Source organism: Ralstonia sp. UBA689, assembly GCF_002298975.1.
Classification (GTDB): domain Bacteria; phylum Pseudomonadota; class Gammaproteobacteria; order Burkholderiales; family Burkholderiaceae; genus Ralstonia.
In genome coordinates this window covers 1-56,258 of sequence record NZ_DBMV01000037.1, presented here as the reverse complement: position 1 = coordinate 56,258, position 56,258 = coordinate 1, and the positions used below count along the sequence as shown (strand labels likewise).

General features: G+C 63.6%; 56 protein-coding genes and 3 pseudogenes (1 of these 59 running past the window's edge). 32 read left to right on the top strand and 27 right to left on the bottom strand.

Translation table 11 applies throughout. The features are described from left to right. Positions 1–598: the final stretch of an FMN-binding glutamate synthase family protein gene (locus tag B4F51_RS16970; protein ID WP_296227441.1), read on the top strand. It extends 1,001 nt beyond the left edge of the window; only the last 598 of its 1,599 coding nucleotides appear in the window; its start codon lies off the left edge, out of view; it ends in the stop codon at positions 596–598. Between the two features lie 25 nt (positions 599–623). Here the strand turns inward: B4F51_RS16970 and B4F51_RS16965 are convergent, their stop codons facing one another. Continuing rightward, positions 624–1,232, bottom strand: coding sequence for a glutathione S-transferase (locus B4F51_RS16965; RefSeq protein ID WP_296227438.1), 609 nt, complete (start codon positions 1,230–1,232; stop codon positions 624–626). Positions 1,233–1,475: 243 nt separating this feature from the next. Between B4F51_RS16965 and purB the strand changes: the two genes are divergently transcribed. The 4 genes from purB to B4F51_RS16945 all read left to right on the top strand — a co-directional run bounded on the left by purB (position 1,476) and on the right by B4F51_RS16945 (position 5,058). Continuing rightward, positions 1,476–2,864, top strand: coding sequence for an adenylosuccinate lyase (purB, locus tag B4F51_RS16960; protein ID WP_296227436.1), 1,389 nt, complete (start codon positions 1,476–1,478; stop codon positions 2,862–2,864). Between the two features lie 266 nt (positions 2,865–3,130). Then, positions 3,131–3,715, top strand: coding sequence for a cytochrome b (locus B4F51_RS16955; protein ID WP_296227435.1), 585 nt, complete (start codon positions 3,131–3,133; stop codon positions 3,713–3,715). 119 nt (positions 3,716–3,834) lie between these two features. Further along, positions 3,835–4,407, top strand: coding sequence for a YceI family protein (locus B4F51_RS16950; RefSeq protein WP_296227711.1), 573 nt, complete (start codon positions 3,835–3,837; stop codon positions 4,405–4,407). Between the two features lie 54 nt (positions 4,408–4,461). Beyond that, positions 4,462–5,058, top strand: coding sequence for a YceI family protein (locus B4F51_RS16945; protein ID WP_296227434.1), 597 nt, complete (start codon positions 4,462–4,464; stop codon positions 5,056–5,058). A gap of 90 nt (positions 5,059–5,148) precedes the next feature. Here the strand turns inward: B4F51_RS16945 and secF are convergent, their stop codons facing one another. The 5 genes from secF to queA form a co-directional block, all read right to left on the bottom strand. Then, the gene (gene secF / locus B4F51_RS16940) at positions 5,149–6,117 is read right to left on the bottom strand and encodes a protein translocase subunit SecF (protein WP_296227432.1); all 969 of its coding nucleotides are present in this window, start codon (positions 6,115–6,117) and stop codon (positions 5,149–5,151) included. Between the two features lie 93 nt (positions 6,118–6,210). After that, the gene (secD, locus tag B4F51_RS16935) at positions 6,211–8,091 is read right to left on the bottom strand and encodes a protein translocase subunit SecD (protein ID WP_296227430.1); all 1,881 of its coding nucleotides are present in this window, start codon (positions 8,089–8,091) and stop codon (positions 6,211–6,213) included. A gap of 109 nt (positions 8,092–8,200) precedes the next feature. Beyond that, entirely contained in the window at positions 8,201–8,581 is a 381-nt protein-coding gene (gene yajC / locus B4F51_RS16930; RefSeq protein ID WP_296227428.1) for a preprotein translocase subunit YajC, read from the bottom strand. 55 nt (positions 8,582–8,636) lie between these two features. Next, the gene (gene tgt, locus B4F51_RS16925) at positions 8,637–9,788 is read right to left on the bottom strand and encodes a tRNA guanosine(34) transglycosylase Tgt (RefSeq protein ID WP_296227426.1); all 1,152 of its coding nucleotides are present in this window, start codon (positions 9,786–9,788) and stop codon (positions 8,637–8,639) included. Between the two features lie 2 nt (positions 9,789–9,790). Beyond that, positions 9,791–10,843 (bottom strand): tRNA preQ1(34) S-adenosylmethionine ribosyltransferase-isomerase QueA, encoded by a 1,053-nt coding sequence (queA, locus tag B4F51_RS16920; RefSeq protein ID WP_296227424.1) that lies wholly within the window; start codon positions 10,841–10,843, stop codon positions 9,791–9,793. Positions 10,844–10,935: 92 nt separating this feature from the next. On the opposite strand from queA, the gene recG reads away from it, so the two are divergent. Further along, on the top strand, positions 10,936–13,125 hold the full coding sequence (gene recG, locus B4F51_RS16915) for an ATP-dependent DNA helicase RecG (RefSeq protein WP_296227422.1): 2,190 nt from the start codon (positions 10,936–10,938) through the stop codon (positions 13,123–13,125). Positions 13,126–13,140: 15 nt separating this feature from the next. On the opposite strand, the pseudogene B4F51_RS16910 reads toward recG, so the two are convergent. Continuing rightward, positions 13,141–13,348 (bottom strand): annotated as a pseudogene (locus tag B4F51_RS16910) (GDCCVxC domain-containing (seleno)protein); the annotation flags it as partial. A gap of 24 nt (positions 13,349–13,372) precedes the next feature. Continuing rightward, positions 13,373–13,813 carry a hypothetical protein gene (locus tag B4F51_RS16905; RefSeq protein ID WP_296227421.1) on the bottom strand — a complete coding sequence of 147 codons (441 nt, stop codon included), beginning with the start codon at positions 13,811–13,813 and terminating at the stop codon, positions 13,373–13,375. 244 nt (positions 13,814–14,057) lie between these two features. Here B4F51_RS16905 and B4F51_RS16900 point away from each other — a divergent pair, with 244 nt between their 5' ends. From B4F51_RS16900 to B4F51_RS16890, 4 genes and pseudogenes are all read left to right on the top strand, one after another. Next, positions 14,058–14,327, top strand: coding sequence for a hypothetical protein (locus B4F51_RS16900; RefSeq protein WP_296227418.1), 270 nt, complete (start codon positions 14,058–14,060; stop codon positions 14,325–14,327). Then, positions 14,328–14,387 (top strand): annotated as a pseudogene (locus B4F51_RS24660) (DUF1254 domain-containing protein); the annotation flags it as partial. A 23-nt stretch (positions 14,388–14,410) separates the two neighbouring features. Beyond that, on the top strand, positions 14,411–14,845 hold the full coding sequence (locus B4F51_RS16895; protein WP_296227416.1) for a DUF1254 domain-containing protein: 435 nt from the start codon (positions 14,411–14,413) through the stop codon (positions 14,843–14,845). A gap of 6 nt (positions 14,846–14,851) precedes the next feature. Beyond that, a complete protein-coding gene (locus B4F51_RS16890; protein ID WP_296227414.1) occupies positions 14,852–15,439 on the top strand; it encodes a DUF1214 domain-containing protein in 588 nt (195 codons plus the stop codon). A gap of 29 nt (positions 15,440–15,468) precedes the next feature. Here the strand turns inward: B4F51_RS16890 and B4F51_RS16885 are convergent, their stop codons facing one another. Next, complete coding sequence (locus B4F51_RS16885; RefSeq protein ID WP_296227413.1) at positions 15,469–16,527, bottom strand: DMT family transporter; 1,059 nt, start codon at positions 16,525–16,527, stop codon at positions 15,469–15,471. Positions 16,528–16,939: 412 nt separating this feature from the next. Between B4F51_RS16885 and B4F51_RS16880 the strand changes: the two genes are divergently transcribed. Next, a complete protein-coding gene (locus B4F51_RS16880; RefSeq protein WP_296227724.1) occupies positions 16,940–17,086 on the top strand; it encodes a hypothetical protein in 147 nt (48 codons plus the stop codon). A gap of 42 nt (positions 17,087–17,128) precedes the next feature. Continuing rightward, positions 17,129–18,808, top strand: a complete 1,680-nt coding sequence (locus B4F51_RS16875; protein WP_296227411.1) for an NRAMP family divalent metal transporter — start codon at positions 17,129–17,131, stop codon at positions 18,806–18,808. Positions 18,809–18,830: 22 nt separating this feature from the next. Here the strand turns inward: B4F51_RS16875 and B4F51_RS16870 are convergent, their stop codons facing one another. Continuing rightward, positions 18,831–19,667: an undecaprenyl-diphosphate phosphatase gene (locus B4F51_RS16870; protein WP_296227410.1), complete on the bottom strand. Its 837-nt coding sequence runs from the start codon at positions 19,665–19,667 to the stop codon at positions 18,831–18,833. A gap of 164 nt (positions 19,668–19,831) precedes the next feature. On the opposite strand from B4F51_RS16870, the gene B4F51_RS16865 reads away from it, so the two are divergent. The 4 genes from B4F51_RS16865 (at position 19,832) to B4F51_RS16850 (ending at position 23,711) form a co-directional block, all read left to right on the top strand. Then, entirely contained in the window at positions 19,832–20,812 is a 981-nt protein-coding gene (locus tag B4F51_RS16865) for a chromate resistance protein ChrB domain-containing protein (protein ID WP_296227709.1), read from the top strand. Then, entirely contained in the window at positions 20,809–21,981 is a 1,173-nt protein-coding gene (locus B4F51_RS16860) for a chromate transporter (protein WP_296227408.1), read from the top strand. Before B4F51_RS16865 ends, B4F51_RS16860 begins: the two co-directional genes overlap by 4 nt. Positions 21,982–21,994: 13 nt before the next feature. Continuing rightward, complete coding sequence (locus B4F51_RS16855; RefSeq protein WP_296227406.1) at positions 21,995–22,456, top strand: chromate resistance protein ChrB domain-containing protein; 462 nt, start codon at positions 21,995–21,997, stop codon at positions 22,454–22,456. Between the two features lie 307 nt (positions 22,457–22,763). Further along, the gene (locus tag B4F51_RS16850; RefSeq protein ID WP_296227404.1) at positions 22,764–23,711 is read left to right on the top strand and encodes a LysR substrate-binding domain-containing protein; all 948 of its coding nucleotides are present in this window, start codon (positions 22,764–22,766) and stop codon (positions 23,709–23,711) included. A gap of 95 nt (positions 23,712–23,806) precedes the next feature. Here the strand turns inward: B4F51_RS16850 and B4F51_RS16845 are convergent. Continuing rightward, positions 23,807–24,103 (bottom strand): annotated as a pseudogene (locus B4F51_RS16845) (MFS transporter); the annotation flags it as partial. A gap of 91 nt (positions 24,104–24,194) precedes the next feature. Between B4F51_RS16845 and B4F51_RS16840 the strand changes: the two are divergent. Next, the gene (locus B4F51_RS16840) at positions 24,195–24,899 is read left to right on the top strand and encodes a hypothetical protein (protein ID WP_296227402.1); all 705 of its coding nucleotides are present in this window, start codon (positions 24,195–24,197) and stop codon (positions 24,897–24,899) included. On the opposite strand, the gene B4F51_RS16835 is transcribed toward B4F51_RS16840, so the two are convergent. The 6 genes from B4F51_RS16835 to B4F51_RS16810 form a co-directional block, all read right to left on the bottom strand. Then, positions 24,886–25,233 (bottom strand): (2Fe-2S) ferredoxin domain-containing protein, encoded by a 348-nt coding sequence (locus tag B4F51_RS16835; RefSeq protein ID WP_296227401.1) that lies wholly within the window; start codon positions 25,231–25,233, stop codon positions 24,886–24,888. The two genes, B4F51_RS16840 and B4F51_RS16835, sit on opposite strands and share 14 nt — an antisense overlap. Next, complete coding sequence (locus B4F51_RS16830; RefSeq protein WP_296227400.1) at positions 25,230–26,234, bottom strand: DMT family transporter; 1,005 nt, start codon at positions 26,232–26,234, stop codon at positions 25,230–25,232. Before B4F51_RS16830 ends, B4F51_RS16835 begins: the two co-directional genes overlap by 4 nt. Before the next feature lie 2 nt (positions 26,235–26,236). Then, a complete protein-coding gene (locus tag B4F51_RS16825; RefSeq protein ID WP_296227397.1) occupies positions 26,237–26,665 on the bottom strand; it encodes a DUF2000 family protein in 429 nt (142 codons plus the stop codon). 100 nt (positions 26,666–26,765) lie between these two features. Then, positions 26,766–27,797 carry a stearoyl-CoA 9-desaturase gene (locus B4F51_RS16820; RefSeq protein ID WP_296227395.1) on the bottom strand — a complete coding sequence of 344 codons (1,032 nt, stop codon included), beginning with the start codon at positions 27,795–27,797 and terminating at the stop codon, positions 26,766–26,768. A gap of 419 nt (positions 27,798–28,216) precedes the next feature. After that, positions 28,217–29,029, bottom strand: a complete 813-nt coding sequence (locus tag B4F51_RS16815) for a phytanoyl-CoA dioxygenase family protein (protein WP_296227393.1) — start codon at positions 29,027–29,029, stop codon at positions 28,217–28,219. 47 nt (positions 29,030–29,076) lie between these two features. Then, a complete protein-coding gene (locus tag B4F51_RS16810) occupies positions 29,077–29,949 on the bottom strand; it encodes a DUF6202 family protein (RefSeq protein WP_296227392.1) in 873 nt (290 codons plus the stop codon). Between the two features lie 238 nt (positions 29,950–30,187). On the opposite strand from B4F51_RS16810, the gene B4F51_RS16805 reads away from it, so the two are divergent. From B4F51_RS16805 to ubiA, 5 genes are all read left to right on the top strand, one after another. Continuing rightward, positions 30,188–30,772, top strand: a complete 585-nt coding sequence (locus B4F51_RS16805; protein ID WP_296227391.1) for a TetR/AcrR family transcriptional regulator — start codon at positions 30,188–30,190, stop codon at positions 30,770–30,772. 628 nt (positions 30,773–31,400) lie between these two features. Next, a complete protein-coding gene (locus B4F51_RS16800; RefSeq protein WP_296227389.1) occupies positions 31,401–31,583 on the top strand; it encodes a hypothetical protein in 183 nt (60 codons plus the stop codon). 142 nt (positions 31,584–31,725) lie between these two features. Further along, positions 31,726–32,226 carry a Dps family protein gene (locus B4F51_RS16795; protein ID WP_296227387.1) on the top strand — a complete coding sequence of 167 codons (501 nt, stop codon included), beginning with the start codon at positions 31,726–31,728 and terminating at the stop codon, positions 32,224–32,226. Positions 32,227–32,351: 125 nt separating this feature from the next. Then, a complete protein-coding gene (katG, locus tag B4F51_RS16790) occupies positions 32,352–34,523 on the top strand; it encodes a catalase/peroxidase HPI (RefSeq protein WP_296227384.1) in 2,172 nt (723 codons plus the stop codon). Positions 34,524–34,592: 69 nt separating this feature from the next. After that, positions 34,593–35,468, top strand: coding sequence for a 4-hydroxybenzoate octaprenyltransferase (gene ubiA, locus B4F51_RS16785; RefSeq protein WP_296227382.1), 876 nt, complete (start codon positions 34,593–34,595; stop codon positions 35,466–35,468). A gap of 501 nt (positions 35,469–35,969) precedes the next feature. Here ubiA and proC read toward each other — a convergent pair. Next, positions 35,970–36,794, bottom strand: a complete 825-nt coding sequence (gene proC, locus B4F51_RS16780; RefSeq protein ID WP_296227379.1) for a pyrroline-5-carboxylate reductase — start codon at positions 36,792–36,794, stop codon at positions 35,970–35,972. A 36-nt stretch (positions 36,795–36,830) separates the two neighbouring features. Continuing rightward, entirely contained in the window at positions 36,831–37,553 is a 723-nt protein-coding gene (locus tag B4F51_RS16775; protein ID WP_296227377.1) for a YggS family pyridoxal phosphate-dependent enzyme, read from the bottom strand. A 121-nt stretch (positions 37,554–37,674) separates the two neighbouring features. Between B4F51_RS16775 and B4F51_RS16770 the strand changes: the two genes are divergently transcribed. The 9 genes from B4F51_RS16770 (at position 37,675) to B4F51_RS16730 (ending at position 47,163) form a co-directional block, all read left to right on the top strand. Beyond that, positions 37,675–38,718, top strand: a complete 1,044-nt coding sequence (locus B4F51_RS16770; protein ID WP_296227375.1) for a type IV pilus twitching motility protein PilT — start codon at positions 37,675–37,677, stop codon at positions 38,716–38,718. A 54-nt stretch (positions 38,719–38,772) separates the two neighbouring features. Then, positions 38,773–39,912 (top strand): PilT/PilU family type 4a pilus ATPase, encoded by a 1,140-nt coding sequence (locus tag B4F51_RS16765; RefSeq protein WP_296227373.1) that lies wholly within the window; start codon positions 38,773–38,775, stop codon positions 39,910–39,912. A gap of 216 nt (positions 39,913–40,128) precedes the next feature. Then, entirely contained in the window at positions 40,129–40,551 is a 423-nt protein-coding gene (locus tag B4F51_RS16760) for a type IV pilin protein (protein ID WP_349676299.1), read from the top strand. Positions 40,552–40,554: 3 nt separating this feature from the next. Further along, a complete protein-coding gene (locus B4F51_RS16755; protein ID WP_296227371.1) occupies positions 40,555–41,067 on the top strand; it encodes a GspH/FimT family pseudopilin in 513 nt (170 codons plus the stop codon). Further along, a complete protein-coding gene (gene pilV, locus B4F51_RS16750) occupies positions 41,064–41,666 on the top strand; it encodes a type IV pilus modification protein PilV (protein ID WP_296227369.1) in 603 nt (200 codons plus the stop codon). The genes B4F51_RS16755 and pilV overlap by 4 nt, the downstream gene beginning before the upstream one ends. Then, complete coding sequence (locus B4F51_RS16745; RefSeq protein WP_296227366.1) at positions 41,663–42,709, top strand: PilW family protein; 1,047 nt, start codon at positions 41,663–41,665, stop codon at positions 42,707–42,709. The genes pilV and B4F51_RS16745 overlap by 4 nt, the downstream gene beginning before the upstream one ends. 3 nt (positions 42,710–42,712) lie before the next feature. After that, complete coding sequence (locus tag B4F51_RS16740; protein WP_296227364.1) at positions 42,713–43,270, top strand: pilus assembly PilX N-terminal domain-containing protein; 558 nt, start codon at positions 42,713–42,715, stop codon at positions 43,268–43,270. Between the two features lie 35 nt (positions 43,271–43,305). Then, complete coding sequence (locus tag B4F51_RS16735) at positions 43,306–46,566, top strand: pilus assembly protein (RefSeq protein WP_296227362.1); 3,261 nt, start codon at positions 43,306–43,308, stop codon at positions 46,564–46,566. Positions 46,567–46,653: 87 nt separating this feature from the next. After that, positions 46,654–47,163, top strand: a complete 510-nt coding sequence (locus tag B4F51_RS16730; protein ID WP_296227360.1) for a glutathione peroxidase — start codon at positions 46,654–46,656, stop codon at positions 47,161–47,163. Here the strand turns inward: B4F51_RS16730 and B4F51_RS16725 are convergent. The 8 genes from B4F51_RS16725 to B4F51_RS16690 form a co-directional block, all read right to left on the bottom strand. Continuing rightward, positions 47,160–47,858 carry a helix-turn-helix transcriptional regulator gene (locus B4F51_RS16725; RefSeq protein WP_296227358.1) on the bottom strand — a complete coding sequence of 233 codons (699 nt, stop codon included), beginning with the start codon at positions 47,856–47,858 and terminating at the stop codon, positions 47,160–47,162. The genes B4F51_RS16730 and B4F51_RS16725 overlap by 4 nt on opposite strands. A 42-nt stretch (positions 47,859–47,900) precedes the next feature. Next, a complete protein-coding gene (locus B4F51_RS16720) occupies positions 47,901–48,380 on the bottom strand; it encodes a cupin domain-containing protein (RefSeq protein WP_296227356.1) in 480 nt (159 codons plus the stop codon). A 71-nt stretch (positions 48,381–48,451) separates the two neighbouring features. Next, positions 48,452–48,847: a VOC family protein gene (locus B4F51_RS16715; protein WP_296227354.1), complete on the bottom strand. Its 396-nt coding sequence runs from the start codon at positions 48,845–48,847 to the stop codon at positions 48,452–48,454. A gap of 170 nt (positions 48,848–49,017) precedes the next feature. Continuing rightward, positions 49,018–49,749, bottom strand: coding sequence for an LrgB family protein (locus B4F51_RS16710; protein WP_296227352.1), 732 nt, complete (start codon positions 49,747–49,749; stop codon positions 49,018–49,020). Beyond that, positions 49,746–50,123 (bottom strand): CidA/LrgA family protein, encoded by a 378-nt coding sequence (locus B4F51_RS16705; protein ID WP_296227350.1) that lies wholly within the window; start codon positions 50,121–50,123, stop codon positions 49,746–49,748. The genes B4F51_RS16710 and B4F51_RS16705 overlap by 4 nt, the downstream gene beginning before the upstream one ends. A gap of 52 nt (positions 50,124–50,175) precedes the next feature. Continuing rightward, positions 50,176–51,420, bottom strand: coding sequence for a glycolate oxidase subunit GlcF (gene glcF / locus B4F51_RS16700; protein WP_296227348.1), 1,245 nt, complete (start codon positions 51,418–51,420; stop codon positions 50,176–50,178). Positions 51,421–51,435: 15 nt separating this feature from the next. Beyond that, the gene (gene glcE / locus B4F51_RS16695; RefSeq protein ID WP_296227346.1) at positions 51,436–52,578 is read right to left on the bottom strand and encodes a glycolate oxidase subunit GlcE; all 1,143 of its coding nucleotides are present in this window, start codon (positions 52,576–52,578) and stop codon (positions 51,436–51,438) included. A gap of 62 nt (positions 52,579–52,640) precedes the next feature. Beyond that, positions 52,641–54,134, bottom strand: a complete 1,494-nt coding sequence (locus tag B4F51_RS16690) for an FAD-linked oxidase C-terminal domain-containing protein (protein ID WP_296227344.1) — start codon at positions 54,132–54,134, stop codon at positions 52,641–52,643. A gap of 378 nt (positions 54,135–54,512) precedes the next feature. On the opposite strand from B4F51_RS16690, the gene B4F51_RS16685 reads away from it, so the two are divergent. Beyond that, complete coding sequence (locus B4F51_RS16685) at positions 54,513–56,240, top strand: hypothetical protein (protein WP_296227342.1); 1,728 nt, start codon at positions 54,513–54,515, stop codon at positions 56,238–56,240. The last annotated feature ends 18 nt before the right edge of the window (positions 56,241–56,258 follow it).

Here is a 56,258-nt window from a genome sequence, read left to right as displayed (position 1 = left end):
CGTTGTCGATGGGGCGGAGGGCGGCACCGGCGCGGCGCCACTGGAATTTACCGACCACGTTGGTGCGCCGCTGCAGGAAGGGCTGCTGCTGGTGCACAACACGCTGGTGGGCACCAACCTGCGCGACAAGATCAAGATCGGCGCATCGGGCAAGATCGTCACTGCGTTTGATGTGGCTCGCACGCTGGCGATGGGCGCCGACTGGTGCAACGCGGCGCGCGGCTTCATGTTTGCGCTGGGCTGCATCCAGGCGCAGAAGTGCCATACCGACCGCTGCCCGACCGGTGTGGCCACGCAGGACACATCCCGCCAGAAGGCGCTAGTGGTGCCGGACAAGGCCGAGCGCGTGCATCAATACCACTCGCACACGCTGCACGCGTTGCTGGAGTTGACGCAGGCGGCGGGTTTGCTGCACCCGGCTGATTTCCGCGCGCACCACATCGTGCGGCGCGTGTCGGGCAACGAGGTGCAGTTGCTTTCGGCGCTGCTCAAGTACCTTGAACCCGGAGATCTGCTCTCCGGGCGTTATCGCTATCAACTCTACGAGCGCTATTGGCCGATGGCCCAGGCCAACCGGTTCGACCCAGTGGCTGCGTAGGGGGGAGGGGCGAGGGCGTTGCCGCTTATTGCGGCTGCGTCTCTATGAAGCTTGGCCGTTTTTCAATGCGTGCGTAGAACGCGGCCAGGTTGTGATGCTGCTCGCGCCAGTCGATCTGTGGCTGGCGGAAATCCAGGTAGGCGAGCGCGCAACCGACGGCAATGTCGGCCAGCGTCAGGTGGTTGCCGTTGCACCAAGTCTTGTCGGCCAGGCCTTGCGACATTGCCTTGAGCGCCTCGTCGATCTTGTGGTTCTGGCGTGCCAGCCAGGTTTCGCTGCGCTGCTCGGGTGTACGCTGCGTGTGTTCGATGCGCAGCATGAGCGCGGCGTCGAGCAGGCCGTCGGCCAGGGCTTCCCAGCAGCGCACCTCCACGCGTTCCCGGCCCGAGGGAGGGATGAGGCGCGCAACCGGTGAAAGCGTGTCGGCATATTCAGCAATCACGCGCGAATCGAACAGCGCGCCGCCATCGTCCATGACCAGGCAGGGCACCTTGCCCAGCGGGTTGAACTGGTGGATCTGCGTCTCGGCGCTCCATACATCTTCCAGTACGAACTGGTAGTCGATTTTCTTTTCGGCCAGGACCACGCGCACCTTGCGGGTGTACGGGCTAGCGTGCGATCCGATCAGTTTCATAGGCATGTCATGTTGGAGGCGGAAGTATAGCCGCGCACTTTCCCGCATGCGTTGGCCGGCACTTCAACCAAATGGAGGCTTGCCAAGGCGTCGGACTGACCATGGAAGCAGGGGTGCCGGGTGGTAAAATTCCGGGTTCGCTGCGGGGGCGCGGGTACCGTCAAGTCGCTCCCAATTCAACGCTCGATGCCGCATCCGGGTTGTCCGGATTGAGCTTTCCTTCACATTTTTTCCCCGCCTGCCATGTCGTCGCCCGCCGCTTTGTCTGCTCTGACCGCCCTGTCTCCCATCGATGGCCGCTATGCCGCCAAGGCCGATCCGCTGCGCGAGTGGCTGTCGGAAGCTGCCTTCATGCGCAACCGCGTGAAGGTGGAGGTGCACTGGCTGATCGCCCTGTCCCAGGCCGGCTTGGCCGAGATTCCGCGTTTCTCGGCCGACGCCGAGCGCGCGCTGCTGGCCCTGGTCGAGAACTTTGCCGAGGCCGACGCCGCCCGCATCAAGGAAATCGAAGCCGTTACCAACCACGACGTGAAGGCCGTCGAGTACTGGATGAAGGAGCGCGTGAAGGGCAATGCCGAGCTGGAAGCCGCCAGCGAGTTCATCCACTTCGCCTGTACCTCGGAAGACATCAACAACACCTCGCACGGGATGATGCTCAAGGGCGCGCGCGACACCGTGATCGTGCCGACGCTGCGCCGCGTGCAGGCTCGCCTGGTGGAGTTGGCCCATGCCAATGCTGACGTGCCGATGCTGTCGCGCACGCACGGCCAGCCGGCCAGCCCGACCACGCTGGGCAAGGAAATGGCCAACGTGGCTGCGCGCTTGGACCGCGCCATCCGCCGCATCGAGGCCGTTGAACTGCTGGGCAAGATGAACGGCGCCGTGGGCAACTACAACGCGCACCTGTCGGCGTATCCGTCGCTGGACTGGGAGGCCTTCTCGAAGAACGTGATCGAGACCCGACTCGGCCTGACGTTCAACCCGTACACCATCCAGATCGAGCCGCACGACTACATGGCCGAGCTGTTTGACGCCGTGGCGCGCGCCAACACCATCATCCTGGACCTGGACCGCGACGTCTGGGGTTACATCTCGCAGGGCTACTTCAAGCAGAAGACCAAGGCCGGCGAGATCGGCTCTTCGACCATGCCGCACAAGGTCAACCCGATCGACTTTGAGAATTCCGAGGGCAACGTCGGCCTGGCCAACGCGGTGCTGCGCCACTTGTCCGAGAAGCTGCCGGTATCGCGCTGGCAGCGTGATCTGACGGATTCGACCGTGCTGCGCAACATCGGCGTGGCCTTCGGCTACGGCCTGCTGGCCTATGACGCCTGCCTGCGCGGCCTGGGCAAGCTGGAAACCAACCCGGCCCGCCTGGCTGAAGACCTGGATGGCTGCTGGGAAGTGCTGGCCGAGCCGGTGCAGACCGTGATGCGCCGCTATGGCATCGCCAACCCGTACGAACAGTTGAAGGAACTGACGCGCGGCAAGGGCATCTCACGCGAAGCGCTGCGCGAGTTTATCGGCACGCTGGCCATTCCTGAAGACGCGCGCAAGCTGCTGCTCGACATGACGCCCGGCAGCTATACCGGCAAGGCCGAGGAACTGGCCCGCCGGATCGGTACCGCCTGATTGTTGCGAAAATTTGTTGGCTTGGTCTGAAAAATGGCCCGTTCCCAATCCTGGGGGCGGGCCGTTTTGTTTGGTGCACCTCATAGAGGGCGCTGTTCCGCCAGGCAGGCCAAGTTGCAGATCGATCAAAAAATTTGAATCATTTGATGAACTTCGGGCCGTCCTGCCCGGCTGGATCGCGCAAATAATGCACAATCGTTTGGCGCTGCGGTCTTACCAACAAGCGCCGACCACCGAGTCTCCAAACCGAGGGAAACCGATCACCGATGTCACAAGCCGCCCAACCGAATCTCGCCGCCCGCAGCGCCCCCGTCGACGATGGCGCCTATGGCAAGCCCGCGATTGCGCTGCACTGGATCATCGCGTTGCTCATCTTCGCGGCGTTCGGGCTCGGTCTGTATATGACCGACATCCCGGGCTTCACGCCGACCAAGCTCAAGCTGTACTCGTATCACAAGTGGATCGGCATCACCGTGCTGATCTTCGCGGTGCTGCGCGTGCTTTGGCGTCTGACCCATCCTGCGCCGGCACCGGTGGCCGGCATGCCCAAGTGGCAGCAAAGGGCTGCTGAGGGCGTGCACATTGCGCTGTATCTGCTGATCCTGGCAGTGCCGCTGACCGGTTACCTGCTCAGCGTGGCGGCCGGCATCAAGGTTGTCTACCTTGGCTTGTGGGAGCTGCCGATGCCGTTCGAGAAGAGCGATGCACTCAAGGAGGTCTTCAGCATGGCGCACGAATGGCTGAACTGGACCATGGCCACCATCGTTGTGCTGCACATCCTGGCTGCGCTCAAACACCACATCGTCGATCGCGACGGCACGCTACGCCGCATGCTGCCTTTCCTGCGCTGAACGCGTGCGTTGATCCGACGAGTTCTGATTTCCAATGGGCCGGTATGCGCCGGTGCCCTTGCCTCTCCATCCTGATCAAGACCGCCGGCATGACCCGGCCTGACCGAAGGAGTCTGATGATGAAACGTTTCGTGCGCCCCCGCGCAATTGCCCTGGTTGCAGCCGGCGCGCTGTCGATTGCCGCGGTATCTGCATCGGCCGTGGCCCAGGTGGACGCCGCCAAGAGCAGCGTTACCGCCACCGGCAAGCAGCTCGGCGTGCCGATGGACATCAAGTTCGGCAAGTTTGATGCTGCCGTGACCTACAACCCGGCCAACGTGGCCGCGTCCACGGCCAAGGTCGACATCGATATCAACAGCGTCGACGTGGGTGACAAGGCCTATAACGACGAGCTCAAGAAGAAGGACTGGTTCGACGCCGCCAAGTATCCGAAGGCGACCTTCGTGTCGTCGGCGTTCAAGCCGGGCGCGGGCGGCAAGGTGGACGTGGTCGGCAAGCTGACCATCAAGGGCGTCACACAAGACGTGACGGCGCCTGTCACTTTCAAGCAGGACGGCGCCAATCAGGTATTCGAAGGCGTGCTGCCCATCAAGCGCAACGTATTCAAGGTCGGCGACGGCGAGTGGAAGGACACGTCCGTCGTTGCCGATGATGTGACGATCAAGTTCCGCGTCGTCACCGCCAAGAAGTAAACCGGAAGTCTTAATCGAAGTTCTTTCGCCCCCCATTCATTCGCAGGAGCTCTTATGAAATTGCGTACCCTCGTTGCCGCACTGTCTGCCGTTGCCGCCACCGCCGCGTTTGCCGCGCCGGCCACGTACCAACTGGACCCGACCCACACCTACCCGAGCTTTGAAGCCGACCATATGGGCGGCCTGTCGAAGTGGCGCGGCAAGTTCGAGAAGTCCAGCGGCACCGTCACGCTGGACCGCGAAGCCAAGAAAGGCACCATCGACGTGACCGTGCAGACCGACAGCATCGACTTCGGCCTGGCCAAGATGAACGAGCATGCCAAGAGCGCTGACCTGTTCGATGTGGCCAAGTACCCGACCGCCAACTTCAAGGGCACCTTCACCAAGTTCAAGGGCGATGTGCCGACCGAGGCCGAAGGCCAGCTCACGCTGCGCGGTGTGACCAAGCCGGTCAAGATGGAGATCGACGCTTTCAAGTGCATGCCGCACCCGATGCTCAAGCGTGAAGTCTGCGGCGCCGACGCCGAGATGAGCTTCAAGCGTGACGAATTCGGCCTCGACTACGGCAAGGCCTACGGTTTCAACATGGAAACCAAGCTAAAGATCCAGGTCGAAGGTATCAAGCAGGACACCAACGTCGCCCAGCAATAAGCGCGACGCTTAAAGAAAAAAGCCTCGCAATCGCGGGGCTTTTCTTTTGGGCCGAGGGGGACGCCATCGGGGCAGGGAAGGTGATTCGGCTCAAACTTGCGCGCCGAAGTTCGGGTCGTCCTTCGGGCCTCCGGCTTTCTTCTCGCCCTTGACCAGGTCTTCGCGCTTGACGCCCAGCCACATGCACAGCGCGGCTGCCACGAACACCGACGAATAGATGCCGAACAGGATGCCGATGGTCAGCGCCAGGGCAAAGTAGTGCAGCGTCGGGCCGCCGAACACCAGCATCGACAGCACCATCATTTCGGTCGAACCGTGGGTGATGATGGTTCGCGAGATGGTGCTGGTGATGGCGTGGTCGATCACCTCGTGCGTGTTCATCTTGCGGTACTTGCGGAACGCCTCGCGGATCCGGTCGAAGATCACGACCGATTCGTTGACCGAGTAGCCCAGCACCGCCAGGATGGCCGCCAGCACCGACAGCGAGAACTCCCACTGGAAGAAGGCGAAGAAGCCCAGGATGATGACGATGTCGTGCAAGTTGGCGATGATGCCGGCCACCGCAAACTTCCATTCGAAGCGGATCGACAGGTAAATGACGATGCCGACCACCACGAACAGCAGCGCCAGCAGGCCATCGGTGGCGAGTTCCTTGCCGACCTGCGGGCCGACGAACTCGACACGCTGCAGCTTGGCGTCGGGGCTGGTGGCGTTCAGGGCCGTCATGACCTGCTGGCTCTGCACGGCCGAGGCGATCGGCTTGCCGTCCGGACCGTTCTTGAGCGGCAGGCGGATCATCACGTCGCGCGAGGTGCCGAAGTTCTGTACCTGAGCATCGGCATAGCCGAGTTTCTCGACGTCGCCGCGGATCTTCGGCAGATCAGCAGTCTGGGTGTAGGCGACTTCCATCACCGTACCGCCGGTGAACTCCACCGACAGGTGCAGCCCCTTGTGGAACAGGAAGAAGACGGCAGCGAGAAACGTGATGAACGACACGGCGTTGAGAACCAACGCGTGCTTCATGAACGGAATATCGCGGCGGATGCGGAAAAACTCCATGGTCTGCCCTTTGTGGCGACCGGCAACGGCCCCGAAGGCGCGGGCCGTTGCCGGTTATGCAATGTTCAGTGGTTGGGTGTGCCTTGGTGTGCCTTATTGCTGCGCGGGCGATTGCGTATTGCCGGGCTTCCACACCTGGCCGATTGCCAGGCCCTGCAGCTTCTTGCGGCGGCCGTACCAGAGGTTGACCAGGGCGCGGTTGAAGAACACCGCCGAGAACATCGAGGTCAGGATGCCCAGGCAGTGCACCACGGCAAAGCCGCGCACCGGGCCCGAACCGAAAGCCAGCAGCGCCAGCCCGGCAATCAGCGTGGTCACGTTCGAGTCCAGGATGGTCGCCCACGCGCGCTCGAAGCCGGCGGCAATCGCCATTTGTGCGGATGCGCCGTTGCGCAGTTCTTCGCGGATGCGCTCGTTGATCAGCACGTTTGCGTCGATGGCCATGCCCAGCGCCAGCGCGATTGCGGCAATGCCGGGCAGCGTGAGGGTGGCCTGCAGCATCGACAGGATGGCGATCAGCAGGAACACGTTCACGCCCAGCGCCACCACCGAGAACCCGCCGAACAGCATGTAGTACAGGATCATGAACACCGAGACGGCGGCAAAGCCGTAGGCGGCAGAATGGAAGCCCTTGCGGATGTTGTCTGCACCCAGCGACGGGCCAATGGTGCGCTCTTCGATGATCTCCATCGGCGCGGCCAGCGAACCGGCGCGCAGCAGCAGTGCCAAGTCGGCGGAGGCTTCAGTCGAGCCCATGCCGGTGATCTGGAAGCGCGAGCCGAGCTCGGACTGGATGGTCGCCACGGTCAGCACCTCGCCCTTGCCCTTCTCGAACAGGACGATGCCCATGCGCTTGCCGATGTTGTCGCGCGAGACATCGCGCAGCATGCGGCCGCCCTGGCCGTCGAGCGTGATGTCGACCGATGGGTTGTGGTTCTGGTCGAAGCCGGCCGAAGCGCTGGTGATGCGGTCGCCCGTGAAGATCACCTGCTTCTGCAGCAGCACCGGTGCGCTGCGGCCTTGCGTGAATAGCTCATCGCCCAGCGGCACCGGGTCGCCAACGCGCGGCAGGAGCGGCGCGTTCGGGTCGGCCAGGCGGGCTTCCAGCGTGGCGGTACGGCCGATGATGTCCTTGGCCTTGGCAGTGTCCTGCACGCCGGGCAGTTGCACCACGATGCGGTCCGGTCCCTGCTGCTGGATCACCGGTTCGGCCACGCCGAGTTCGTTCACGCGATTGTGCAGCGTGACGACGTTCTGCTTGACGGCGTTGTCCTGCACTTCCTTCATCGCGGCAGCGGTAAAGGTGCCGGTGAGCGTGGCGCCATCGGCGGTCTTGTCGACGCTGTAGGCCAGTTCGCGCGTGGAGTCGGCCAGCACGCCGCGGGCGCGGTCGGCGTCGTCGGGGCTGTTGAACTTGATGGTGATCGTGTTGCCGCTGCGGTCGATGCCGTTGTGGCGGATGTTCTTGTCGCGCAATTGCGTGCGGATGTCACCGGCCAGCGAGTCGAGCTTCTTGGTGACCGCGCCGTTCATGTCGACCTGCAGCAGGAAGTGCACGCCGCCACGGAGGTCCAGGCCCAGGAACATCGGCAGGGCGTGGATGGAGGTCAGCCAGCGTGGCGAGCCCGACAGCAGGTTCAACGCGACGATGTAGGTCGGATCGCTCGGGTCGGTGTTCAGGCCACGAGCCAGGATGTCCTTGGCCTTGAGCTGCGTGTCGGTGTCGGTAAAGCGCACGCGCACGCTGGCGGAGGTGCCATTGCTGTCGAAGAACACGCCGTTGGGCTGGATGCTGGCAGCGGCCAGCAGGCTCTCGACCTGCTTCTGCGTGTTCAGATCGACCTTGACGGTCGCCTTGCCCGACGACACCTGCACGGCAGGCGCCTCGCCGAAGAAATTCGGGAGCGTATAGAGGAACCCGATGGCAAGCGCCACCAGGATCACAAGGTATTTCCAGAGTGGGTAACGATTCATCTTGGATGACGATGAGGCGGCGTCAGTGGCGCGGGAGCGGATTCTTAGAATAGGCGCTGCCTGGGATCCCGGCGCCCGCGTGAACACGCATGGCGCCGGTCAAGCCGGATTACAGCGACTTGAGCGTGCCTTTGGGCAGCACGGTCGTCACGGCGCTCTTCTGGACAGTGATTTCGGTGTTGGCGGCGATTTCCACCGTGACGTACTGCTCAGCCACCTTGGTCACCTTGCCCAGGATGCCGCCAGCGGTGACGACTTCATCGCCCTTGGCCAGGGCTTCGAGCATCGCCTTGGTTTCTTTCTGGCGCTTCATCTGCGGGCGGATCATGATGAACCACAGCACCACGAACATCAGGATGATGGGCAGGAAGCTCATCAGGCCACCTGCGGCACCACCAGCCGGTGCGGTTTGCGCGTAAGCGTCGGAAATAAGGAACACGGTTAAAACTCCGTAATGGTTCGTCGATCGGTCAAAAATCGGACCCGACATTCTACCATTGCGGTGCCGCGGAAAATGGGCGCGCGCCGCGCCCTGTGGCGGGTGGCTACAGCGCGCCTCGCGCCCGGTCCGCGGCAAAGCGCGCCTGGAACGCTGCAAAGCTGTGCGACTCGATCGCTGCGCGCATTTCGGCCATCAGTTCCAGGTAGTAATAGAGGTTGTGGATGGTGTTCAGACGCGCACCTAGGATCTCGCCTACGCGCTGCAGGTGGTGCAGGTAGGCGCGCGAGAAGTTGCGGCAGGTGTAGCAGCCGCAGGTTTCGTCCAGCGGGCGCGGGTCGTTGCGGTGCACGGCGTTCTTGATCTTGATGTCGCCAAAGCGGGTGAACAGCCAGCCGTTGCGCGCGTTGCGGGTCGGCATCACGCAGTCGAACATGTCGATGCCGGTGGCGACGCCCGCCACCAGGTCTTCCGGCGTGCCCACGCCCATCAGGTAGTGCGGCTTGTTGGCCGGCAGGCGCGGCGCCACGTGCTGCAAGACGCGCATCATGTCTTCCTTGGGCTCGCCGACCGACAGGCCGCCGATGGCGTACCCGCCGAAGCCCTGGCCGCCCGCATCGGCATCAATCGCTTGCAGACCGGCCAGCGATTCGTCGCGCAACTGCTCGAACATGCCGCCCTGCACGATGCCGAACAGCGCGTTGGGGTTGTTCTCGCGCTCGAACTCGTTGCGTGAGCGCTGCGCCCAGCGCAGGCTCATGCGCATCGACGCGGCGGCTTCGGCCTCGGTGGCCGGGCGGCCGTCGATCTGGTACGGCGTGCACTCGTCGAACTGCATGACGATGTCGGAATTCAGCCGTCGCTGGATCTGCATGGAGATTTCAGGCGACAGGAACAGCCGGTCACCGTTGATGGGCGAGGCGAAATGCACGCCTTCTTCGGTGATCTTACGTAGATCGCCCAGCGAAAACACCTGAAAACCGCCCGAATCCGTCAGCATCGGCTTGTCCCAGCCGACAAAGCCGTGCAGGCCCTTGTGCGCGTCGATCACTTCCAGCGCAGGGCGCAGCCACAGGTGGAAGGTATTGCCGAGGATGATCTGCGCGCCGATGTCCTTCAGCTCTGCCGGCGACATCGCCTTGACCGCGCCGTAGGTACCCACCGGCATGAAGATGGGCGTTTCGACCACACCGTGGTTCAGGGTCATGCGGCCGCGCCGGGCGAGGCCATCGGTGGTAAGCAGTTCGTACTTGAGCATGGTCAGAGCGATTGGGATTCGGGTTCGGCGCGCGTGAGGAACATGGCGTCGCCGTAACTGAAGAAGCGGTAGCGCAGGGCAATGGCGTGCTGGTAGGCGGCGCGGATGGCCTCCAGGCCGGCAAACGCCGACACCAGCATCAGCAGCGTCGATTTAGGCAGGTGGAAGTTGGTCACCAGCGCATCGACCACGCGGAAGCGATAGCCGGGGGTGATGAAGATGTCGGTTTCGCCGCTGCCCGCATGGAGCGTGCCGTCGGGCTGTGCAGCCGACTCCAGCGCGCGCATCGAAGTGGTGCCCACGGCAATGACGCGCCCGCCCGCCGCCCGCGTGGCGCCGATGGCCTCGGCCAGTTCCGGCGAGATGGCATACCACTCGCTGTGCATGCGGTGCTCGGCAATGTTCTCCACGCGCACCGGCTGGAACGTGCCGGCGCCCACGTGCAGCGTGAGGAAGCCGCGCTTGACGCCCATGGCGTCAAGCTTGGCGAACAACGCATCGTCGAAATGCAGGCCGGCCGTGGGCGCCGCCACCGCGCCCGGGTTGCGGGCGTAGACGGTCTGGTAGCGCGTCTCGTCAAAGCTGTCGGGATCGTGCTCGATGTACGGCGGCAGCGGCAGGCGGCCGTACTGCTCGATCAGGTCGAGCGCCGGCTGCGGGAAGCGCAGCGTGAAGAACGGCTCGGCGCGCGGCCCAACCGTCACATCAAAGGCGTCGGCCAGGCGCAGCGTGGTGCCCTCGACTGGCGATTTGCTGGAGCGGATCTGCGCCAGCACGGTGTGTTCGTCCAGCAGGCGCTCGACCAGCACCTCGACCTTGCCGCCGCTGGCCTTGTGGCCAAAGAAGCGCGCTTTGATGACGCGCGTGTCATTGAAGACGAGCAGGTCGCCCGGGCGCAGGTAGTCGACCAGATCGGCGAACTGGCGGTCTTCAAAATGCACTGCATCTTCCGCACGGCGTACGGCCAGCAGGCGGCTCGCGGTGCGGTCGGGCAGGGCGGTTTGCGCGATCAGCTCGGGCGGCAGATCGAAATCGAAATCGGACAGCGTCAGCATGAATGGGGCGCGAGCGTAGATTGCGCCAAGTGATGGAGGCGGCGCCGGTACAATCGACGGCGATCCGCAAAGTTCGCCATTGTAAACGTCCTGTGCCGCCTCGCGCCCGCTCCGCCACCGCTGCCGTTCCTGCGCCCAATTCGGTAACCGACGCCGACGAGGTAGCGGCCGCCAAGCCAAAGCGCGCGGCCGCCGCAGACAAACCGGCCAAGACCGCCCGCCCCGCTGACAAACTCGCCAAGCTCGGTCTGCACCGCGATGTCGACCTCGTGCTGCACCTGCCGATGCGCTACGAGGACGAAACCACGCTGCTGACCATCGCCGAGGCCACGGCCCGCGCCAATACCGGCTGGGCCGCGCAGGTGGAAGGCGTGGTCACGCGCAACGAAGTGGCGTTCCGGCCGCGCCGGCAACTGGTCGTGCACATCGCCGACGACTCGGGCGAGCTGGTGCTGCGATTCCTCAATTTCTATGGCAGTCAGGTCAAGCAGATGGCCGAAGGCGTGCGCCTGCGCGTGCGCGGCGAGGTGCGTGGCGGTTTCTTCGGCGCGGAGATGGTGCACCCGACCGTGCGCGCCGTGGCGCCTGATGAGCCGTTGCCCGATCGCCTGACACCCGTCTACCCGAGCACGGCGGGCGTGGCGCAGGCGTATCTGCGCAAGGCGATCCTGAACGCGCTCACGCGTACGCCGCTGCCGGAGACCCTGCCGAACAGCCTCGTCACCGGGCCACTGTCGCCGCTCAAGCTGATGGCGCCGGCTGACGCCGTGCGCCTGCTGCATCAACCCACGCCCGATGTGGACGAACACAGCCTCGTTGAGCGGACGCACCCGGCGTGGCTGCGCATTAAGTTTGATGAGTTGCTGTCGCAGCAGCTCTCGCTCAAGCGCGCGCAGGCCGCGCGTCGCACGCGCAACGCGCCCATGCTGCGCACGAGCGGCAAGGATGGTTTGCTTGCGCGCTTCATGGCTACGCTGCCGTTCAAGCTGACCGGCGCCCAGGCCCGCGTGTGGGAGGAGATCCGCGCCGACCTCGCGTACCCGTACCCGATGCAGCGGCTGCTGCAGGGCGACGTGGGCAGCGGCAAGACCGTCATCGCTGCGCTGGCCGCATGCCAGGCCATCGATGCCGGCTGGCAGGCCGCGCTGATGGCACCGACCGAACTGCTGGCCGAGCAGCACTATCGCAAGCTGTCGGCCTGGCTGGCGCCGCTGGGTGTGGGCATCGTCTGGCTGGCCGGCAGCCTCAAGCGCAAGCAGAAGGACGAAGCCGCCGCACGCGTGGCGGCCGGCACGGCACAACTCGTGATCGGCACGCATGCGCTGATTCAGGACGCGGTGACGTTCGCGCGCCTCGGGCTGGCGGTGGTCGATGAACAGCACCGCTTTGGCGTCGCGCAGCGCCTGGCCCTGCGTGGCAAGGCGAGCAATGGCGACGCGCCCGTCGCAGCCAACGCGCAGGTGCCGCACCAGTTGATGATGTCCGCCACGCCGATCCCGCGCACGCTGGCGATGACGTATTATGCCGATCTGGATGTCTCCGCCATCGATGAGCTGCCGCCCGGCCGCACACCGGTGGTCACGCGGCTGGTGAACGACGCGCGCCGCGACGAGGTGATCGAACGCATCTACGCTGCCGCGCGCGAGGGACGGCAGGTCTACTGGGTCTGCCCGCTCATCGAAGAGAGCGAGGCGCTGCAGTTGCAGACGGCGGTGGAGACTTTCGAGACGCTCTCGCAAAGCCTGGAGGGCTTGAAGGTCGGGCTGGTGCACGGCCGCTTGCCGTCCGCCGACAAGGCCGCCGTGATGAGCGCCTTCGCCGGCGGCGAGTTGCATGTGCTGGTGGCCACCACCGTCATCGAAGTGGGTGTGGACGTGCCCAACGCTTCGTTGATGGTGATCGAGCACGCCGAGCGCTTCGGCCTCGCGCAGTTGCACCAGTTGCGTGGGCGGGTGGGGCGCGGCACGGCGGAATCCGTGTGCGTGCTGCTCTATCAGGCGCCGCTGTCGCCCACGGCCAAGCAGCGCCTGCAGACCATGCGCGAGACCACCGACGGCTTCGAGATCGCTCGGCGCGACCTGGAAATTCGCGGCCCTGGTGAGTTTCTCGGCGCGCGGCAATCGGGCGAAGCCATGCTGCGCTTTGCGGACCTGAACCACGATGCGTGGCTGGTCGAATTCGCGCAAGGTGCGGCGGACCAGATGCTGGCGCGCTTTCCTGAAGCCGTGGATGCCCACCTCAAGCGCTGGCTGGGCGAACGTGAGCACTACCTGCGGGTCTAGCTCCGCCCAACCGCAACAGCCGCCGTGTTGCCGCTGCATCGGTGGACACTTGACCAATGCCGCACGAGCAGAACACGCAGCAATCGCCCGGCCTGGCGCGCAGTAGCGCATGGCAGGCCGGGCATTCGTAGAAGAAGACGCAGGCGTTGGTCGGCATGGTTTCCTCCCGGGCGAAGCCGTATAGCGGGCAAGTCAGGACGGATTTGCGCGTTACCGTGCCCATCGGCCTGCTTCTTCGAGTCGACCGTCAACGATGCGTGCCTCCGCCTCCACGCCCGCCGCCACCATGCATGCCGGCATGGCCGCCCTCATGCCCGCCACGGAAGCCACCCCGGACGAAGCCCCGGCCGTCGTGGTGGATGAACACGTCGTGCATGCGGTGAGCGTGGTGGAAGCGGTCGATGAAGACCACGCCGCCAAAGAACACGGGAGGCGCCCAGTACCACGTGTCATCGACGTAATACGGCGGGCCGATGTGGGTGACCGGGTAGCCGTCGGTATCCACCATCTGCCAGGTGCCGTCCGGCTGCAGGCACGCCACACCCTGCACCTGCTGCAGGGCGCCGTCGATCTCGACTTGTCCCACCATGGGTTGGCAGGTGCCCACCGGAACGTTTTGCGCCGTCGCGCAGGCGCAGATGCCAAAACTCACGAGCGCCATCGTCAAGGCTGTCAGACGCTTGCTCATGATCATCCCCAAGGCTGGAAGGCCCGACGTCTCAACACGGCGTTTCGCTAATCTGTCCGGTCGTATTGTTCGGCACATCGGTTTGCCGGCGGGAGGGTGCCGGCGCGATCACCGGCCACCTCCTGCTTAACGGGTAAACGCGCCCGGCCCGCGGTTTATTCCTCGCCTGACGAAGGGATGTGTAACCGTTCATTTCTACTTCTACTTCTATTTCTATTTCTGACTATTCCCCAGGCGCCGCCTTGTGGCCGCGCTCGCGCATGAATCCTCGGATCAGCGTGAGCAGACTGTCTTCGAAGGCCGTGCTGGCGAGCCATTGGCGCTGGACTGGACCTCGACCGGCGCCGAACCATCGCAGCAGGTGATGCTGCATCAGGCGTTCGACTGCGCCTTTCCGCTGGTCGCGATGGGGCGTCTGCGTGCTGGCTTGCTGGGCACGGACGCCAAGCCCGGCCGTTCGCAGTTGAATACGTGGCAGCACCAGCACAAGCTGTCCGGCCCGGATGACCGCTGAGTGACCACGCCCAACAGCGACACGGCATATTCCACGCTGTGGCTGGACCTGCGGCAAGGGCCGGTTCACGGTCGATTCCGGACATGGCCGGCCGCTACTACTCGCTCGCCTTCCTCGACATGGCGACGAACAATTTCGAGATTCTCGGCCGACGCGCCGACGGCACGCACAGTGGCACTTTTATCGTGGTGGGGCCGGACACCACGCAGCCGCTGCCGCCCAATGCCCAGGTGATCCGCGCGCCGGGCAATGACGTGCTCGTGCTGGCGCGCATTCTCGTCGACGGCGATGCCGACATGCCCGCCGTGAGCGCCCTGCAGGACCAGTTCAAGGTGCAGCCTCTTGGTGCTGGCAAAACGCCGCCTCTGTGGCAGGCCGTGCCGCCGGTCGAACGGAGCCCGCAGGCCTTTGTCGACATGGCCAACCTGATGCTGGCCCGCAACCCCGCGCCGCGCTATGAAGACGCGTTGATCCAGCGGCTGGCGTCGGTCGGCATTTGCGGTGCGGCCTGCCGATGAGAGGCGTTGTCGCCGCAGATCAAGACGCTGTGGGCGCAGCAGTTGCCGGCCATGCTGGCCTCGCTCAAAGGCGGGTTGTCTGCCGCCGGGCCCAGGAGTGACGGCTGGTCGTATTCGAAAGACAACCTCGGTGATTTCGGTACCGACTACGCATACCGCGCACAAGTCGCCTTGGGCGGCCTGCTGGCGCTCAAGACCGTCGAGGCCATGTATCCGATCAGCTTCGTCGATCAGCAGAAGCAGCGGCTTTCCGGAGCGCACCGGTACCGCCTGCATCTGCCGGCGGGGGCGCTGCCGGTCAACGCGTTCTGGTCGCTGTCGATGTACGAGGTGGAGCCGGACGGCAAGCTGTTCTTCACGTCCAACCCCATTGGCCGCTATGCCATCGGCGATCGCACCGCCGGCCTCAAGACCGGCCAGGATGGGGCGATCGATGTCGTGATCCAGCGCGATGCACCGGCCGACCCGGCTCAGCGGGCCAACTGGCTGCCGACGCCGGCCGGCGACTTCGCCCTGGTACTGCGCGCCTATGAGCCCAAGGCCGAATTGCGCGACGGCCGGGTGCGCGTGCCTGCCGTCGAGCGGCTGGACTGAGCGTCGCCTTTCACGGCGCCTGTGTGCACTCAGTGCGAGTGCCGGTGGTGGATGTCCGGGTAGTGCGGATGCTTGTGGGTCAGGGCCGCATGCTCATGCGCATGCACGTGCGGCTCCTTGCTGTCCCACGGGAAGTCGTGTTCGTGCTGGTGGTGTTCGTCGTGCCGGTGTGCGTGCGTGTGCACCATCGGCTCATGCGTGTGCTCGTGTTCGTGGCGCTCGCGCAGGTGCAGCCAGACGCCCGCCGCCATCAGCGCGGCGGCGAGCCAGAACAGCACGCCGGGCATCTCCGGCCAGATCAGCAGGGCAATCATCACGCCAAACAGCGGTGCCACCGAAAAGTACGCGCCTGTGCGTGCCGTCCCGAGTTGCCGCAGCGCGATCACGAACAGTGCCAGGCTGACGCCATAGCCCGCAAAACCGATCAGCATGGCGGCCAGCACCGGCAATGCTCCCGGCAGCGTGCTGCCGGCCGCCAGCGCGAAGGCGGTGTTGCAGGTGCCTGCCACCAAGCCCTTGAGGCAGGCGATCAGCACGGCATCGTTGGAAGAGACATTGCGGGTCAGGTTGTTGTCGACGGCCCAGCACGCGCAGGCCGCGACGATGAGCAGGGCACTGGGTGACAGCCGCGCCGCGTCCGGTTGCCATGACAGCAACACGCCCCCGGCCACAATGGCGATCATGCCCAGCACGATGTGCCGATCAGTGTTCTCTTTGAAGACGATCCAAGCGATCAGTGCAGTGAAGACGCCTTCGACATTGAGCAGCAATGAGGCCGAGGCTGCACCCGTGGAGGTCAGCCCCGTCATCAGGAGCGCAGGCCCCGCCACGCCGCCGGCCAGGATCGCACCCAGCAGCCACGGCACCTCGCGGCGCGGGATCGACGCCAGCCCGGTGTCAGTTCCGCTGCCGCTACCGGCCAGCTTCCGGAACAGCAGGACGCCGCTCAGGCCGAGGCCGCTGCCGAGATACAGCAGTCCGGCCAGCAGCACCGGTGAAATGGCCCCGGTCAACGTCTTGGCCAGGGGCGTGCTCGCGCCGAACAACAGGGCGGCGAGCAGGGCGGGGGCAGCAGAACGAATGGACATGCCGACAGGCTTACGGAGAACAATCATTCATTGTCGCGCTCCAGCGCCAACGTGCACAGCCTGACCGGCAGCGCGCCGCCGCATCGTCACATTGACGCACCAGCGAAGCGCGACCTACACTTTTTACATCTCCACAAAAGGGGCTGACGCCTTGGACAGTTGCAGTAGTCGACCTTCCGGTCATTTTCCTGCCTGACCCGCAGAACGTCCGCGCCCCAATCCAGCCGCCGTCCTGCCGCAGGCAGACGGTGCGCGCCGCAGTAACACCCTCCGTGCACCACCATTGAAGCGCCACTCGACGCCGCGTTGGCGTGCGTGTGGCATGGCACCGTGAACATGGCTTCATGGTGCGTTGGTTCGCGCCCATGGCAGCGGGCGCGAGGTGCGTGTATGCGCGTACCGCAGATGAGGCGTGACGATGACCTTCGGCCTGCTGCTGCAGCATTGGCCGCATATCCAGGAGTCGCGCGCGAACTATGACGCGGCGCTCTCGCTGCGATCCACCTGCGCGCATCGGTTGGCGCATTGGTGGCGCGATCTGCTGGCGCTTGTCTCATAGCGGGGTCATCAGACGGCCAACCAAAAAAAACGGGGAGCGAACATGGCTGCACCATCAAACGTTTCGGTGAGGGGGGCGTCGATCAAGCACAGCGCCGCCCTCGACAGTGCGCACCATGGCGACATCACCGGTGCGCTGGGCACCATCGCGCACGATGAGGTCGCTCCGCACAGCGGCTGGCGGGCGCGTGTGCGCACGTTGCTGGCCATCCTCGGCCCGGGCCTGATTGTGATGGTGGGCGACAACGATGCGGGCGCGTTCGGCACCTACACCCAGGCGGGGCAGAACTATGGCACCACGTTGCTGTGGACGTTGCTGCTGCTGGTGCCGGTGCTGTTCGTCAACCAGGAGATGGTGCTGCGCCTGGGCGCCGTCACGCGCGTCGGGCATGCGCGGCTCATCTTCGCGCGCTTCGGCAAGTTCTGGGGCGCGTTCAGCATCATCGATCTGTTCCTGCTCAATGCGCTGACGATTGCCACGGAGTTCATCGGCATCACGTTCGCGCTCGATTTCTTCGGGGTATCGCGGGTGACCGGCGTCTGCCTGGCGGCCGCGCTCACCATGGCGGCTGCCGGCACGGGCAGCTTCCGGCGCTTCGAGCGCTTTGCCGTGGGCCTGTGCGTGCTGAGCCTGGCGCTGGTGCCGGTGCTGGTGTCGATCCATCCGCCGGTCGGCCAGATCGCGCGTGATTTCCTGGTGCCGAACTGGCCCGCGCATGCGCGGCTGGGCGATGTGATGCTGCTGGTGATCGGCATCGTCGGTACCACGGTTGCACCTTGGCAGTTGTTTTTCCAGCAGAGCTACGTGATCGACAAGCGCATCACGCCGCGCTTTATCCCGTATGAGAAAGCGGACTTGTGGATCGGCATCGCGCTGGTGCTGATCGGCGCGGTGGCGATGATGTCGTTCTGCGCGGCTTTGTTTGACGGCAGACCGGAGTTTGGCGGCTTTACCGATGCCGGCGGCGTCATGGCCGGATTGGAGCGCTACGCGGGGCATGCGCAGGCGACGTTCTTTGCGATTGCGCTGTTCGACGCGTCCGTCATCGGCGCGGCGGCGGTGTCGCTGGCCACCGCCTATGCCATCGGCGATGTGTTCGGCATCCACCATTCCCTGCATCGCAAGGTGTCGGACGCCGGTGGCTTCTACCTTGTCTACTTCGGCATCATTGCCGGGGCGGCAGCGCTGGTGCTGATCCCGGGCAGCCCGCTGGGTTTGCTGACCGAGGCAGTGCAGACGCTGGCAGGTGTGCTGCTGCCAAGCGCCACGGTCTTCCTGCTGCTGTTGTGCAACGATCGTGCAGTGCTTGGGCCGTGGGTCAACTCGCCGCGGTTGAACCTCTTTACCGGGGCCATCATCTGGGTGCTGGTGATGCTCTCGGTCGTGCTTACGGCGTCGGTCATCTATCCGGGCATCTCGGGCCGGACGATGATCGAAGTGCTGGCCGGCGGCACGCTGCTGGCAGTGGTCGGCTATCTCGTCAGCATGGGCCTGCGCAGGTCCCGCCGAGGGTTGGCGAGCGAGGCCGACAATGACGCCGCCAACCTGCTCGCCTACGCAGACGACGCGCGCGACACCTGGCGCATGCCGCCGCTGGATCAACTGCCGCCGCCCAACCTTACGTTGGCCAAGCGGGTCTGGATGGGTGTGTTGCGCGTCTATCTGGTATTTGCCGTGGTGCTGGTGGTGGTGAAGGTGCTGCAACTGGCCGTCTTCAAATAGCGCGACGGCCAAGCACGCAGCCTCAGCCGCCGAACATCCACACGACCACCGACGCGACCAGGCAGTAGCAGCCGAACAGATACCACCGGCCCTGCTCTAGCCAGCGCGACAGCCAGCGCAGCGCCACCAGGCCGGCGACAAAGCTGGCCCCCATGCCCAGCAGGCTGGGCGCCAGCATGTGCAGCAGGTTCTCGGAGGTGCCGGCATAGGCCTTGTAGAAGCGATAGCCTTCCTTGGCGATGACGGCCGGTGTCAGCACCACGGCCAGCGCAAAGCTGAACTCCTCGGCGCGGCGGCGCTGCACGCTCAGCAGCATGGCGCTGGAGATCGTCGCACCCGAGCGCGACAACCCACGAAACGGCAGGCACAGCCCCTGCACCGCGCCCACCCAGAACGCGCGCGGGCCGCTGAGGTCTTCGGTGGCCGTCACGGAGCGTCGGGAAGAGGCGAGGATCAGCACCCCGGCCACCGCCAGGCTGACCGCCATCAGCTTGGTGTTGCCGAACAGATGCTCAATCTCGAAGCTGTCGGCGCCGCCCATCACCACGTGCTTGATGAGGTAAAGCAGCGTCAGCCCAACGACACCGGTGGCAGCGGTGGCCACCGCCAAGTACACGCCGTTGTCCCACAATGCCTTGGTCGACGAAAAATACGTCTGCCGCCACGAGCGCCAGAAATACACGATGACGGCAAACATGGTGCCGGTATGCAGCATGACCAGCAGCAGCGTCATGTCGGGGGCGGTTGGGTCCAGCCCCAGCCATTTCTCGGCCAGGATGACGTGGGCCGAACTGGAGACCGGCAGCAGCTCGGCAATGCCCTGGACGCAGGCCAGGATGAGGATGTGAAGCGTGTTCATACGGTGTGGTGATGGGTGATCGAGGCGTCTCGCGCTTGGGCGTGATCAGGCGAGACGGTACCAGAATGGGCCTCATGCAAGCGCACCGCGTATCAGCCTATTCATCATTTTGTAGAGGTTTCTACAGCGTTGCAGCGCCCAATACGGCAGCCTATGCTGCCGGCATGGCGACCTCTCCAGACCCTTGGCTGCTCCTCATCGTCAGCCTCCCGACCTCCAGCGCGACGGTGCGCATGCGCATCTGGCGCGCGGTCAAGGCGCTCGGCTGTGCAGCATTGCGCGACGGCGCGTACCTGCTTCCGGCGCAGGCCGAGCAGGCATCGCAATTGCGGGAGCTGGCGGACGAAACCTTGAGGGAGGACGGGCAGGCCTGGCTGTTGCGCGTGCAGGCAGGCGGTGACGACGAGGTGGCGGCTTATCGAACCTTGTTTGACCGCTCTGCCGAGTATGGCGACTGGCTCGCAGAGCTGTCGGAGGTGCGCAAGACCCTCCCGAACCTTGCCACGGCCGAACTCAACCGCCTGCTGCGCCGACACGGACGCGCCTACGAGTCCATCCGCAAAGTCGACTTCTTTCCAAACGAAGCCTCCATCCGTGCCGCCGCGCAGTGGCGCGATTTTGCGGCCGCCATCGAGGCGACGCTTTCGCCCGGTGAGCCGCATGCGGCCGCAGGCAGCATCCCGCAGCGCGACCCAGCCCAATACCAGGGCCGCTTATGGGCCACCCGGCAGCATCTATGGGTGGACCGTGTCGCCAGCGCCTGGCTGATCCAACGCTTCATCGATCCGCACGCTCGATTCGTTTGGCTGGAACGGCTCAGCGACTGCCCCGCCGATGCGTTGGGATTCGACTTCGACGGCGCGACCTTCACGCACGTTGGCGAGTGTGTGTCCTTCGAGGTCCTGCTCGCCAGCTTCGGGCTGGACGGCAACCACGGGCTCGCCCGACTCGGCGCCATGGTGCACGCGCTGGATGTGGGGGGAGCGGCCGCGCCCGAGGCCAGCGGGTTCGAAGCCATCCTCGCGGGCGCTCGCAAACGACTGGTTGATGACGATGCCCTGCTGATGGAGATCGGTACCGTGCTTGACTCGATGTACGCCCATTTCTCGGGCAGTCGGAAACCCCAGCGCCCGCCACCCATATGAACACATCGCATGAACGCCCCGTCTACACGCTGTGGCAACTGGTGCTGTATTTCGCACGGCTCGGTGCCTTCGGCTTTGGCGGCCCGGTCGCGCTGGCCGGCTATATGCGCCGCGACCTGGTGGAGGCGCGACAGTGGATTACGGAAGCCGACTACAAAGAAGGCCTCGCGCTCGCGCAACTGGCACCTGGGCCGCTCGCCGCGCAGTTGGCGATCTATCTCGGCTACGTGCATTACCGGATTCTGGGGGCGACATTGGTCGGCCTGGCTTTTGTGCTGCCGTCGTTCCTGATGGTGGTCGCGCTCGGTTGGGCCTACGTGCGCTTTGGCGGGCTGACGTGGATGCAATCGGTGTTCTACGGCGTGGGCGCGGCCGTGATCGGCATCATCGCCATCAGCGCGTACAAGCTCACCACCAAGAGCGTTGGCAAGGACAAGCTGCTATGGGCTGTCTATCTGGTGCTGGCAGCGGTGACGGTCATCACCGAATCGGAGCTGGCGTGGCTGTTCCTCGCGGGCGGCGTACTCGTGTGGTTCTGGCGTGCGCCGCCCAAGTGGGGGCGTCAAGGGCGCGCCAACGCGATTGCCGCGACGCCCATTGCGGCCGCGACCAGCATACTGAGCACGATCGACTGGCCTCTGCTCTCGCAGATTGGCGTGTTCTTCACCAAGGCCGGTGCGTTCGTATTCGGCTCCGGGCTGGCCATCGTGCCGTTCCTCTATGGCGGCGTCGTCACCGAACACCACTGGCTCAACGAGAAGCAGTTCGTTGATGCCGTGGCGGTGGCGATGATTACGCCAGGCCCGGTTGTCATCACCGTGGGTTTCATCGGCTACCTGATCGCAGGATTGCCCGGCGCATGCGTGGCGGCGGCTGGCACGTTCCTGCCGTGCTACCTGTTCACCATCTTGCCGGCACCGTACTTCAAGAAGTACGGCAAGCTGCCCGCCATCCAGGCGTTTGTCGATGGCGTAACGGCGGCAGCGGTGGGCGCCATCACTGGTGCGGTGATCGTGCTGGCCAAGCGCTCGATCGTCGATGTGCCGACGGCACTGTTGGCCGTGGTGACGGTCGCGCTACTGCTCCAGTTCAAGAAGCTGTCGGAGCCCGTCATCGTGGCCGGGGCTGCCTTGATTGGCTTGGCGGTGTATCCGCTGCTGCATCACTGACATGGAGGTTGCCATGCAATGGATCACGCGCGAGCGCCCCAAGATCGACCGCATCGCCTGCCCCTGGCTGATCGCCCGCTTCATCGACGAGGCGCCCGATTTTCTGTATGTGCCGCCCGCTGATGTACTGCGCGTCGCCAACGAAAGGGGAGCTATCCCTTACGACATTCCCGGCGTAGAGCTGTCGCATGTTGGCGAGCGGTGCAGCTTCGATGCGTTTCTCGACAAATATCGCCTGGGCGATGATCCGGCCTTGCAGCAACTGGCCAGCATCGTGCGCGGCGCAGATACGTCCCGCCTGGATCTGACGCCTCAGTCCAGTGGGTTGTACGCGATCTCGCTGGGTCTGTCGCACGTGTTTGCCGATGACCACGTCATGCTCGAACACGGCTTGGTGCTGTACGACGCGCTGTATGCGTGGTGCAAGCATTGCCAGGCGGAAACGCATCGCTGGCCGCCGCAAATGCCGGCATGAGGTTGGTTCCTGCCGGAGCGAAAGGATTGCGTGCCTGCCCCTGAGGTTTGCATCGGAGTCGCGACGACACTCAGTTTCCCGCCGCTTGGGAAGGTCCCTGGGTGGGAAACTCTCATGTGAACGATGCGAATGTCATCCAATCAAGGCGTTGCCGGGAGAGCGGCCTTGGGCAAGGAGTCAGGCGAGTCGGCGCTTTGCTGTTGTGTCATCTCACTTCGCCGCGCCAACAGCACTTTCCCAAGCACCCCAAGCACATCCGCGCCGCCTAAGATAAAATCTATCGGAACCCACAAGCCGATTGATTGCCATGACGCTCACCGAACTCAAATACATCGTTGCCGTCGCGCGCGAACGCCACTTTGGCCGCGCCGCAGAGGCCTGTTTCGTCTCACAGCCGACGCTGTCGGTCGCCATCAAGAAGCTCGAAGACGAACTGGCCGTGCAGATCTTCGAGCGCGGGGCGTCCGAGGTGAGCGTCACGCCCGTGGGCGAGCAGATCGTGACGCAGGCGCAGCGGGTGCTGGAGCAGACCATGGCGATCCGCGAGATTGCCAAGCAGGGCATGGACCCGCTGACCGGGCCCTTGCGCCTGGGGGTGATCTACACGATCGGGCCGTATCTGCTGCCGGCGCTGGTCAAGCAGATGATCGACACTGTCCCGCAGATGCCGCTGATGCTGCAGGAGAACTTCACCGTGCGGCTGGTGGAACTGCTCAAGCAGGGCGAGATCGACTGCGCCATCATGGCCGAGCCGTTTCCCGAGGCCGGGCTGATGACCGTGCCGCTGTACGACGAGCCCTTCGTGGTGGCGGTGCCGCGCGGCCATGCCCTGGCCCAGGAGCAGGCGGTGGACCCGGAGGCACTCAAGCAGCAGACCATGCTGTTGCTTGGCAACGGCCATTGCTTCCGAGACCACGTGCTGGGCGTGTGCCCGGAGCTGTCGCGCTTCTCGCAGAACGCTGACGGCATCCAGAAGACCTTCGAGGGCTCGTCGCTGGAGACGATCCGCCATATGGTGGCCAGCGGTGTCGGCATTACGGTGCTGCCGCGTACGTCGGTGCCCAACATGCAGCCGGCCGCCTCCGACCTGCTGGCCTATGTGCCGTTCCAGGAGCCGGTGCCTGACCGCCGTGTCGTGCTGGCATGGCGCAAGAGCTTCACCCGCATCGCCGCCATCGAGTCGGTGGCCAAGGCAGTCGCGCAATGTGACCTGCCTGGCATCAAGCCGCTGCCCTTCACTCCGCTCGTTCACTGATTCATCGCTGCGGCATCATGCTGCCCCTTGCCGGCCAGATCAGAGGTGCCGGCTGAACCATTCGGCTGCGGAACTGCTGAGGTATATCTGGGCCGTCAGTTTCGTTGCGCCAGCGAGTTGGGCGATACCCATTCGCGCCGCAACCAAAGAAGGCTGGCTGCTGCCATCAGCACCGGGGGGAGAATGAGGCCGCACACCAAGGCCCATCCGTACGTGGCCAGCAAACTGCCTGATGCGAACGAGCCGACAACCATTGCCCCAAATACCATGAAGTCATAGATGGACTGCACACGCGGCCCTTCTGCCGGCGTATGACACGCCAAGACCATTGCCGACGCACCAAGGAAGCCGAAGTTCCAACCCAGGCCGAGCAGCATCAGCGCAATCCAGAAGGCCGCACGCTCCACCGGCATACTCGCGAACATCTGCTTGCGGCAGGAAGCCTTCACTAGGTCTGCAATCGCTTCTTCAGAGACGAACGCCTTGAAAAAAATCACTCACAAATTGCTTGAGCATTGGCTGCCTTGCAGCCACGCCGCTGCTAAAGCTCATCTGTCGTCGACAAACGCGCCTTGGCCGGTACAGTCGACCCCGCAGAGCGATTGGACACTTTGGGCGCACTACACGTTTGCCCTTGCGATGACAGATCTCTACAGGAAGAAGCGCACCGCAAAGATGTCACTTCGGGTTTCGAATACGAAGAAGGATCCAGATTTCTGGACCCGTGTGGTGAACGCCGGATTTGCGAATGATCATGGGTCGCAGCAGATGGGGCTCGATTTCTGCCTGATGGGACCCACCGGGGCGCGGGTACATTACCTGACGGGGGAAAGCGAATGCGATGCCGGAAATTCGGTATCCATTAGCCTTTCTAAGAGAGGCTACATCTGGGACTGGTCGAAACTGCTTGGCAACGTCTCAGAGCATCGTCTGCTTATCGCTGTTGTCGGCGGCAACTCGACGCTGCCGCCAACCGATGCGGAGCACCCCGAAAAACGCCGTGCAGACCTAATGGTCAATATGGCGAAATACTTCAAAAGCACGCACGCGAAGATTCCGTATCGCAACGGGATTGGCGGCTACATACTGGCTCACCATCATGGAGATCGGGCAGACTCCTACACCTTCATCGTTCGCCGCGGCAAGATCAGTTTTCGGAAGATTCCAGCGACACTCACTTTGGTGTGAGCAGAGCTACCTGTTCGCTAGCAGGATTATCGATGCGCAATCTCTCGACGATCCGACCGTTGACGAGATGTTCGTCCACAATCTCGTCAATGTCCGTGGTGTCGATGTAGGTGTACCAGACGGCCTCCGGATACACCACAACGGCTGGACCATCGGCGCATCGCGACAGGCATCCTGCGCGGTTGACACGTACATCCTTTGCCATGTGAGGGGCGGCTTCGGCCAAGCGCCGCTTCGCATATGCACAGAGTTCGGTAGCTCCATGTTGGTCGCAGGCGTCGGCGCCTTCGCGGCGATTCGTGCAAAAGAATATGTGGTGTTGATAGAACGTCATGGCGCGGGTGTGGTCGTGGTGTGAGGCGTGTTTCGATGTGGGGCTGACACGGCTTGGGGGCGTTTTTTGGGCGTCCACTGGATGATCACGATCCCGCTCAGCAGGATGACGGTGCCGAGCACGCCAACCCACGTCATGCGCTCATGCAGCAGGATGACCGCGAGCACGGTGGACACCAAAGGTTCAAGCAAGCTCGCGATTGCACCGCCGATGGCACCCGTACCCTTGAGTCCGCTCAGGAACAGAGTCTGGGCAATCGCCGTGGGCACGGCTGCCACATACAACAGCATGGCCCAGCCGCCCGGCGAGTAGCTCAGTTGCAAGCCCTCGACCAAGCCGAAGGGCAGTAGCGCAAGCGCGCCAATAGCGAAGCCGATTCCGCCGGCGTGCATGGGCCCGCAAACTGTGCCGGAGGCGCGGGCCGCCAGGACGTAGAACGCCTGACAGACTGCACATGCGATGGCGATAGCGACACCGATCCAAAAGCCGTGGCTGCTCTGGTTGACCTCCGTGGGCAAACCGACAAGCAACACCGTTCCCACAATCGCCGTTACCAGCGCAACCAGGGTTCGCGCCTGCAGGCGCTCACCCAGCCATACCACCGAGATCAGTGCCACGAAGATCGGGGCGCCACAGATACTGATGAGCACCGAGATGGCAACACCCACACGCTCGATGGCCAGCACGTACGTGAGCTGGTACGCGGCCATTCCAAGCCCGAGTCCAACCAGCACCAGAAGGCCGCGCACGCTCAGCGGTGCGAGCCACGTGCCTGCGAGTACGCGCGCCATCACCAAGAGAAACGGTACGGACAGCGCAAGCCGCAGGAAACTGATGGAAACGGCATTGGCACCGCCTGACGTGCCCAGTGCGTGAAAGACGATGCCCGTCGTGCCCCACAGCGTGGCGGCTGTCAGCACGGCGGCCCAACCCTCGCGCGCGGATTTGCTGCTGGGGGCTTCCGTCGTGACGGGGTGTTGCGTGGGATTGGCGCTGTCCATGGTCATCCTTTGAAGAGTGAAAACCGCTTGGTCAGCGGTTCAACGTCTTCGCGCGGGCCGAAGAGCACGACCACGACGAAGTCCAGCCCAGCGCCCGTGGCTGCCTGTGTTGCGGCCACTTGCGCGTCGGCAGACCGACCGATCATGGAGGTGGTGAACACGTTGTAGGCGATGTGCGTGCTGTCCATCGCGACCGATAGCAGGGTCTGCAGTTGGCTGCTATTTTTGGCCTCAAGGATGATGAACGGCGATTCATCCACCTTGGCTGAGAAACCGGTGGCTTGATTGGGGTAGTCGAGCAGGCGTCCGACGTGCGTGCCTTTGCCCGACATGCCGAATGCGGCATGTGCGAGCGCGTTGAGGATCAAGGGCAGCGGATGCCGTTGGTTGACGACTGCGACGAACTTTTTGTCGTTGTTTTCGTAAGCCATGTTGGTGCGTTTGCAGGCCCCTCAGAGGGGCATTGAGACCGTGTGGTCCAACGCCCCGTCCACGAAGGGGCGTGCTTGGGCCACATCCATATGAATTGGGTCAGAGGCTGTTGGCGGGGCTTGCCTCCTGTTGCACGTGACGTGCATTCAACTGGGCTGGCGCGCGTGACATGCTGAGCAGGACGTGGCGAACCATGGCACCGATTCCCCAGAGCTCGCGTTCTTCCATGCCGGCCGAGTTGCCGCTGTCGATCGCGCGCTGCCGTTCGTAGATTGCCCGCGGCCAACCGCTTGTGCTGTGCCCGACCGCTGCCACCAGGTGGTGCCAGTCGTGTGCTGGCAGGTCACCCACCAGCACAGCCAAACGCATTGGCACATGGAGGCACAGCGTGCGGGTCCACCAAGCCAGCCAGGTTCGTACCGATGCCGGCACGCCATCTGTGCCGGGAACGCGCTCCCCGCTGAAGCGGCCGTGGCACCGCTGTGCGTAGGCATGTGCGTTGGCGCCGGGCGCCTCGCCCATCAGCCAGACGTGCTCGGTCGCGAACTGCAGCAGCGCGCTGATCTGGTACAGGATGGTCAACGGCAACCAGAGCGCCAAGCACGTCGCAACCATCCCGTACTGCAAAGGCACAAGGATGAAAATCAACGTCATCCACGCGACGGCAATGGCGCGCTCAAGAGGTGGCCGGCGCAGATTCGACATCAGCCGTGCCTTGAGGAACCAAAGGTGATAGCGCAGCGAGACGAGCGTGATGAACAACGCCCGGTTCAGCTCGTGGAGCGGCCTGCCTGGTCGGACGCCGCAGGCATAGAGCAGCGCGGCGTCCGAGTCGTCCAATGTTGTGAATATCGTGCGGCGGTGATGGTCTAGGTGCTCTTTCTCGTACTCCGCTTCGTTTTGCGACAGCGCGAAGATCGTCAGACCACGAGCAGCATAGGCGTTAGCTTTGCTGCGCTGCTTGAACAGCGTGCCGTGGATTGCGTGATGTCCGTACACGACCTGAGCTTTCCTCAGTGCTCCGGTCAAGTAAAGAGCGAACACGGGCGTCATTGCGTAGCCCGCCAGCACGAGCAATGGACTGTCTGCCGTCAACAAATTCAAGTGCAGCGCGCAGACCAGCGCTGCCATGGTGACGTCCAACCCCATCGCCAATGTGGCTGGCAGGCACACGAGCGGTTGCTCGTATGGCAGTGGCTTACCTGTTAGGCGTGTCCAGAAAGGCTGGGTCCAGGAGGGAAAGCGCAAATAGGATTCTCTGACGGACAAATGCCGCTTGCTGGCAGCGAACAGCAAAGGGTCAACCATGTGCGAACCTCGGTGCGTGCGGCGGCGCGACTGGCTGCGGCGGCGGGCCGATGGGTTCTCGGCGCGCGTGCGCGCGCAGCTCCGGCCGCGGGCTGTCGTTGTGTCGACATAGCTGCGTCGGCCGGAATCGCGTTGCGTGCCGGATGGGAGCGCGTTGCGCGGTACGCGGCCGGACGGATCGGCGTCTGACCGCGTGCAAAGGCGCGTCGTGGCGGACGCGCCGGGGCGCTGCTGCAGGCCGTCTACTGGAACACCTCGTCGGGAATCGGCGTCAGTGGCTCAAAATTGCGCGCGGCCAGGAACTCCGGCCGTGGTGGCCGGGTAGGCTTGGGCAGGTTCTTGACGCTGTTGTAGGAAATGAATGCCACGCGGCGGTCGAACGGCGAAATGTTGACCCCCGATGCGTGGAACAGGTTGGCGTGAAAGACGACGCAGTCGCCGGCCTTGCCCTTGGGCGCCTCCATGCCGCACTGCTGCACGAGCTTGCGCAGGACGCCGCGGTCGACCGTGTAGCGCAGCTTGGCAGTGGTATTGCTGAGCCAGTCGCTTTGCTGGTCGTAGGCCGCAATCGTGTGCTTGATGCTGTCCAGGAAGCCCGCGTTGTGCGAGCCGGGAATGAGCGTCAGCGGCCCGTTGAACTCGGTCACGTCGTCCAGGAAGACGGCGATCGTGAGGAACTCCGGTTCCGGCAGTTCGTCCTCGCGGTGGTAGAACGTCATGTCCTGGTGCCACTCCCAGACATCGCCCACGAACGCGGCTTTGATGTTGAGCTTGAACTGGTGGACATAGACGTCTTGCCCCAAGACCTGTTTGGCCGCGTCGAGCAGCACGGGATGACGGCACAGGCTGGCAATCGCTTCGCTGCGCAAGTGGGTGCCATGCAGCCCACGCACCGTGATGCCATCCTGCTCGGTCACGCGCCCAGGGTCGTCGAGGTCGAGTGCGCAGGCTTCAGCTGCTTCGTGCAGGACCTTCAACGTGGGCTCGCTGACCACGTTCCGCAGGATGCAGTACCCCTTGTCCTGGAACTGCCGCTTCAAGTCTTCATTCAGCATGTTGTGCTCCGATTCGCTTGTACGTTGCGTCAGGCGCGTATGCGCGCTCAGGCCGTGGCGGCGTCGGCCAGGACGGTGTCCTGCGCAGCAGGCAGGTGGCTAGCGAACTCGTCGAGCGCAATATTCCAGTTCTCGGCGTATTGCTGCGTCAGGCGCAGCATGTGGCGTTGCTTTTCTTCGGTATCGGCGATGGCGGTGGTGCCCGTGTCGTCGTCGCTGACCGCCTTGTGGTGTTCGACCTCGGCATGGATGTGCGAGTCCATCCACACAAATTGCTCGGGGCGCGTGAAGAGGCGGTTGCCGTCCACCACCGCCTTGGAGAACACACGCTTGAAGGCCACCGTGATGTCCAGTGCAATGGCCTCCACCACGCGCAACTGCACTGCCGCACCCAGCGGCTCGTGAATCAGCGCGCGCATATTGGCAATCAGCTGTCTCGCGCCCGCGCCCAGCATGTCGGTCGTGTCGTTGTCGGGCGCGCCGACTGCATTCTTGAGCGGATCGACGATGGAGCTTTCCCACCAGGCGTAGTGCATGCCATCCGGCCCTTCGGGTGCCACCTCGCGAAAGACCGGCATCAGGTTTGACAGATCGTCACCAATGACGTGGAAGATGGTCTGGATCGCCTTGAGCAGGTTGCGATTGGGCTCGGTCTGCGCATCTGCGTCGGCGGCCATCACGCCCAGCCCGGCGATGGAGGTGAACATGAACGCCTTGGTCATCTCGCGCCAGCCATGGGCAATGCGCAGCGCTGGGAGGGGCTCGATTGACTTGACCGACTTGGCCTGCACGAAGAACCGGTTGGTTTCGCGCGTGAGCTGTGCAGACTCGAGGCACTCGGTAATCAGCGCTTCAAAGCGGATCTGGGCGTTGTGGCTGGCGTGCGCGGCGGCTTCGGCGCCATGGATTTGACCATTCATGTGATCAGAACTCCGTTCATGGTGAGGGACATGAAAACTGCAACTGCAGTACAACCGGCGCACACCCAGACAACGCCCCAGGCTCGGCGCCAGCGCATCAAGGGCGGCTGGCACGTACCTGGGGCGGGACAGTTCAGAAAGGTCCTTTGCGCAATCTGGCTATAATCATTGTCATGGTCGTCAATGTTGACACCAGTGTCAAATATAAAAAATGGTGGAGGTCTAAAAGACGATGGCCATGGTTCGGCAGTTCGATGAGGAAGCTGTGCTCGGCAAGGTGCTGGAGCTGTTTTGGGTCAAGGGCTGGCAGGCGACCTCTATGGCCGACTTGGCGGAGGCCACTGATGTTCAGCGCGGCTCCCTTTACCACGCGTACGGAAGCAAGGAGCACCTCTTTCAGCTGGCGTTCGATCGCTACGCGGAGCGCGTCCTTGCCGAGTCGCGGCAGGCGCTGGACGCCCCATCTGCGCGTCTCGCGCTGGAGCGTTTCTTTGACGTGTCCATCACCAGCATGACGGCCGACATGCCGCCGCGAGGCTGCTTCACGACAAAGACGGCGGTGGAGAGTGAGGTGATTGGGGAGGTCATGCAGAAACGCGTGCGTGACCTTTTGGAGCAACTGGAGGCGGTCATTGCCGAAGCGCTGTCTCACGATGCCCTGCGAGCGTCGTTGGCTGTGCCGCCTGACAGGGCTGCACAGGCCATCATTGCGTTCACGCGCGGGCTCGCCGTGATGGAACTCATCTATCACGAACCATCGCGGTTACGTGAACTGGCGGCACTTCAGATCATGCTGCTTGTTGGGGCCGTAGCGGACGACTGACGGGTCTCCGAACTGAATCCCGCGGTAGCAAGCTATAAAAGATTGCTGCGCGCGCGCGGTGCCCTGGGTACCGCTGTCTGCGTTTCGGCGGTGGTATGCACTGACCACCTAGGAGGCCACGCCTTTGGTTGGCCCCCGCCGATTTGTGCGATACGAGATTTAACTGGTCCGGGAGTTACCGATAGAGCAGCTACTGGCAAGGGCCGAGGCGATTCGCGGTCGCGGTGCACCTTCGATATCTTCTAGCCTACTTCGCTATTTTCTAATTCCCCTCGCTACATCGACACACACTATGTGACGGCCATAGCGTACGCCTAATCGATAGATTAAGACAATTAAATTAAAATTCTGATAGCGCGATGATAGACTGCCTTCCATGGTGAGCCGATCGCTCATCGATCATCACCATGGAGCCCGCCATGCCTGTGCGTCTTGGTTCGACCGCCGTTGCGACCGTGCTGGAATGGCTCGCTGCCTATGGTGAATCGCATTGACCTCACTGATTTGCGAAGCTGCCCCGGCTTACGGTGCAAGCATCAAGAAAGCGCGGGGTTTGAAGTCATGCAATCGCAGCAAGGTACGCGGCGCAAATTGCGACGCCGCGCATCAGTTGCAAGGAGAAAAGATCGTGGCGATGGTGCGGATGTTCGTTTCGGAATGGCAGGCGTTTGCGGGCGCGGCACGGGGCTCGCACACTGCCGAGCACGCCCGCCTGCAACGCAAGTGGGTGCGCAAGCAGATCGGCCTGACCATCGTGGCCGCCGGCGCCATCATCGTGTTCTTGCACGGCATGGTGCAACTGACGGCCTGACTGCCTTCGTCATAGGCGGGTGCCACAATCGGAACTTGTCGCGCTGGCGGCAACCGAACGAAATGCTCGAAGCACGCGCGGTCCGACTCTACCCGGGTTAGACATTCGCGTTTTTTCTCACCACTTTTTCAGGGGAATCCAGATGGCCAAGAAGAACAGCGGCGCCGCTGCCGCAGCACAGATCAACATCGGTATTGCCGACAAGGACCGCAAGAAGATCGCCGAAGGCCTCTCGCGCCTGCTGGCCGATACCTACTCGCTTTACCTGAAGACGCATTACTTCCACTGGAACGTGACCGGCCCGATGTTCAACACGCTGCATCTGATGTTCGAGACGCAGTACAACGAGCTGTGGAACGCCGTCGATCCGGTGGCCGAGCGCATCCGCGCGCTGGGTTACCCGGCACCGGGCTCGTATTCCGAATTTGCCAAGCTGTCATCGATCCCGGAATCGAAGGGCATACCCGAGGCGATGGATATGGTGCGCGAGCTGGTGGCTGGCCACGAAGCCGTGACGCGCACCGCCCGCAGCCTGTTCCCGGACGTCGACAAGGCGGCCGACGAGCCGACCGCCGACCTGCTCACGCAACGCATGGACATCCACGAAAAGACCGCGTGGATGCTGCGCTCGCTGCTGGCGTAAGAACGCCTGGGCAGGCGTTTCGCCGCGCGATGGCAGATGTTTCGACCGCAGCAAATTTCCCCCTCCCGCCAGCCTGCCGCGTAGCGGGTGGGGCTGCATCCCCCCCAACGATCAACGAGGAAACCATGACTTCCGAAGCCAAATGCCCGTTTCCCGGCCATGCAGCCGCTGCGTCTCAAGCCGTCGGTGGCGGCATGACCAACAAGGACTGGTGGCCCAATCAACTGCGCGTTGATCTGCTGAGCCAGCATTCCGAGAAATCCGATCCGCTCGGGGCGAAGTTCGATTACCGCAAAGCCTTCAAGTCGATCGACTACGACGCCATCAAGGCTGATCTGCGCCGCCTGATGACGGATTCGCAGGACTGGTGGCCGGCAGACTTTGGCCACTATGGTCCGCAGTTCATCCGCATGGCCTGGCACGCCGCTGGCACCTACCGCACGGGCGATGGCCGCGGGGGCGCCGGTCGTGGCCAGCAACGTTTCGCGCCGCTCAATTCGTGGCCCGACAACGTCAATATCGACAAATCGCGTCGACTGCTGTGGCCGATCAAGCAGAAGTATGGCCAGCAGATCTCGTGGGCCGACCTGCTGATCCTGACGGGCAACGTGGCGCTCGAAACCATGGGCTTCCGCACCTTCGGTTTTGCCGGCGGCCGCGAGGACACCTGGGAACCTGACAACGACGTCTACTGGGGCGCCGAGAAAACCTGGCTCGCGCCGACCAACAACCCCAACAGCCGTTATTCCGGCGAACGCGATCTCGACAACCCGCTCGCCGCCGTGCAGATGGGCCTGATCTACGTGAACCCGGAGGGTCCGGACGGCAACGGCGATCCGATTTCGGCCGCGCGCGACATTCGTGAAACCTTCGCCCGCATGGCGATGGACGACGAGGAAACCGTGGCATTGATCGCGGGTGGTCACACCTTCGGCAAGACGCACGGTGCGGGTGCGGCAAGCCACGTCGGCCCTGACGTGGAGGCCGCACCGCTCGAAGCACAGGGCCTCGGCTGGGCGAGCACCTATCAGTCCGGCAAGGGCGCCGATGCGATCACCAGTGGGCTGGAAGTCACCTGGACGCGAACGCCCGCGCAATGGAGCAACGACTTCTTTGAGAACCTGTTCAAGTACGAATGGGTGCAGGAGAAGAGCCCGGCTGGCGCGTTGCAATGGGTGGCCAAGGATGCCGAGGCGATCATTCCGGGCCCGACGCCCGATTCGCCCAAGCGCCGCCCGACCATGCTGACCACCGACCTGTCGCTGCGCTTCGACCCGGCCTACGAAAAAATTTCGCGCCGCTTTCTCAACAACCCGCAGGCCTTTGCAGAGGCCTTCGCACGCGCCTGGTTCAAGCTGACGCACCGCGATCTCGGTCCGAAGTCGCGCTACCTTGGCCCGGAAGTGCCGCGTGAAGACCTGATCTGGCAAGATCCGCTGCCCGCCGCGACGCACAAGCCGAGTGAGGCCGACATCGCCGACCTCAAGGCGAAAATCGCGGCCTCGGGCCTGTCGGCCTCTGAGCTGGTGGCCGTGGCGTGGGCGTCTGCCTCGACCTTTCGCGGTTCGGACAAGCGTGGCGGTGCAAACGGCGCGCGCATCCGCCTGGCGCCGCAGAACGATTGGGCGGTCAACCAGCCGGTCGCTGGCACGCTGGCCAAGCTGGAAGCGATCCAGCAGGCCTCAGGCAAGGCGTCGCTGGCCGACGTGATCGTGCTGGCAGGCAGCGTGGGCATCGAACTGGCCGCCAAGGCAGCCGGCGCGACCGTCACGGTGCCGTTCACGCCGGGCCGTGTCGATGCAGTGGCCGAACAGACCGACCCGGTTGCGATGTCGGTGCTCGAACCCATTGCCGACGGCTTCCGCAACTATCAGAAGGCCAAGTTCGCGGTGCCGGCCGAAGCGCTGCTGATCGACAAGGCCCAGTTGCTGACACTGACCGCACCCGAGATGACGGTGCTGCTCGGTGGCCTGCGCGCGATCAACATCAACGCGGATGGCAGCCAGCATGGCGTTTTCACCGGCACGCCGGGCGCGCTGACCAACGACTTCTTCGTCAACCTGCTCGACATGGGCACCGAATGGAAGGCGGCCGGCGACATCTATGAGGGCGTCGATCGCAAGACGGGGCAGCTCAAGTGGACCGGCACGCGCGTTGATCTGGTGTTTGGCTCGAACTCGATACTGCGCGCACTGGCCGAGGTGTATGGCAGCGCCGACGGAAAGACGCGTTTCATGAGCGACTTCGTGGCAGCCTGGGTCAAGGTGATGAACCTGGACCGTTTCGATCTGGCCTGATCCACTCAGCTGGAAGGAATAAAATGGCGCCTTGCCTCGTGCAGGCGCCATTTTTCTTTGGTGATTCCCATGCAGTCGTCCGCCGCCCAACCCAGCCGCCTCGTGCTCTATGCGCGCCTGATGCGCATCGACAAGCCGATCGGCACGCTGCTGTTGCTGTGGCCGACACTGTGGTCGCTATGGATGGCCGCTGATGGGCATCCGCCGCTGTCGCTGGTGGCGATCTTCACGGTCGGCACCTTCCTCATGCGCTCGGCCGGCTGTGCTGTCAACGATTGGGCGGATCGGGATTTCGACAAGCACGTCAAGCGCACCAAGGAACGCCCGCTGACCGCCGGCCTGATTGCGCCGTGGGAGGCGCTGGCCGTGGCTGCCGTGCTGTCGCTCATCGCCTTCACGCTCATCCTGCCGCTCAATGCGCTGACCAAGTGGATGTCGGTGGCGGCCATCGTGATTGCCGGCACGTACCCGTTCTTCAAGCGCTTCTTTGCCATTCCGCAGGCCTACCTGGGTATTGCGTTCGGCTTCGGCATTCCGATGGCGTATGCCGCCGTGCAGGATCAGGTGCCGGTGCTGGCGTGGCTCATGCTGATCAGCAACGTGTTCTGGGCCGTCGCCTACGACACCGCCTACGCCATGGTCGACCGCGATGACGACCTGCACATCGGCATCAAGACCTCGGCCATCACCTTCGGGCGTTTTGACGTGGCGGCCATCATGCTGTGCTACGTGGGCTTCTTCGGGATCATGGCCTGGGCCGGCCACGTGATGGCGCTGGGCGTGGCGTTCTGGATCGGGCTGGCGGCCGCTGTGGCGCTGGCACTTTGGTATTACCCGATGCTGCGCACGCGGGATCGGATGAAGTGTTTCTTTGTCTTTCGCCACAACAACTGGCTTGGGGCTTGCGTGTTTGTTGGCGTTGCCGCTGCTTACGCGCTGCGCTGATGCTCAGGCTGGGCGCTTGTGGTGCATCCCTTGTTTCATCCCCTGCNNTGGCGAAAGACTCCTTGAATTTGTGTAACCGAGCGGAGAAGGAGGCAAACTCGCTGCGCTCAGACAAGCCTCCTTCTTTTTTCCGCTCGCTTACAAAAATTCAAGGCGCCATCAAGGGCACAACGTCAAAACACAAAGGCCAACCCCTCGCGAGGTTGGCCTTATCGTTTTGGCTGTTGCCCAGATGGTTTGGCCTTTGACTTTCCTGCCCTATGCGGCGCCTTGAATTTCTGTTGCAAGGAGGAAAAAGGAAGGGAAACTGTTTGAGCGCAGCGAGTTTTTCCCTTCCCCTCCTTGCGACATAAATTCAAGGAGTCTTTCGCCGCATTGGGCGCGCTTTTCTTTGCTTACTTTCTTTGGCAAGACAAAGAAAAGTAGGTCAGCCCCGGCAGGGGATGAAACAGGGGATGGACCACAAAAAAAACAGAGCCAATAGCCCACCCCCGCAGCAACTCAATCCCGCCCAAACTCCTCACCCATTTCCCTCCCACGCGCAGCGGCAGCATGCATGGCACGCACGAAGGCAGCCTTGACGCCCGCACCCTCCATCGAAGTCAGCGCCGCGTAGGTCGTGCCACCCTTGGACGTCACGCGCTCGCGCAACACTTCCACCGGCTCGCTCGACTGGCCGGCCAGCGTGGCCGCGCCGATGAACGTTTCCACCGCCAGCGCGCGGCCATCTTCGGCAGACAGGCCCAAATCCTGCGCCGCCTGCTGCATCGCCTCGATGAAATAGAACACATAGGCAGGGCCGCTGCCCGAGATAGCTGTCACTGCATCGATCTGTGCCTCGGCAGGCACCCACAGGCTCTTGCCGACTGCGTTGGCGATGGCACTGGCGGTGCTGCGGTCAGCTTCGGACAGGCCGGCGTTGGCTGCGAGTCCGGTCATGCCGAGGCCAGACAGGGCAGGCGTATTCGGCATGGCGCGCACGATGCGAGTGTGGCCGCCGAGCCAGCGCGACAAGTCTTGGATGCGGATGCCGGCCGCGACCGACAGCACCAGGCTGTCGCCCAGATGCGGCGCGAGTTGCGCACATACTTCACGCATCTGCTGCGGTTTGACGGCCAGGACGATCACGTCGCGGTCGGCCAGCTCAGTGCCGGGCGCGGCGGCAACGCGGGAGCCCCAGGTTTGCTCGGCGCGGGTGCGGGCCGCGTCAGTCGGGTCCACCACCACGATGTTGGCGCCGTGCGCGCCCTTGGCAATCAAGCCGCCGATGAGAGCCGCCGCCATGTTGCCGCCGCCGATGAAGCCGAATTTCAGAGTGTCGAGCATGAGAGTGGTGGGGTGAAGAGAGACAGGAACAGGAATTCAGGCCGGCGACTGCGCATAGTGCCGCGCGCCGAAGATGGCGCTGCCGACGCGCACGATGGTGGCGCCCTCGGCAATCGCGTCTTCCAGATCGGCAGACATGCCCATCGACAGGGTATCGAGCGCGATGCCGGCCTCGCGCAGCCGATTTGCCAGGGCCTGCAGATCGGCAAAGGGCTTGCGCTGGGCAACCGGATCGTCGGTGGGTTCGGGCACGGCCATCAGGCCACGCAGCCGCAGGCGGGGTAGGGTGGCCACGGCACGCGCCACGGCCAGCACCTCGTCGAAGTCCGGCAGCAGGCCATGCTTGCTGGCCTGCCGGCTGATGTTGATTTCCAGGCAGACCTGCAAGGGCGGCAGGGTGTCGGGGCGTTGGGCAGACAGGCGTTCGGCGATCTTCAGGCGATCGATGCTGTGCACCCAGTCGAAGTGCTCGGCCACCGAGCGCGTTTTGTTGCTTTGCAGGGGGCCGATGAAATGCCAGCCGATCGGGTCGGGGCCGGTGCGCAGATCAGCCAGCGCGTCGATCTTGGCGATGCCTTCCTGTACGTAGTTTTCGCCAAAGAGGCGTTGCCCCGCAGCATGCGCGGCACGCACGGCATCGGCATCGAACGTCTTGGAAACGGCCAGCAATGTGACACCGGCAGGATCGCGCGAAGCCAGTGTGCAGGCCGTTGTGATCCGTTGACGCACGGCTTGCAAGTTGGCGGCGATTACAGACATAATCCGGCGACGTTTGTTACAAATAAACAAGGTTCCGGCACGCCTTTTCAAGGGCCCGGAGCGCGTCTTGGGGCGACATTGCGACGCCAAGGCGACATAAAAAAGTCGGGGGTCATTATAGATGGACATCGCGCAGCTTCTGGCCTTTGCCGCCAAGAACAAAGCGTCCGATTTGCACTTGTCGGCCGGACTGCCGCCGATGATCCGGATTCACGGTGACATGCGCCGGATCAACGTGCCGCCGCTCACGCACCAGGATGTGCACGCCATGGTGTACGACATCATGAGCGACGGGCAGCGCAAGGTGTACGAAGAAAACCTGGAAGTCGACTTCTCGTTTGAGATCGCGGGGCTGTCGCGTTTCCGGGTCAATGCCTTCAATCAGAACCGCGGCGCCTCGGCCGTGTTCCGGACGATTCCGTCCAAGGTGCTGACGCTGGACGACCTGAAGGCGCCCGCCGTGTTTGCCGATCTGTCGATGAAGCCGCGCGGCCTGGTGCTCGTCACGGGCCCGACCGGTTCGGGCAAATCGACCACGCTGGCAGCGATGGTGAACCACCGCAACGAAAACGACATGGGCCACATCCTCACGGTGGAGGACCCGATCGAATTCGTGCACGAATCGAAAAAGAGCCTGATCAACCAACGCGAGCTCGGGCCCCATACGCACTCGTTCGCCAACGCGTTGAAGTCGGCACTGCGTGAAGACCCGGACGTGGTCCTGGTCGGCGAATTGCGTGACCTCGAAACGATCCGCCTTGCGCTCACCGCCGCTGAAACCGGGCACTTGGTGTTCGGCACGCTGCACACCAGCTCGGCCGCGAAGACCATCGACCGGGTCGTCGACGTGTTCCCGTCTGACGAGAAGGAGATGGTCCGGACCATGCTTTCCGAGTCGCTGGAAGCGGTGATCTCGCAGACGCTGCTCAAGACGCGCGACGGCTCGGGCCGGATCGCTGCGCACGAGATCATGATCGCCACGCCCGCTATCCGCCACCTGATCCGCGAGAATAAGATTTCGCAGATGTACTCGATGATGCAGACCAGCAGCGGTATGGGCATGCAGACGCTCGACCAGTGCCTGTCGGAGCTCATCAAGCGTTCGGCGATCAACTACGCGGACGCGCGCGCCATCGCCAAGAATCCGGACGCGTTCGCCAACTGACGCATTGACGGTCGCCGCTGCGACCTTTCATCGATTTCTTAGGAGGGGCACGCCATGCTGGACCGCGAAGCCGCCACCAAATACATCCACGAACTCTTGCAGTTGATGGTGAACAGCCGTGGCTCGGACTTGTTCATCACCTCGGATTTTCCGCCCGCCATCAAGGTGGACGGCAAGGTCACGCCGATCTCGCAGCAGCCGCTGAACGCGACGCAGGCCATCGGATTGGTCAAGTCGATCATGAACGACAAGCAGTTGCGCGAGTTTGAAGCGAGCTCTGAGTGCAACTTCGCCATTACGGCGCCGGGCGCGGGGCGTTTCCGGGTGTCGGCGTTCATGCAGCAGGGCCGTGCCGGCATGGTGCTGCGGACCATCAACTCCAAGATTCCGACGCTGGGCGAGCTGGATTTGCCACCGATCCTCAACGAGATCGTGATGAGCAAGCGCGGGCTGGTGATCATGGTGGGCGCGACAGGCTCGGGCAAGTCGACCTCGCTGGCGGCGATGGTGGGCTACCGCAACGCCAACTCGTACGGCCACATCATCACGATTGAAGACCCGGTGGAATACGTGCACGCGCACCAGAACTGCGTGGTGACGCAGCGCGAGGTGGGCGTCGATACCGAGTCGTGGCACGTGGCACTGAAGAACACGCTGCGTCAAGCGCCGGATGTGATCCTGATTGGCGAGATCCGCGACCGCGACACGATGGAATACGCCATCCAGTATGCGGAAACCGGCCACCTGTGCCTCGCCACGCTGCACGCCAACAGCTCGAACCAGGCGATCGACCGGATCATCAACTTCTTCCCGGAAGAGAAGCGCCAGCAGTTGCTGATTGATCTGTCGCTGAACATGCGCGCGATGATCGCGCAGCGCCTCTTGCCGCGCAAAGGCAAGAAGGGGCGCGTGCCTGCGGTGGAGATCATGCTCGGCACGCCGCTGGTGCAGGACCTCATCTTCAAGGGCGAGGTGCACGAGCTGAAGGAGGTCATGAAGAAATCCCGCGAGCAGGGGATGATCTCGTTCGACCAGGCGCTGTTCGAGTTGTACGAAGAAGACAAGATCACCTACGAAGATGCGCTGCGCAACGCGGATTCGCTCAACGACCTGCGTCTGCAGATCAAGCTGCACAGCAAGCGCGGCGGGCAGACTGACCTGGCCGCCGGCACCGAGCACCTGAATGTCGTGTGATGTTGCTAAATTGCCTACACCATTTAAGGTAATTTTTGGCGCATAACGTTTGCGCCTTGCTACGCGTCACCCCAACTTCATCGTCTTTCCTTAATATTTGCTGAGAAGTGCCGTATAAACGGCGAGCGTGCCCGTTAGTCAGGCTTGACGGGCGCGCAATACAACGATAGCTGCTTCAGCAAATACGGGTGGGGTAACAACGTGGTAAGCAAGCCGATACGCCAGCGCGCGCAAGCGGCGCGGGGCTTTACGCTGATCGAGTTGATGATCACGGTGGCAATTGTTGCCATCCTGGTGGCCATCGCCTATCCCAGCTACGTTCAATACATCGTGCGCTCCAACCGCTCGGCGGCGGAATCCTTCATGCAGGAGGTGGCCGCTGCCCAGGAGCGCTTTCTGCTCGACAACCGGGCGTATGCGCCCGACCTGACGACGCTCCAGTACGCCAGCAACGTGCCGGCCAACGTGGCGGCCAACTACACGTTCCTGCTCACCGCCAGCAGCGTGCCGCCTTCCTACCAACTGGTCGCCAGCCCGCAGAATTCGCAGCAAGCGAACGACACCGCCTGCGGCCAGTTGACCCTGACGAACACCGGCAGCAAGACGGCTTCCGGCAGTGCGTCGAACTGCTGGAAATAAGCCATGCATGCGCTGCGTCAGTTACGCAAGCGGGGCGGCCTTAGCAAGCCGTCAGGCCGGGGTTTCACGCTGGCTGAGCTGATGGTCACGCTGGCCGTTCTGGCCATCCTCGTGGTCATCGCCGTGCCGTCCTTCTCGAACATGATTGCCACGCAGGCGACGCGCAATGCCTCGTTCGACCTGTCCGCCGCCATGACGCTGGCTCGCAGCGAAGCGGTCAAGCAGAACACCATTGCTACCGTATCGACCACTTCGACTACTAGCAGTTGGGCCAGCGGTTGGGTGCTGACGGCTGGAACACCGGCCACGGTCATCCGCACGTTTGGTCCGTACAACGGCGTGACCATTGCGCCGAGCGCCGGCAATACGCTTTCGTTCGGCAACGACGGTCGCCCGACGGCCGGTGGGGTGACCTTTCAGGTGACGCCCGTCGGGCAGGGGCAAGCGGTCTCGCCGTCTTGTGTGCAGGTGGGCGGTACCGGCCGGGTCGCCGTGGTTTCGGGAGCCTGCTCATGAGCGCATCCGCACGTTTGCACCGCAGGTGGCCGCGCAAGGCAGGGCAGCGCGGCACGACGCTGATCGAGGTCTTGATTTCGGTGGTGATCCTGCTGGTGGCCCTGCTGGGCGCGGCGGGGATGATGGCTCGCTCCAACCAGTCCGAGATGGAGTCGTACCAGCGCGTACAGGCGCTGACCCTGCTCCAGGACATGACGGCGCGGCTCAACGCCAATCGGCAGGTCGCGACATGCTATGCGGTGGCCGGCACGACCACCACGGCGGGCAGCGGCGGCTTGTCAGCGCCCAGTTGCACGGCCGGCACAGCGGCTCAGCAGGCCACCGTGGCGGCGGATCTGGCTGCCTGGAATACTGCGCTGCTCGGCAATGCAGAGACAGCAGCCAGCGGCACGATTGCGCTGGGTGCCATGATGGGCGCACGCGGCTGCATCGAGGTGATCGACACGACCAACCAGATCTATCGCCTGACCGTCGCGTGGCAGGGCCTTGTGCAGACCGTGCCGTCGGCGCTGCCGTGCGGCAGCGGCAGCAACAGCTTCGGTAACGACGCATACCGCCGCGCCATCAGCGTGCAAGTGCGGATCGGGGTGCTGTCATGACGTCCTATCGCCAGCACCTGCGCCGCCAGCGCGGCATGTCGCTCATCGAACTGATGGTCGGGATGACGCTCGGCCTGCTGCTGCTCACCGCGCTGGTGAGTCTGTACTCGTCGACTACGCAGTCGCGCGCGCAACTGAACAACAGCGCCACCCAGATCGAGAATGGCCGCTACGCGCTCGACATCATCGGTCAGGAGATCGGGCTCGCGGGTTTCCTGGGGGATCTGAACCTGCTGGGCACGTCGGCCATCTCCACCCCCGATGTGTGTGCCGGTACGCCGGGCTTCATCAACAGCCCCGCGACCGTGCCGGTGGCCATCTACGGTTACGCACTCAACAATACGAACCCGGCGACATGCTTGCCCAACCGGTTGTCCGGCTCGGAAATCCTGGTCGTGCGACGCGTGTCCACTACCGCAGTGGGGCCTTCCGCCATGGCTTCGGGCCAGGCTTACTTGCAGGACTCGTTCTGCACCACCGATACCGCACCGTTCGTCTTCAGCAGCAACGCAGCAGACTTCACGCTGCACGACAAGACCTGTGGAAAGTTGGCCCAATTGCGCCAGGTGAGCGTGCGCGCCTTCTACATTGCCTCGTGCGACGTCTGCAGCGGTAATGGCGACGGCATCCCGACGCTCAAGATGGCGGAGTTTTTGAGCGGTGCGATACAGCAGCCCCCCACTTCGATTGCCCAGGGCATCCAGGACGTGCATTTCTCCTACGGTGTGGATGTCGACAACAACGGGTCGCCCGATTGCTACGTGGCCGACCCCGGCATCGACAACAGCGTCATCTGCAACAACGCGGGTGGCTACAACTGGAACACCTCGGCCGCCACCAACTGGAGCAACGTCACCGCTGTGCGCATCAACGTCCTTGCGCGCACGCTCAGTGCTGCGCCCGGCTGGACGGACACGCGCACCTACGACCTGGGGCGCGGTACGGGCTCAGGTTCCGGTTCCGGTCCTTTCAACGATGGCTACAAGCGGCACGTCTATGCGGAAATCGCGCGTGCTGCCAATGTGGCCGGCCCTCGGGAGTAAGCCATGCGGCGTCTATCGGCGCGCCAGTCGGGCGTGACCTTGGTTGTCACGCTGATCTTCCTGGCGATCTTCATGGGTGTGGTCGTCATGATGATGAATTCGAACGTCATCAACACCAAGATCGCCTCCAACCAGCAGTACGGCCTGGAAGCGCGCGGCGCCGCGCAGCAGGGCATCGAGCAGGTCATCAGCCAGGACTTCACCGCCAACCCGGTCGCCACCAGCGTGCCGGTGGACGTGAATGGCGACGGCAAGCCGGACTACACAGCCCAAGTGGCGGCACCGCAGTGCCTGGCCACCAAGCAGATTGCCGATACGCAACTGACAACCGATCCGACCAACCCCAACTACGCCACCGACTCGTCGTGCTTTGGCGGCGTCAATAACAACGCCGACACCGGCATCTTGACCGGAGCCGGCACTCCCGGCGGCATGTCCAACTGCAGTGCGACGCAATGGGATGTGGCTGCCAACGTCAATGACGCCAACGCGACCAGTGTGAACACCACCTTGCATCAGGGTGTTGCAGTACGGGTGCTGACCGGCACCGCATGCCCTTGAATCCGCCCGCGCCAAGCCAGCCAGGAAGAACCAACATGCGCTCCATTGCCCAACGACTTGCTCTGACCGCCACGGCAACCCTAGTGCTTGCGCTGGCTGGTTCTCAGCCCGCTGGTGCCGAGGACATCGACCTCTACACCGGCCTGCAGCAGAATGCCGGCAAGCCGAATGTGCTGGTCATCTTTGACGATGGCGCCAACTCCGACGCCGCCGCGTCGTTCACCTGCAACGCAACGGGCTTGACGGTTGCCAACCCGAAGAAGAGTTCAGGCGCCGAGCAATGCGCGCTCTACGGCGCGATCCAGTCGATCAACAGCACCTCACCGTTGCTCGGCAACCTGAACCTGGGGTTGATGATGTTCGACCCCAAGAGCCCGGGCGGCGTCTTCCGCTTTCCTTCCGCCAGTTCGCCATCCGCGCAGACGCTGCAGCTGATGGACGCCACGGGGGTGAACAGTTTTCTGTCGTACATGCAGAACCAGTTCCCCAACGATCTGAACGGAAACAACGTGCAGACCGCTGGGGCGATGCAGGAGGCGTGGTCGTTTTATTACGGTTACAACTCCCAACTCAAGAAAATGGTGGGGTTGTCCGGCAACTCGTACACCTCGCCTGTCAAGGACACCTGCCAGCGCAACTTCATCATCTACATTGGCAACGCGACCACCAGCGGGCATCCCGCCGAAAGCGACACGCAGATGTACAACGCCCTAGCTGCGGCCGCGCCGACGCCAAGCAAGGATCAACTCACGCAGATCGTCTACCCGGGCAACACCAAGTATGCGAGCAACTGGGGCGATGAGTGGGCGCGCTTCATGAATCAGACCGACCTGCAGGGCACGGCCAATTCGGCCAACCCGCAGAACGTCAGGACCTACACCATCACGGTGACGGACGGCAACAACCAGGGTTATGTCGATTTTGATGCCAGCATGGCCAGCAACGGCGGGGGCAAGGCGTATGTGGTCAAGCTCGGCGACGTCCAGGGCCTGCAAGATGCGCTGGCTTCGATCCTGAACGAAATTCAGGCCGTCAACAGCGTCTTTGCCTCGGTCAGCATGCCGGCCGCAGTCAACACGCAGGGGCAGTTCCTGAATCAGGTGTACATCGGCATGTTCCGGCCGGATGCGACCGCCGCGCCGCGCTGGATGGGCAACCTCAAGCAGTATCAGGTGGGCTATGACAGCAGTGGCAATTTCACGCTGCTGGATTCGCTGAGCAAGGATGCGCTGAGCAGTTCCGGCACCGGGTTCATCGCTCCGACCGCAGTGAGCTTCTGGACCCAGGAGCCGCCGTTGACCTTTGGTTCGAGCGGGTACGGCAGCACCGGCGTGACCGGGTGGCCGAGCGGTGGCTTCTGGCAGAAGAGCCCCTCCGGCACCGGTTGGAAGCTGGATTCTCCCGACGGCCAGATCGTGGAAAAGGGTGGGGCAGGGGAGATGCTGCGCGCGCAGATTCTGACCGACCAGTCGAGCCGCACGCTCTATACCTGCAACGGCGTGGGCAAGTGCCCGACCGCCTCCGCCATGCCGTCGTTCGATACATCCAATACCTGGTTGACGGGCAGCAGCGGGCAGAGCGCCATGAACTCCGGCACCAGCGGCGCCCCGAGCATCACGACCACGCAACAACAGAACTACCTGATCAATTGGGTTCGTGGGCGCGACGTCTATGCGCTCGACGGCGGGGCCACCACCGGCGCCGGCCAGGAAGCGGAGACCGGCCCGGGCGGCTCTGTCACCGTGCGTGGTTCGGTCCACGGCGATGTGCTGCATTCGCGCCCGGTGCTCGTCAACTATGGCGGCAGCATTGGCGTGGTGGCGTTTTACGGCGCGAATGACGGTGTGTTCCGTGCCGTCAACGCCAACCAGACGGGGGGCATTACCGCAGGTACGAACGTTGTGCGCCCGGGCGGCGAACTGTGGGGCTTCATCGCGCCGGAGTTCATTGGCAAACTCAGCCGCCTATATGCGAACTCGCCGGAAGTGCAACTCTCTACGACGCCCCCCGGCATTACGCCCACGCCGGCGCCGCGCGACGATTTCTTCGACGGCAGCACGACCGTCATGCAGGATCAGCGCAATCCGGGCAATCCGCGCACCATCATCTACCTGACCGCGCGGCGCGGCGGCAGCCTGATCTACGCGCTGGACGTGACCGATCCGGTCAACCCGCGCTACCTGTGGTCGCGCAGCAATAGCGACATCCCGGAACTCGGCCAGACGTGGTCCAAGCCGCGCCTGATGCGGGTGGCCGGCTATGCGAATCCGGTGTTGATCATGGGCGCCGGCTACGACGCGTCCTCCGAAGACAGTGATCCGGCATCTGGGAGCGACACGATGGGCCGTGGCATCGTCGTGCTCGACACCTATACCGGCGCGCCGGTGTGGAGCGCGCTTGCCAATTGCAATGGCGTGGCCGGCGTATGCGTGAAGAACACCAGCCTGACGCGCTCGATCGCGTCGGACGTCACGGTGGTGGATCGCACGGGAAGCGGCTATATCCAGATGGCCTACGTGGGTGACTTGGGCGGCAACATGTGGCGTGTGGATTTCCAGACCGCCGCCGGCAATGCGCCCGCCAACTGGACATTGACCCTCCTGGCCACGCTGGGCGGCGCCGCCAACACCAACAACGCGCGCAAGTTCTTCTACGCGCCCGACGTGGTGCCCACTTCCGGGTACAACGCCATCCTGGTGGGCTCGGGCGACCGTGAGCATCCGCTTTATTCGTCGTCCGGCACGCCGGGCACGGCTTACAACGTGGTCAACCGCTTTTACATGCTGAAGGACCCCAACATCGGCAGCATGGCCTCGGGCTGGGTACCCCTCACCGAGGCCAACCTCTTCGATGCCACGTCGACAGCCTACAACGGCTCGGGCTCCGGCTTCTTCATCACGCTGCCCAACGCCGGCGAGAAGGTCGTGAATGCGCCGCTGACCGTGGCCGGTTACGCCTACTTCGGCACCAACACGCCGCCGGTTCCCGCTACGGGCCAGTGCTACCCGAACCTCGGCATTGCACGGGCGTATGCGGTCAACTTCCTGACCGGGGCAGGCCAGAACCCGAACCGTTCCATCGTGCTCGATGGCGGCGGCTTTCCGCCTTCGGCAGTGTATGGCGTGATGCTGGTCGGCAACGGTAACGGGGGCACCACACCGACGCCGGTCTGTTTCGGATGCGCAAATCAGGCCAACTCAAGTACGTCCCAGAACCAATACAACCCCATCATTATCAAGCCCTCCGGGCTGGGCAAGCGCAAGCGAACCTTCTGGTACTCTTTAACCGACAAGTAGCATTGCTCCCACCAACGGCCCGCCACGAGCGGGCCTTACAATTCCAGCCAGGTGCGGACCATTTCCGCAGACTTCCGGAGGGTAGCCATGAGTGACGTCTACGCATTCCAAGCCGATTCACTGGCAGGCCAGAACGTGCCGTTGTCACAATATCGCGGCAAGGTGTTGCTGATCGTGAACACGGCAAGCCAGTGCGGGTTCACACCGCAATACGCGGGGCTGGAGGCGGTGTACAAGCGCCTGAACGAGAAGGGGCTGGAGGTGCTCGGCTTTCCGTGCAACCAGTTCGGCAAGCAGGAGCCGGGCGGGGCGGAAGAGATCGGCGCGTTCTGCGAGAAGAACTACGGCGTGTCGTTCCCGATGTTCAGCAAGATCGACGTGAACGGCGCCAACGCCCATCCGCTGTACAAGTGGCTGACCTCGGAGAAGCCCGGCGTGCTCGGCACCGAAGCCATCAAATGGAACTTCACCAAGTTCCTGCTGCGCCGCGACGGCACGGTTTATAAACGCTATGCACCGCTGACCAAGCCGGAGGAAATCATCGGCGACATCGAGATGCTGCTGGCAGAACCTGATCCTGATCCGCTGCCGGCCTAATCGGACGAACCCTTCACCTTGCGCATGAAATCCGCCAGCGAGCGCTCGGCGGATTCAGCAAAGTGGCGCTCCAGGATGTCGACCTTGACGCAGCGATCGAGGCGGAAGGTGCGGTAGTCCTGGCGGTGCTCGCACCACGCGGCGACGAGCCACACCTGCCCCCAGAAGAACAACCCCAGCGGCTGGATGCAGCGGTCGGTCAACTGGCCTTGTGCGTCGCGATAGGCCAGGCGCGCGACGGCTTGGCGGCCGAGCGCCGAGTGCAGCGTGTCGAAGACCTGCTTGACCTCGCTGCTCATGCCATAGCCGGGCGCGAAGATGCGGGTGGTCTCGGCTTCCGAACGGCGTTCGGCGGGCAGGGCGCCCATCAGCTTCTCCAGCGCCGCCTCCACCGAGCCGGCCATGGTGCCGCCGCTCCACGCTTTGATCATCCGTGCGCCGGCCACTAGCGCTTCGACTTCATCCGGCGTGAACATGAGCGGTGCGAGATCGAAGCCGGCGCGCATGCGGTAGCCGATGCCGGCCTCGCCCTCGATCGGCACACCTGAAACCGATAGATCGCGGATGTCGCGATACACCGTGCGCTCGGACACGCCCAGGCGGTCGGCCAGCATCGCCGCCGTGGTCAGGCGGCGGCCTCGCAGGATCTGCGCAATTTGGAAGAGGCGGTCGGCGCGGCGGGTCATGCGCGGCATTGTAGTGCGCTTGGGGCCGCGCGCAATCCGCATGCCTTACCCCTACGCGCCGAAGGGCGTCAGCTCGCGCTGCGGGTGAATATCAACAATGTCGACCTGCTCGCCACGACGCAACATGCGCTTGCCCAGCCGGGGGAAATCGGCAATCTCGATGTTCAGGTGTTCACCGCCGCACAGGTAGACGAGGTCTTCCTTGCCGCAGTTGCGCAGGTGGTGCGCCACGCCCACGGGGAAGGCCATGAAATCGCCAGCGCGGACGGTGAAGAGGCTGTCGTCGATCTCGGCCTGCGCCTCGCCAGAGAGGATGTAGATCCATTCCTCTTCGCGCTGGTGCGAGTGATAGACGAACGACTCCTTGCCCGGCGGCACGCGTGCGAAATTGATGCCGGTGCGCTTGAGCCCCAGCAGCCGGCCCATCATGGTGCCGTGGATTTCCGACAGACTGTTCCAGGGGTGCGAAAACGACTGCGTGCGCGCGGCAATGTCAGCAGCGCGCATGAGGTACGGCGATTGACTCGGCATGGTGTTCTTCTCTGTCTCAATAGGGGAGGCCGGCGCCCGCGCGCCGGCCGGTGCAGCCGCCCTGCGTGGGCCTATTGCTGTAGCAGGTACGACTGCGTCTTGGCATCGGGCTCGTGCAGACCGACGCGGTTGCCTTCGGTGTCGACGATGTGGGCGATGCGGCCCATGTGGTCGGGCAGCGTCATCGGGCCGAATACGCATTGGCCGCCGCTGCCGTTCACGCGTTCGAGCACGGCATCCAGGTCCGGCGCATTCAGGTAGACCACGCTGCCCTTGTCGGACGGGGCAAAGCCCTCGCCCTTGACCAGCGCGCCGTGGATGGTGGTCTCACCCGCCGGGAACACGCCCATGCGCAGGTCGCCCATGTCTTCCTGCTTGAGTTGGGTGTCGAAGACGTTCTCGTAGAACTTCACCGCGCGCGGGAAGTCGTTGGCCGGGATTTCAAACCAGTTGATGACGCTTGCCATGATGCTCGCTCCGGTTGGTGAGGCAGGTGGTTGGGGCACCCGTCTCGTTAAGGTGAAGCGAATTCTGGCGGGAGGCTCCTGACAGCGTTCTGTCAGGAGCATTCAGGAGGGTTAGGGAGGGTGTTGCAAATTGCTCAGGCAGTGAAATCCGGGGCGGAGGAGGGAACCGGCTAGTGCGGAATCCAGCCCGCCAGCAGCGGCACCAGCACGGCGGTCAGCACGCCGTTCAGGCCCATGCCCAACGCCGAGAACGCACCCGCCTCCGGATGGACCTGAAACGCGCGCGCCGTACCGATGCCATGCGCCGCAATGCCGGTGGCAAAACCACGCACGCTGTACTCGCGCACGCGCAGCAGATTCAGCAGCCGCGTCGCGGTGGTCGCACCCACGATGCCGGTAATGAGCACCAGCACCGCCGTGATGGTCGGCGCGCCGCCGATCTTCTCCGAGATGCCCATGGCGATCGGGATCGTCACCGATTTCGGCGCCATGGAGCGCAGCGTTTCCGGCGATGCGCCCAACAGCCACGCGATGCCAACTGCTGACACCACCGCCACGACCGACCCTGCGAGGAGCCCGCCCATCAGCGGTAGCGCGTGGCGGCGCAGCTTCGCCCATTGCTGGAACAGCGGCACCGCCAGCGCCACCGTGGCCGGGCCCAGCAGGAAGTGCACGAACTGCGCGCCGTCAAAGTAGGTCTTGTACGGCGTGCCCGTCACTGTCAGCAGCGTGCCCAGGATGATCACGGCAATCAGTAGCGGATTGACCATCGGGTTGAAGCGGCTGCGTTCATGAAGGTGCACGCCGATCAGGTATGCAATGAGCGTGGCGGTCAGGCCCAGCAGCGGGCTGGCTGCAAGGTAGACCCAGAGCTGATGCAGGTTGGGAGCCATCGTGTTCATGGGGCCAGCTCCTCGTGGCCTTCACCGTGGTCGCCCATGCGCCGCATCAGCGCGCGCGTAACGAGCGCACCAGCGGCAATCGATAGCCACGTCGACACGACAGTCGCCACCACGATCGGCAGCCATTCCTGCCCGATGCGGTTCAGTTGCGTCATGACGCCCACGCCGGCTGGCACGAACAGGATGGTCAGGTGGCGCAGCAGTTCACTGACGGTGCCCTGCATGATTTCGAGCACGCGGCCCTTGTCCACCAGCAGGTAGATGACCAGCAGCACCATGCCAATCACCGGACCGGGCACTGGCAGGTGCAGGGAATACGTCAGCAGCTCTCCGATCGACTGGAACGTCAACAGGATCGCGAAGGTTTGCAGCATGGGGCCTCCGGGCAAAACGAAGCGCCCAGTATAGAACTCGGGCGCATTCGCTTCAGGCCAGCATGCGGTCCACCAACTCGATCCAGTGTTCGACCGGCGTGTCGGTGCCGCTCTGCAGATGCGTCACGCAGCCGATGTTGGCGCTGACGATGCGCTCAGGCTGCGTGGCCTGCAGGTTGCGCAGCTTGTCGTCGCGCAGGCGGTAGGCGAGTTCCGGTTGCAGCACCGAATACGTGCCGGCCGAGCCACAGCACAGGTGGCTATCGGCACAGAGCTTGACGTCCACGCCCAGCGAGCCCAGCAGCGCTTCCACCGCGCCACGGATCTGCTGGCCGTGCTGCAGCGTGCAGGGCGGGTGCCAGGCCACGCGCGGGCGTTGCGCGGCGGGCTTGGCTTTCTGCAGCAGCGCTTCGGTGAAGGCGGGCAGCACCTCGCACAGGTCGCGCGTCATGGCGGAGACACGCGCTGCGCGTTCGGCATAAGCGGGGTCATTGCGCAGCAGGTGGCCGTACTCCTTGACCATCGCGCCGCAACCGGAGGCCGTCATGACGATGGCCTCGGCGCCCGCTTCGATATGCGGCCACCATGCGTCGATGTTGGCGCGCATGTTGCCGAGCCCGCCCGCGTGGTCGTTCATGTGATAGCGGATGGCGCCACAGCAGCCGGCGCGATCGGCGCTGATGAGTTGCACGCCCAGCTTGTCGAACACGCGCGCCGTGGCGGCATTGATGTTGGGCGACATGGCCGGCTGCACGCAGCCTTCGAGCAGCAGCATCTTGCGCGCATGTTTGGCCGTTGGCCGCACGCCGGCCTGCGGCTGTTTGGCTGGGACCTTGTTCTGCAGCACGGGCGGCAGCAGCGGCCGCACGGCTTGCCCGAGCTTGAGTGCCGGGCCGAACAGCGCGGGCCGCGTCAGCCCTTCGCGCAGCACCCAGCGCACGGCGCGCTCGCTCAAGGGGCGCGATTCGCCCTTCGCGTCGAGCTGGTCATCGACGATCTTGCGGCCGATCTCCACCAGCCGGCCGTAGGTCACGCCGGAGGGGCAGGTCGATTCGCAGTTGCGGCAGGTCAGGCAGCGGTCCAGGTGCAGGCGCGTGGCGTGGCCGGCGGGCTGGCCCTCCAGCACCTGCTTCATCAGGTAGATGCGTCCGCGCGGGCCGTCCAGCTCGTCGCCGAGCAATTGGTAGGTCGGGCAGGTGGCGGTGCAGAAGCCGCAGTGCACGCACTTCTGCACGATGCTTTGGGCTTCTTCGCCGTCGGGGGTATTGCGCAGGAACGCCGCGAGCGTGATTTGCATGATGGGGCGGGGCTCTTAAAAGTCTGCGTACAAGCGGCCGGGATTGAAGATGCCGTGCGGGTCGAAGCTGTCCTTCAGGCGTTTGTGCACGGCCATCAGCGGTGCGGCGACGGGCGTGAAGACATCGCTTGCGCGGTCGCCGTTGCGGAACAGCGTGGCGTGGCCGCCGGCCTTGCGCACGGCGTCGCGGATGACGTCGGCAGGCGTGCTGGAAGTGTCGATCCACCAGCGCTGGCCGCCACCCCATTCGACGAGTTGTTCGTCGGCTGACGCTGCCCCAAGCGCCAACGGCGGCGTGGCTGGGGGCAGGGCGATGCGCCACAGCGGCAGGCCATCTTGCACGGCGCGCGCAAAGAACGTGTGCGATTGCTCGCGCAGGTCGCGCCAGAACGCAGCCGCTTCAGACTCGTCGATGCGCTCGCCGCCGAGCTTGGAAATGGCAGCGCGAACGGCAGCGTCGGCGCCGCACAGGCGCACCCACAGCGCGCCGCCCGTCCACGCAGACGCCGCGATCGGCAGCGGTTGACCGCCCCAGCGGTTGAGCGTGTCGATGGCCTCGCCTTGTGCCATGGCAAAGCGCAGCGTGGCATCGCAGAACGGCATCGGCAGCACCTTGAGCGACACCTGCACGACAAGGCCTAGCGTGCCAAGCGCGCCGGCCATCAGGCGCGAGACGTCGTAGCCGGCCACGTTCTTCATCACTTGGCCGCCGAAGTTCAGCATGTTGCCCCGGCCGTCCATGATCACGGCGCCGAGCACGAAATCACGCAGCGCGCCAACCGACTGCCGGCGTGGGCCCGACAGGCCGGATGCGAACGCGCCGCCCACGGTCGCCTGCTTACCACCTGCGGCAAAGTGCGGCGGCTCGAACGCCAGCATCTGGCGGTGCTCGGCCAGCGCGGCTTCGATTTCAGTGAGCGGCGTGCCGCTGCGCGCGGTAATCACCAATTCCGCGCAGTCGTAATCGACGATGCCGGACCACTCGCGTGTGTCGAGCACGGTGGCGTTGGCAGCCTCGGTCATTGTCGAGCGGCCGTAGAAATCCTTGGTGCCGCCGCCACGCAGCGTGAGCGGCGTGCGGCTGCTCGCGGCCTGCGTGATGGCGTCGCGAAAGCGGGCGAGCGTGGGTGGAAGGGCGGCTTCTGGCGTGGTTTGCATGTTGAACCTTCGGGCGCGGCAGCGTATTCGCTGCGCGCGGCTTTGGAGTGGTCAGGCGGCGATCAGAAACGCGGCAGGTCGGGATGCGGCAGCAGGCCGTTGCGCACGTGCAGCTTGCCGTATTCAGCACAGCGAGCGAGCGTGGGGATGGCCTTGTCGGGATTCAAGAGGCGCGCCGGGTCGAAGGCGGCCTTCACGCTCAGGAAGGCATCGCGCTCTTCGGCCGAGAACTGCACGCACATCGAGCTGAGCTTCTCCACGCCCACGCCGTGCTCGCCCGTGACGGTGCCGCCCAATTCGACGCAGGTCTCGAGGATGTCCGAGCCGAAAAGCTCGGCGCGGTGCCATTCGTCCTGGTCTTCGCCGTTGAAGAGGATGAGCGGGTGCATGTTGCCGTCCCCCGCGTGGAACACGTTGATGCAGCGCAGGGCGTACTTCTGCTCCATCTCCTGGATGCGTTTGAGCAGCGTGCCGATGTGCTTGCGCGGGATGGTGCCGTCCATGCAGTAATAGTCGGGCGAGATGCGCCCGGCAGCCGGAAACGCGTTCTTGCGGCCACTCCAGAACTTCAGGCGCTCGGCCTCGCTCTGCGACACCTGAATGCGCGTGGCGCCCGAGGCGCGCAGCACTTCGCTCATGCGGGCGATTTCTTCGGCCACCTCTTCAGGCGTGCCGTCGGATTCGCACAGCAGGATGGCGGCGGCGTCGAGGTCGTAGCCGGCGCAGACGAATTCCTCCACGGCGGCGGTGGCGGGCTTGTCCATCATCTCCAGCCCGGCTGGGATGATGCCGGCGGCAATCACGTCGGCCACGGCGTTGCCGCCCGTTCCCACGTCGTCAAAGCTCGCCATGATGACCTGCGCGAGCTGCGGCTTGGGGATCAGGCGCACGGTCACTTCCGTCACCACGGCCAGCATGCCTTCGGAGCCAATCACGGTGGCCAGCAGGTCCAGGCCGGGGGCGTCGGGTGCCTCGCTGCCAAACTCGACCACCTCGCCATCCATCATCACGGCGCGCACGCGCAGCACGTTGTGTACGGTCAGGCCGTACTTCAGGCAATGCACGCCGCCGGAGTTCTCGTTCACGTTGCCGCCAATCGTGCACGCAATCTGCGATGACGGATCGGGCGCGTAGTACAGCCCGTGCGGGTTGGCTGCCTCGGAGATGGCGAGGTTGCGCACGCCCGGCTGCACGACCGCCGTGCGCGTAGTCGGATCAACCTTGAGGATGCGCTTGAACTTGGCCAGCGACAGCACCAGCCCGCCCGGCGTGGGCATCGCGCCGCCCGACAGGCTCGTGCCTGCGCCGCGCGGCACCACGGGTACGCCCATGCGGTGGCACACGCGCAGGATTTCGACGACCTGCGCCTCGGTATCCGGCAACACCACGGCCAGCGGCACCTGGCGGTAGGCAGCGAGGCCATCGCATTCGTACGGGACGATGTCTTCGCGCTCCCAGAGCAGGGCGTCGTCGGACACGATTTGCGATAGCGCGGCGGTCAGCTCGGCCTGCAGGGCAGACGGATCACGGGTGGCGGTGGGCAGCGGCGCGTTCATGGGGTGTCTCTCATCGTTCTTGCCCGGCAGCGGTGGCCGGGGTGAGAGGCACTATAGCCCGGCCGCCGCGCCGCGCGGCGTGTTAAGGACTTTTGCTGCGATGAATTTGGCTCGCGGCGCGGGCCAATCTGGTTCATCGCGTTGCAGCAAAGCAGGGGCCTACCAATCCAATCCAATCCAATCATTCAATCCAAAAATGCTGCGACGCACACAAGGATAGGCGGAATCCTATGGATGTTAAGTGATGTTTATCTTACATTTTTCCATTCTAAGTGGTGAATGGTTGACAAGATAGCAGGATGTGGGATGAAAAACATATATCGAGAGAGATCTTCTTGGTGCTGTGGAAAATGGTTTTCGTCGTTGTTGGTGATTTTCATGAGTTCATTTCCCGCATACGGGGTGTCTACTGGCGCCGATGGTCATAAATGGACGGCATGGGATGACGGGATATTTGGACAATACAATTCTGTTGATCGAAATAGTCCGGAGGCTGCGTGTCGCGCGTTGTATGAGGGAATATCAAGGGTGTCGCCTTGGTTTGCATATGACTATATAGAAGAGTCTTGGGGTTATAAATTAGAGCAGAGTAGGTCTTATGTTGGTGTTGATCTGGAGAGGGAGCGGTGTGTTAGCGAAAAACATGAGGATGAGTATTTCTGGGTTTCAACTGGCGCCAGTGGATACTGGCTTAATTATAATTATATATATAATTCAAGATTTGGCTATGTGATGCGGCTTGGCGAATGTGCAGACGGTTATGATAAAAATCGGGATGGCTATTGCGAGCCAATTCGACCACTAGTCAAAATTTGCCCCATCTCTCATCCGGTTTTTCCCGGAACCGGTGTAAAAGTATTAACTGAGCGTGATGAATCGGGCAGTGAAGAACTCCCGTTGGCACGAACATATCGATCCCACGTTCTTTTTGGACCGAAAGCTGGCCAAGGGCGGTGGCTTTTTGAATGGCACCGGGAGATTGATGTGCCGATTGCCATCAACGGGTCGGAATCTCCCCAGATATCTGTGCTGAGAGCAGATGGAGAGGTGCTGAAGTTGCTCAAGACTGGCAGCAAATGGAGTGCAGTCGGCCATGATGGGACGGTTGAGCGCGTCACCGATGGCGACGTTGTCACATGGCGCTATACCGTACACGCAACAGGTACGGTTGAAATCTACAATGCGAAGGGAAGGCTGCAGAGTGTTCAGGTACCGGGGCGACGGCCGACCACGCTTGCGTACAACAAGGCTGAACAATTAATTTCGGTCACCGCGCCAAGCGGTCGCGCTCTGAAATTTGACTATGATGCACAGGGCAATGTAGCCAGCATCATCGTTCCTGACGGAGCCACTACCAAGTACGCCTACAACACCAATGGCATGTTGTCCACGGTCACGCGACCAGATAACACCACGCGTCAATACGTCTATGAAGACACACGCTTTCCCACTGCATTGACCGGCGTGATCGACGAGGCAGGCGTTCGATACGCCTCCTATGCCTATGACGATCAGGGCCGAGCCATCCTCAGTGAGCTGACTGCCGGTGCGGATCGTTATCAATTCCAGTATGGCCCAGATGGACAGACGACGGTGCTGACGCCGGATGGCGGGAGCAGTGTCTATAGCTTCCTGAAACAGAACGGCGTGTTGTTGCCGACAGGAGTGAGCGCACCTTGCCCAACATGCGGCAAGACATCCCTCCGCAGCGAATACGACGCAAACGGTAATGTCGCGCGCAAGGTTGCGTACGACGGTACAGTAACCACCTTCTTGTACGACGCTGACGGGCGCGAGACGCAACGTGTTGTTGGCGCTGGCACGGTGGCAGCAAAGACGACAAATGTTGAGTGGCATCCCACGCTACGCGTTCCGGTGCGTATAGCTTCTCCGGGCCGAATTGATAGCCTCACATATGATTCCGCCGGCCGAGTAACAACATACGCTTGGTTTTATACGGATGATCAAAGCGGTGCTACAGGCTTTGTAGCTGCCCCGGCCGACTCAATCACAAAAATGAATTGGTCATACAACAGTGCTGGCCAAGTGATATCTGTGATCGAGACCAAGGGCGCGAATGAGACGGGACGCTGGTCCTTTACCTAGTCGGCCCTGAACAAATCG

Bases quoted from the DNA above. Each gene is read 5' to 3' on its own strand.
- B4F51_RS16965 (WP_296227438.1), bottom strand. From the start codon at position 1,232: ATGAAACTGATCGGATCGCACGCTAGCCCGTACACCCGCAAGGTGCGC.
- purB (WP_296227436.1), top strand. From the start codon at position 1,476: ATGTCGTCGCCCGCCGCTTTGTCTGCTCTGACCGCCCTGTCTCCCATC.
- B4F51_RS16955 (WP_296227435.1), top strand. From the start codon at position 3,131: ATGTCACAAGCCGCCCAACCGAATCTCGCCGCCCGCAGCGCCCCCGTC.
- B4F51_RS16950 (WP_296227711.1), top strand. From the start codon at position 3,835: ATGAAACGTTTCGTGCGCCCCCGCGCAATTGCCCTGGTTGCAGCCGGC.
- B4F51_RS16945 (WP_296227434.1), top strand. From the start codon at position 4,462: ATGAAATTGCGTACCCTCGTTGCCGCACTGTCTGCCGTTGCCGCCACC.
- secF (WP_296227432.1), bottom strand. From the start codon at position 6,117: ATGGAGTTTTTCCGCATCCGCCGCGATATTCCGTTCATGAAGCACGCG.
- secD (WP_296227430.1), bottom strand. From the start codon at position 8,091: ATGAATCGTTACCCACTCTGGAAATACCTTGTGATCCTGGTGGCGCTT.
- yajC (WP_296227428.1), bottom strand. From the start codon at position 8,581: ATGTCGGGTCCGATTTTTGACCGATCGACGAACCATTACGGAGTTTTA.
- tgt (WP_296227426.1), bottom strand. From the start codon at position 9,788: ATGCTCAAGTACGAACTGCTTACCACCGATGGCCTCGCCCGGCGCGGC.
- queA (WP_296227424.1), bottom strand. From the start codon at position 10,843: ATGCTGACGCTGTCCGATTTCGATTTCGATCTGCCGCCCGAGCTGATC.
- B4F51_RS16905 (WP_296227421.1), bottom strand. From the start codon at position 13,813: ATGAGCAAGCGTCTGACAGCCTTGACGATGGCGCTCGTGAGTTTTGGC.
- B4F51_RS16895 (WP_296227416.1), top strand. From the start codon at position 14,411: ATGGCCGGCCGCTACTACTCGCTCGCCTTCCTCGACATGGCGACGAAC.
- B4F51_RS16885 (WP_296227413.1), bottom strand. From the start codon at position 16,527: ATGTCCATTCGTTCTGCTGCCCCCGCCCTGCTCGCCGCCCTGTTGTTC.
- B4F51_RS16875 (WP_296227411.1), top strand. From the start codon at position 17,129: ATGGCTGCACCATCAAACGTTTCGGTGAGGGGGGCGTCGATCAAGCAC.
- B4F51_RS16870 (WP_296227410.1), bottom strand. From the start codon at position 19,667: ATGAACACGCTTCACATCCTCATCCTGGCCTGCGTCCAGGGCATTGCC.
- B4F51_RS16865 (WP_296227709.1), top strand. From the start codon at position 19,832: ATGGCGACCTCTCCAGACCCTTGGCTGCTCCTCATCGTCAGCCTCCCG.
- B4F51_RS16860 (WP_296227408.1), top strand. From the start codon at position 20,809: ATGAACACATCGCATGAACGCCCCGTCTACACGCTGTGGCAACTGGTG.
- B4F51_RS16855 (WP_296227406.1), top strand. From the start codon at position 21,995: ATGCAATGGATCACGCGCGAGCGCCCCAAGATCGACCGCATCGCCTGC.
- B4F51_RS16850 (WP_296227404.1), top strand. From the start codon at position 22,764: ATGACGCTCACCGAACTCAAATACATCGTTGCCGTCGCGCGCGAACGC.
- B4F51_RS16835 (WP_296227401.1), bottom strand. From the start codon at position 25,233: ATGACGTTCTATCAACACCACATATTCTTTTGCACGAATCGCCGCGAA.
- B4F51_RS16830 (WP_296227400.1), bottom strand. From the start codon at position 26,234: ATGGACAGCGCCAATCCCACGCAACACCCCGTCACGACGGAAGCCCCC.
- B4F51_RS16825 (WP_296227397.1), bottom strand. From the start codon at position 26,665: ATGGCTTACGAAAACAACGACAAAAAGTTCGTCGCAGTCGTCAACCAA.
- B4F51_RS16820 (WP_296227395.1), bottom strand. From the start codon at position 27,797: ATGGCAGCGCTGGTCTGCGCGCTGCACTTGAATTTGTTGACGGCAGAC.
- B4F51_RS16815 (WP_296227393.1), bottom strand. From the start codon at position 29,029: ATGCTGAATGAAGACTTGAAGCGGCAGTTCCAGGACAAGGGGTACTGC.
- B4F51_RS16810 (WP_296227392.1), bottom strand. From the start codon at position 29,949: ATGAATGGTCAAATCCATGGCGCCGAAGCCGCCGCGCACGCCAGCCAC.
- B4F51_RS16805 (WP_296227391.1), top strand. From the start codon at position 30,188: ATGGTTCGGCAGTTCGATGAGGAAGCTGTGCTCGGCAAGGTGCTGGAG.
- B4F51_RS16795 (WP_296227387.1), top strand. From the start codon at position 31,726: ATGGCCAAGAAGAACAGCGGCGCCGCTGCCGCAGCACAGATCAACATC.
- katG (WP_296227384.1), top strand. From the start codon at position 32,352: ATGACTTCCGAAGCCAAATGCCCGTTTCCCGGCCATGCAGCCGCTGCG.
- ubiA (WP_296227382.1), top strand. From the start codon at position 34,593: ATGCAGTCGTCCGCCGCCCAACCCAGCCGCCTCGTGCTCTATGCGCGC.
- proC (WP_296227379.1), bottom strand. From the start codon at position 36,794: ATGCTCGACACTCTGAAATTCGGCTTCATCGGCGGCGGCAACATGGCG.
- B4F51_RS16775 (WP_296227377.1), bottom strand. From the start codon at position 37,553: ATGTCTGTAATCGCCGCCAACTTGCAAGCCGTGCGTCAACGGATCACA.
- B4F51_RS16770 (WP_296227375.1), top strand. From the start codon at position 37,675: ATGGACATCGCGCAGCTTCTGGCCTTTGCCGCCAAGAACAAAGCGTCC.
- B4F51_RS16765 (WP_296227373.1), top strand. From the start codon at position 38,773: ATGCTGGACCGCGAAGCCGCCACCAAATACATCCACGAACTCTTGCAG.
- B4F51_RS16755 (WP_296227371.1), top strand. From the start codon at position 40,555: ATGCATGCGCTGCGTCAGTTACGCAAGCGGGGCGGCCTTAGCAAGCCG.
- pilV (WP_296227369.1), top strand. From the start codon at position 41,064: ATGAGCGCATCCGCACGTTTGCACCGCAGGTGGCCGCGCAAGGCAGGG.
- B4F51_RS16745 (WP_296227366.1), top strand. From the start codon at position 41,663: ATGACGTCCTATCGCCAGCACCTGCGCCGCCAGCGCGGCATGTCGCTC.
- B4F51_RS16740 (WP_296227364.1), top strand. From the start codon at position 42,713: ATGCGGCGTCTATCGGCGCGCCAGTCGGGCGTGACCTTGGTTGTCACG.
- B4F51_RS16735 (WP_296227362.1), top strand. From the start codon at position 43,306: ATGCGCTCCATTGCCCAACGACTTGCTCTGACCGCCACGGCAACCCTA.
- B4F51_RS16730 (WP_296227360.1), top strand. From the start codon at position 46,654: ATGAGTGACGTCTACGCATTCCAAGCCGATTCACTGGCAGGCCAGAAC.
- B4F51_RS16725 (WP_296227358.1), bottom strand. From the start codon at position 47,858: ATGCCGCGCATGACCCGCCGCGCCGACCGCCTCTTCCAAATTGCGCAG.
- B4F51_RS16720 (WP_296227356.1), bottom strand. From the start codon at position 48,380: ATGCCGAGTCAATCGCCGTACCTCATGCGCGCTGCTGACATTGCCGCG.
- B4F51_RS16715 (WP_296227354.1), bottom strand. From the start codon at position 48,847: ATGGCAAGCGTCATCAACTGGTTTGAAATCCCGGCCAACGACTTCCCG.
- B4F51_RS16710 (WP_296227352.1), bottom strand. From the start codon at position 49,749: ATGAACACGATGGCTCCCAACCTGCATCAGCTCTGGGTCTACCTTGCA.
- B4F51_RS16705 (WP_296227350.1), bottom strand. From the start codon at position 50,123: ATGCTGCAAACCTTCGCGATCCTGTTGACGTTCCAGTCGATCGGAGAG.
- glcF (WP_296227348.1), bottom strand. From the start codon at position 51,420: ATGCAAATCACGCTCGCGGCGTTCCTGCGCAATACCCCCGACGGCGAA.
- glcE (WP_296227346.1), bottom strand. From the start codon at position 52,578: ATGCAAACCACGCCAGAAGCCGCCCTTCCACCCACGCTCGCCCGCTTT.
- B4F51_RS16690 (WP_296227344.1), bottom strand. From the start codon at position 54,134: ATGAACGCGCCGCTGCCCACCGCCACCCGTGATCCGTCTGCCCTGCAG.
- B4F51_RS16685 (WP_296227342.1), top strand. From the start codon at position 54,513: ATGAGTTCATTTCCCGCATACGGGGTGTCTACTGGCGCCGATGGTCAT.